Raw genomic sequence first — 57,671 nt, forward strand, 5'->3', positions numbered from 1 at the left:
GCGTCGACGACGACCGCGTCTGGCGCAAGCTCGCCCAGGGGCAGGGCAGCCTGAGCCGCGCGGCCGCCTCGATCCTCGCCGCCCGCAGCGGACTGACCCTCGAGCCGCGCGATCCCGACCTGTTGCGCAGCCAAATGCTCGCCCTGCAGGCCCTCGACGCGCCCGCCGACTGGGTCGAAGAGGCGCTCGCCGCCTTCGACCGCTTCAAGCGCGACGAAGACGCGCATCTGATTCAGGCAAAGTGTGCCGACCGCTCGGCCATCTGTCGCAACGAGCGCATCCAGGTGCACGCCCACGAGCTTGTGGCAGTCGATTGACCATGGTCGCCGGTCTTCGCGGAGCGGAGCCTTTGCCCCTGCGGATCACTCGCCCGGTTTTGCGGAGCGGGGCCTTGGCCCCTGCGGATCACTTGCCCGGTTTTGCGGAGCGGGGCCTTGGCCCCTGCGGAGCACTCGCCGGTGCAGCCCCAAGGCTTGCCTTGGGGGAGGGAGCCTCAACAACCACATGTGTCGGTTCACGAGATGTCACGTGTTGCCGACTCGCGGCACTCGCGATTGTAACGAGTTCAGGGAGCGCACGGTTTACCCCATGGCGAGCCATGGGGCTGCACTGGCGCTGGCTCCGCTCGGGGCAAGCCTCGGCTCCGCAGGGGGGCGCGTGCCGCTTGTATGCAAATGAACCATACGCCAGTTCCAATCGCCGTAGTACGTTGCCCTCCTCGTTCTTAGATACAATTTATCGCCTGTAAAAGAGGTGCGAGATGGACGCACGAGTGCTGGTACGTGGAATCGGTTGGAGTCTTCTGGTCCTCGGCATAGGAGCCTGCAGCGGGGTGCCGCTCGAAGGGGAGCCGCTTCGGCCGGGAGACATAGACGGGAGGCCGGACCAACAAGCCGTCTCGGCACAGCAAGCCGAGGGAGCCGAAGCCGCAGCGGAGCAGCCTGCGAAACCTGCCGTCGAGTGGTCTTATACCGAGGTGATCGAGGCCGTCGACACGCGACCGCTGCCGGAAGGGGCAGTCGGCGAGATCAACTGCAAGCCGTTCGAGAAGTTGCCCGATGCCATTGATGTCAGCGAGGTCCGCGAGAAAGCCTGCCAGCAATTGGTGGGAGCGCTCGATCAGCCTGGAAAGCTTGGGGCCGATGCCGTCAAAGGTGAGTTGTTCGAGGCGTCGAAATCGTGCGGCGTCGATGGGCCGATGGGCAGACGGATGACCTGCTGGAGCGCCGAAGGCAAGCGGCTCGCCTCCTTTACCTTCCCCAACGGCATCGCGCCGGAATATGAGATCTACGACTACGACAACACGCCCGACTGGGCCGATGAGAAGAATGTCGCGGTCTCGGAGCTTCGCACGAAACGGGTACGGCCCGGGTCGAACGAAGAGCCGCCCACTCCGTGTAGCCGCACTTTTTACGACGGCAACGTGCGCTACGAGGTGCGCGACACCGATGGCGACGGGCAGATCGATAAAGGGAGTCGACGGCTGCATGGGCCGCTCGGACAATTCGTTCGACGCGACGTACTCGACGCGAACGCCGGCGAGTACAAGCCCAGGTCCATCCGGGAATGGAACGGCACTTCCTTCAAAGAGTACGATATCCGATCGGGTGGGAACAAAGATCTGTATCGAATTGGGCAGTCAGACGGTCGCGGCAATATCACCCGACGGCAGCTCAAGGGGATGCGTAAGTCGGTCCAAGAGATGAAATATGACGACGAAGGCCGCCTCATCTACCAGGCCCAAAAGGACACTCCGGACGAGGAGGGGTGGGACCATGTCCAGACCTGGAAGTACGACGCTCGGGGCCGCCTGTTGAAAGAGACCGAAGAAGACCGCAATGGCCGAAGTGTCCGCACAATCGACTACGGCCCCCACGGACCGGTCTCGGGGGTCTACACCGCCGCAGGCAACCCCCCCGTCCAAGAAGTCTGGGAGTACGACGAGCAGGGCCGCATGCTCTTTAGCGCCGAGGCTGACGGGGCGAAGAAGTTGCGGGTTTTCAGCGTCGTCTGGAACGACGAGGAGAAGACGTATATCGCCCACAAAAAGGTCTTGAGAGGAGACGAGAGCGCCCCCTCCGTCGACACCGTGGACCGCAACCTGACCTCCAACTACGCCTTCGAGCTGTGGTACGGCTGCTTCATCGATTGAGGTGAGCCTGCTTTACTGCTAGATCGGGGGCGTCCCCAGAATTAACGCCCCCGTTTCTCGCGGTGATCTCATGCTGTTACGTCGCTTCTGCACGCTCTGCGCACTCCTGCTGTGCGTTTCCGTGGCCAGCTCGGCCTTCGCTCAACAAGCCGAGCCCGATTCCAACAAACCCGATTCCAACACAGATAAGGCGGTCATGGGCGACGTCGTCCAGGGCTGGGAAGCCACCTTTCTGCCCAGCCGGGTCAACTCGCACGTCGACGACGACGGGTTGAAGTACGTGGTCGTCGCCGCCGGCGAGGCCGACGAGTCGACCGAGGAGGCCGCTGCGGCGCTGGCCGTTGCGCTGCGCGACGGAGAGGCTGCGCTGGTGATGGACGACGCCGCGTTGGGCGAAGTCGCCGGGCTCGACGACGACAAGGTTGTGGCCAAGGCCCAGGGGCTTCCGGTCGACCAGGTCGTAATCGTGCGCGTCTTTCCGGGCGGCGAGGGTAACCCCGACACCGCCGTGGTGACTGTGCGCGACAAGGCCGGCGAGGCCGTGTGGGCCTTGAGCGGCACCTACGGCGAGCCGGTGGAGGCCAAAGAGGCCGAGGGCGGCGGGCTGGGCGTGTCGCGAAATGCCGCCGAGGCGGTCGGTGAGACGGTCGAGTCGGAGGCCGAGGCCGACGAAGAGGCGCGCGAGCAGTATGCCAAGCAGTTTATCTGGTTCCAGGACATGATCGGCGTCAACCAATACGGTGCGGTCGTGTCGAGCTGGTCGAACGCCTATCAGGGCAAGTACCGAAAGCTGCTCGGACCCGAGGAGTTCTACCGTGAAGTCGGCCGGCCGGACCTGGCCGCGGAGTATTCGTCCAATAGCAGCAAGATGGGCTGGGGCATCGCGATGACCACCGTGGGCATTGTCGGTGCTACCGTCGGCGGCTCGTGGTTGCTCGTGGAGGGGATCAGCAGCAACTACGACGCAGATGCCGACACGACCACGCCTCTGCTCGTCACCGTCGGCTCGACGCTCTTGGCGATCGGCGGCTATGTCGTCATGCCCGACAAACTCCACCCCATCGAGCCGAGCGAGGCGCGCGAGCTCGCTGACAAGCACAACCAGAAGCTCAAAGAGGAGCTCGGCCTGTCGAAGGACTACTCGCCGATGCCGCAGGCGTCGCGCAACTCGATCAAATACAATTTCGGTTTCGGGGCTGCCCCCGGAGGAGCTGCAGGTGTTCTGCGCGTTGAATTCTAAGTCGATTCGTCTGCTCACTGCCCTCGCGCTCACGCTCTGCGCCTCCACGGCCTACGCCCAGGACGGCGCCGCAGACGAGGACCCGCTCGCCGCGGTCGAGACCTACCAACAGAAGTTGTTCGAGAAGGTCGCCCCGTCGGTGATCTTCATCAGCCAAGGCAACTCCATCGGCTCGGGCTTCTTCGTCGACGCCCAGGGGCTGGCGCTGACCAACAAGCACGTGGTCGGCGAGGCCAAAGAGGTCAAGGTCGTCCTCCAAGACGGCCGCAAGCTGACCGCCAAGGTCGTCGAGCGCGCCAAAGGCGAGACCGACCTGGCGCTGGTCAAAGTGCCGGTGAAGTCGTCGAAGGCGTTGTCGCTCACCGGCTTCGACGACCTGCGCGTGGGGAGCTGGGTCGGCTCGGTGGGCCACGGCGTGGGCGGCGTGTGGACCTTCACCAAGGGGATGGTCTCCAATATCTACCCCTCCGACAAGTCGCGGCCGATCTTCCAGACCCAGATCCCGCTCAACCCCGGCGCCTCCGGCGGCCCGGTCTTCGACCGCAAGGGCCGCGTGGTCGGGGTGGTCACCGCCGGCATCACCGACTCGAATAGCGTCAACTTCGCCATCCGCAGCGACGTCGCCCTGGGTTCGCTCGACGGGCTCTCCGAGCAGTGTCGCTGCCTGGTGGTCACCGCCCCCGAGGGCGTGCCCGTGTTCGTCAACGGCAAGATGATGGGCAAGGGCCCCGAAGTGCGCGTGCAGTTGTCCGACGGCAAACACGAAGTGTTCGCGGTGATCAAGGGAAAGATGAAGAAGAAGAAGGTCGCCTTTCCGAAGACGAAGGCTGTGGAGTTGGAGTGACGCCGTTGCGGAGCGGGGCCTTGGCCCCTGCGGAGCTCGCCCCGCTGTTTGGGGCGCCCGTGCAGCCCCGCGGCTTGCCGCGGGGTTAACCGTGCGATTTCTGAACTTCTTACAATCGCGATTGTCACGAATCGGCAACACGTCACATTCTGAAAACCAACACATGTGGTCGTTGGGGATCAAACCCCCAAGGCAAGCCTTGGGGCTGCACCGGCGAGGGCTCCGCTCGGGGCAAGCCCCGGCTCCGCAAGAGGGGCTGCACCGGCGAGGGCTCCGCTCGGGGCAAGCCCCGGCTCCGCAAGAGGGGCTGCACCGGCGAGGGCTCCGCTCGGGGCAAGCCCCGGCTCCGCAAGAGGGGCTGCACCGGCGAGGGCTCCGCTCGGGGCGAGCCCCGGCTCCGCAAGAGCGGCCCGCTCAATCCTTCTTCGTCGGGTCAAAGCCCATCTGCTCGATGATGTCCGAGAGCATCTCCTGGGCGAAATCGCTGTACTCCCAATCGTCCGGGGCGAGCTCGAGCGCACGGTGCAGGTCGTGGGCGGCCTCGGCGTGCTGGTCGAGGATATTCCAGACGCCGGCGCGCTTGGCATACGGCATCGGGTTGTACGGGTCGATCTCGATGGCGCGGTTCCAGTCGTCGATGGCGCCGCGGAAGTCCTGGAGCTTCAGGCGCGCCAGGCCGCGGTTGAGGTGGGATTCGAGGTCCTCCTCGTCGAGCTCGATGGCCTTGGAGTAGTCGTCCTTGGCCTTCTCGTAGTTCTCGAGGCCGGCGTAGGCGTTGCCGCGGTTGTAGTAGTGCTCGCCGGCGTACGGCTGCAGCTCGATGGCGCGCGACAGGTGATTGATGGCCTCGTCGTAATACTCGGCGGACAGGAAGATAAAGCCGAGCGCCGACCACGCCTCGGCGTAGTTCTCGTCGATGTCGATCGCCTTTTCGTAGTCGAGGATAGCCTCGCGAACGTCGCCGCGGGCGCGGTGGACCATGGCGCGGTTCGAGTAGGCGATGACCGAGTCAGGGTCGAGCTGGATGGCGCGGTCGAAGTCTTCCTCGGCGCCTTCGAGGTCGTCGAGGGCCACGCGCACGATGCCGCGGTTGGCGAAGACCTCGGGGGCCTCGTCGTCGGCCTCGGCGGCGCGGTCGAAGTCTTCGAGCGCCTGCTCGAATTGCTCGGTGCCGTAGTAGGCCAGCCCGCGGTTGATGAGCGCGGCGACGTGGTCGGGCTCGCGCTGCAGGGCCTCGGTGAAGTCGACGATGGCATCCTGGATATCTTCGTGAGCCCCGCGCGCCACGCCGCGCTGCAGGTAGGCGTCGACCATGTCCGGGTCGAGCTCGAGCGCGGCGTTGCAGTCGGCCATCGCCCCGTGAAGGTCGCCCTCGGCGAAGCGTTTTTCAGCGCGCGCGACGTAGTCTTCGGGGCTGTCGAGCTCCTCGTATTCTTTGTCGTGGGCGTGGTCGTGGTCGTGGCCAGCGCTGTGCATCACCTCTTCGAAGGCCCCCGAGCGCGCGAGTTCGTCGAACTCCTCGACGAATTTGTCGGTGATCTCGGCGTACAGCTTTCGGAACTGCTCCTCGTTGGCGAGGATGGTGGCCACCGACTCCGACAGCGGCTTTTCGAGCTCGCGGCGACCCAACTCGTGGACGCGGTCGACGAGCTTGGCGTGCTTCTCGAAGGTGCTCAGGTGCTCGTCGAGGAAGTCGACGCTGATGTCGTGCGCGTTGTCCTCGCCGAGCTCGTTGTTCTGCTCGAGGCCGCGAATCTCCTCGACGAGCTCGTCGAGCGAGCGATCCTCGCCGACGACCAGGTCGAGGCTCATCGGGCCGATCAGAAAGTAGCGCACGTCGAGCGCCGGAGCGCGCACGAACAGCCACCAGGCCAGCCGGAACATCAGGTCTTCGTGCCCCGACAGCGGCGAGGTGACGTCCTGACGCCAGGCGGTGCTGCGAATCGCCTCGGCGATGGTCCGATCGGCCAGATCACTCTGCTCGCGTAGCTCGGCGAGTTGCGATTCGACGGCTTCCAGTGCTTTTTGCCAGCTCATAAATCGTCCTGAGATTGAGAAACGCGGTGCGCGACCCGCTGTAATAGGTGTGCGCACCGAAGGGCGTCAAGCAAAGTGTGACGTGGCCAGTATACTGTGCATCGTATTGTTGGCGGCATTGCCACGAATCGGCAATGCTTGCACCAACGCAACTCCGCTGCTAATTGCAATGGCACACAAACTTAACAACCCTCACAAACGGACGACGCCGATGGAAACCCCTGTCAGCAAGCCCGAAGCCCGTGCCCTCATCGACCACGAGCAGCTCCTCCCCATTGCGCCGATGGTCTACGTCGCCTGGGCCGACGGCGATTTGACCTCCGACGAGGTGCGACGCATTCGCCAACAGGCCGCCGAGCAAGATTGGCTCGACGAGTCGGCCAAGACGGTGCTGCGCGCGTGGCTCGACCCGGAGGACCCGCCCTCGGCGACCCAGCTCACGCGGCTGTGCAGGGCCATCAACGAGGCTGCCGACGAGCTTGCTGCCGAGCAGCGCCTGTCGCTGGCCGACCTCGGGGTGCGTATCGCCAAGCTCGATGGTCCCGGCGAAGAGCCCGAGTGGATGAACGAGCACGTCCACAAGGCCTTGCTCGACCTCGAAAAGGGGCTGGGCGTGGTCGGTGAGGACGCCACGCACGCGCTGCTGCACGGTCTCGACCGACGCGCGAAGGAGCGCTTTCACGAGGCGCCGGCGCGCTTCGACGTCGAGCAGATGACCCGGCTGCTCGACGGCAACTGGCGCGATACCTGGCAGAAGGTCCGCGAGGTGCTCACCTCCGGTGGGTTCGACTACGCCTACGAGCTTCCCAAAGACGAATACCGCCAGCAGGTCTTCGAGTGGCTCCAGGTGCTCGCCGAGCACGGCATGGGCGAGATGAAGCCGGGGGGCGAAGAGGGCGTGGGCCCGCAGATGGGCCGGTTCATGGCGACCTTCGAGGCGCTGGGGATGTTCGACCTGAGCCTCGTCGTCAAGTTCGGCGTGCAGTTTGGGCTATTCGGCGGGAGCATCTTGTTTTTGGGCACGGAGCGCCATCACGAGGCGTACCTCGAGAAGGTCGGCAGCTTGGAGCTTCCCGGCGGCTTTGCGATGACCGAGCTCGGCCACGGCTCGAACGTGCGCGACCTGCGCACCACGGCGACCTACGACGCCGACACAGGCGAGTTCGTCATTCACACACCCGACGAGTACGCTCGCAAGGAGTGGATCGGAAACGCGGCGGTGCACGCCAAGATGATGACCGTCTTCGCCCAGCTCGAAATCGGCGAGGATTCCTACGGGGTGCACGCCTTCTTGGTGCCCGTGCGCGACGACGACGGCAACACGCTCGAGGGCGTGCGCATCGAGGACTGCGGCCACAAGATGGGCCTCAACGGGGTCGACAACGGGCGTATCTGGTTCGATAAGGTGCGCGTGCCGCGTGAAAACCTGCTCGACCGCTACGCCAGCGTCTCGGCGGAGGGCGAGTACGACAGCCCGATTCCGAGCGCCACCAAGCGCTTCTTTACGATGCTCGGCACGCTCGTCGCCGGGCGCATCAGCGTGGGCGCCGCGGCGCTGACGGCGACGAAGTCCGCGCTCGCCATCGCCACGCGCTACGGCGCGAGGCGGCGACAATTCGGCCCGGCCGGCGAGCCCGAAAAGCCGATCCTCAACTACCGCACCCACAAGCGCCGGCTGATGCCGCGCATCGCCACCGCCTACGGGCTGCACTTTGCCATCGACGGACTGCGCGAGCTGTATATCGAGACGCGCGACCAGGAAGACACCCGTGAGGTCGAGGCGATGGCCGCCGCGCTCAAAGTCTTCAGCACGTGGAACGCCATCGAAGCGGTGCAAGAGGCGCGCGAGTGCTGCGGCGGCATGGGATACCTGAGCGAGAATCGCATCGCGCCCATCCGCAAGGACGTCGATATCTTCGCAACCTTCGAGGGCGACAACACCGTGCTGATGATGCTCGTCGCCCGCAATCACCTGAGTGAGTACAAGCAGCAATTCCAAGACGCCACGCCCTTTACGCTGGCGCGTTATCTGGCCAAGCAGGCGAGCTCGGTGGTCCAGAAGCGAAACCCGTTGGTCACCCGGGACACCGACAAGGCCCACCTTCGAAGCTCGAAGTTCCAGCGTCAGATCTTTCGGGTGCGCGAGAAGGACCTGCTCGGCTCGGTCGCGCGCCGACTCAAGGCGCGGCTCGACGCGGGCAAAGACGCGTTCACCGCGTTCAACGAAGTCCAAGACCACCTGTTGTCGCTGTCGAAAGCGACCGCCGAGCGCATGGTCATGGAGAGCTTCGCCGACCAGATCGACACCCTCGAAGACGGCCCGCTGCACGACGCCCTGTCGCTGCTTCGCGACCTCTACGCCCTCGAGTATATCTACCGCGACATCGGCTGGTTCCTCGAGAACGGCTACATCGAGCCGCCCAAGTCGCGCGCCATCCGCGACCTGCTGAACGAGCTGTGCGAGCAGGCCCGCGAGCAAGCCTTGCCGCTGGTCAACGCCTGGGGGATTCCCGACGAGGTGCTGGCCGCGCCTATAGCCTTTCCTTGACACCACCTGCCTCGCCCCAAGGTTCAACCCCGCAACGACAACAAGAAGAAGATGCGGGAGCGAACCTTATGCCGACGAACGACACTATGAAGGTGGCCGTGCTCGCCGAGCCCGGCCATTTTCGTCTCGAAGAGAAGCCAAAACCCGAGCCTGGTCCCAACCAAGTCCTGTTGGAGTTGGAGGGCTGCGGGGTTTGTGCGTCCAATATCCCGCCCTTCGAGGGCCGGGAGTGGTTCGACTACCCGTTCGAGCCCGGCCAGCCCGGCCACGAGGGCTGGGGTGTGGTCGAGGCCGTGGGCGAGTCGGTGACCGACTTCGAGCCCGGCGACCGCGTCGCCGCGCTCACCTACAACGCTTATGCAACCTATGATTTGGCCGACGCCTCGGCGTGCGTGAAGCTGCCCGAGGAGCTCGACGGGGTGCCGTTTCCCGGCGAGCCGCTCGGATGCGCGATGAATATCTTTCGGCGCTCCGACATCGAGGAGGGGCAGACCGTGGCCATCATCGGCGTCGGATTCTTGGGCTCGCTGATGTGTGCGCTCGCCTCCGACGCTGGAGCGCGGGTCATCGCAATCAGCCGGCGTGAGATCTCGCGGGACTTCGGCGAGCGCTTCGGCGCCTGGAAGACCATCCCGATGGAAGACCACCAGGGGATCATCGACGAGGTCGAGAAGCTGACCGAGGGCGACCTGTGCGACCGGGTCATCGAGTGTGTCGGCAAGCAGTGGCCGCTCGATTTGGCCGCCGAGCTCACCCGCGTGCGCGGCCGGCTCGTCATCGCCGGCTACCACCAGGACGGCGCCCGCCAGGTGGACATGCAGATGTGGAACTGGCGCGGCCTCGACGTGGTCAACGCCCACGAGCGTGACCAGAAGATGTACGTGCAGGGGATGCGCGACGCCGTCGACGCCGTCCAGAACGGCCGTCTCGACCCGACGCCGCTCTTTACCCACGAGTTCGCCCTCGACGAGATGAACGAGGCGCTGCAGGCCGCCAAGGAGCGCCCCGACGGGTTCATGAAAGCGCTCATCAACACCCGGGAGGTGCGCAATGCCTGACCAAAACTCCACGTCGAACGAGAAACCCCAGAATAAGAAACCAAGGATCGGATGCCTGGGCGTCGGCTGGATCGGGCGCCACCGCATGGAGCGGGTCATCGACAGCGGCGCGGCCGAGGTCGTTGCCGTGTGCGACCCGAACAAAGAGGCGATCGACGAGGCCCTGGAGGCCGCGCCGAACGCCGAGGTCGCCGGTTCGCTCGATTGGATGCTCGGCATGGACCTGGACGCGGTGATGATCGCCACGCCCAGTGCCATGCACGCCGAGCAGGCGATCCGGGCGCTCAACGCCGACAAAGCCGTCTTCTGCCAAAAGCCGCTCGCCCGCAATGCCGAGGAGACCCACCGGGTCGTCTCGGCCGCCAAGGAGGTCGACCGGCTGTTGGGCGTCGACTTTTCGTACCGCCACACCGAGGCGATGCAGCAGATCGCGCCGCTCATCGAAAGCGGCGAGCTGGGCGACATCTACGCCGTCGACCTCGTCTTTCACAACGCCTACGGGCCCGACAAGGACTGGTTCTACGACGTCGAGCGTGCCGGCGGAGGTTGCCTCATCGACCTGGGCATTCACCTGGTCGACCTGGCGATGTGGGCGCTCGACTGGCCGGAGGTCACCGGCGTGCAGGGCTGCTGCATGGCCGATGGGAAGCCCCTCGACCCGCAGAGCCCGCAGGTTGAGGACTACGCCACCGCCTGCGTCAACCTGGGCGACTCGGTCGTCGACTTGTCGTGCTCGTGGCGGCTCTCCGCCGGGCGCGACTGCGTCATCGAGGCGGCGTTCTACGGCACCGAAGGCGGCGCAAAGCTGCGAAATGTCGACGGGTCGTTCTACGACTTCGTCGCCGAGCGATACGATGGCACCTCCACCGAGGTGCTGTGTGAGCCACCCGACGCCTGGGGCGGCCGCGCCGCGAGCGCCTGGGCCGAGCAATTGGCCGAGGACGGCAGCTACGATCCGACCATCGAGAAGGCCGTCGAGGTCGCCAAGGTCGTCGACCGTATCTACGGGCGTTGAGTTTCGCTACGAACTGGGAATTGCCAAGCGAGGCGAAGAAGGGCGAATAGCCACCCAGTTGCTAGCCTGTAGCGCTTCCCTACCTTTCGCGTGGGAGTACGAACCGACGACCACGCCAAAGGAGGTCATCATGGCTAGCCATAAGACGAAGGCGACGACCGACCACGACGAGATTCGCCACTGGGCTGAAGAGCGAGACGGACGCCCCGCCACGGTCAAGCACACCTCGCGCGGCGAGTCCGCCGGGCTGCTTCGCTTCAAATTTCCGACCGCAGGGCGGGACGAAAACCTCGAAGAGGTCTCGTGGGACGAGTTCTTCAGCAAATTCGACAACGAAGACCTCGCCATGATTTACCAAGAGGAAACCCAAGGCGGTGACACGAGTCGCTTCTTCAAGTTCGTCTCCAAAGAGACCGCTCGGGAAGCAACGGAGGAGTGAGTTTGGAGGACATGTCCCACAGACGGGCGCTGGTGACGGGTGGCGCCTCCGGCATCGGCCTGGCCGTCGTCGAGCGGCTGCTCGACGCCGGCGCCCGGGTCGCCGCCGTCGACCTTCGCCCGGTGCCCGTCGAGCACCACAACCTGCTCTGCCTCGAAGCCGACATTACCGACGGCGACCAGGTCGATGCGTGCTTCAAGCGTGTCGTCGAGCACTTCGAAGGCCTCGACATTCTGGTGTCGAACGCCGGCATTGGCATCCACGAGCGTCTCGACGAGGGCGACCCGGACAAGTGGCAACGCGTGGTCGAGACGAACCTCGTCGGCGCGATGCGCTGCGTGCGCGCCTTCGTGCCGCTGCTCGATCGCGAAAAGGGGCCGGGCGGGCCGCGCGACGTGGTCATCGTGTCGTCGGTGGCCGACCAGAAGCCGTACAGCTACGGCGGCACCTACGCGGCCAGCAAGGCGGGCCTGAGCGCGATGGCCGAGACGCTTCGGCTCGAGTTGCTCCCCCAGGTGCGCGTGACCACGGTGCGCCCGGGGATGGTCGATACCTCCTTTTTCGAGCATTCCGTGCACGCTTCGTCGCCGACGCCGCAGGAGGTTGGCTTTACGGCGGTACCCGCAGGCGAAGTCGCCGAGGCTATCTTCTTTGCGCTCACCCGGCCGCAGAGCGTGGCCATCAACGAACTGGTGATTCGACCGGCTGACCAACCGTTTTAGCCCGTTGGACCCTCTTGGCCACACGCTGGCCGGGGGCGGTTGGGCTTCTTCTTTGACGGCTTGTCGTGCCGACCTAGGTTTCACCATTACATGGATGTAACAGCAGAAGCCCGAAGCTCCGTCGAGACGGAGCCGAGCCGGCTTCAAGTAGAGCCTCTCTAGGCAGTTGTTGGATGATGGTCCATCCCGTGGCCCGGCCGTCCGGCTGCAGTATGCCTGTGGTGGGGGACAAGCGGTACGCATACGCCGACTCGAGACGTATTCAACACTGACTTGGTTCGCAGGCGCAACGACATGTCCAAACAGATCTTGATCACAGGCGGAGCCGGGTTCATCGGCTCGCACCTCGCCGACGAATTGCTCGACCACGGCCACGCGGTGCGCGTGCTCGACAACTTCAGCGAACAGGTCCATGGGGGGAGACAGCCCGATTATATGGACGAGCGCGTCGAGATCCTCGAGGGCGATGTGCGCGACCGCGCTGCGGTCGAGCAGGCCCTCGAGGGGGTCGATGTGGTCTACCACTTCGCTGCCGCGGTGGGCGTGGGCCAGTCGATGTACGAAATCGAGCAGTACACCTCGGTCAACAACGTGGGCACGGGCGTGTTGCTCGAGGCTCTGATCGACCGGCCTGTAGAGCGGTTGGTGGTCGCCTCGAGCATGAGCCTTTACGGCGAAGGACTCTACAAGAGCCCGGGCGGCACGGTGCGCCAAGACGTGAGCCGAAGCGCCGACCAACTCGCCGAGGGGCAGTGGGAGTTGCACGATGAGGAGGGCCGCAAGCTCGAGCCCATTCCCACGCCCGAAGACAAGCAGCCGGCGCTGGCCTCCATCTACGCGCTGTCGAAGTACGACCAAGAGCAGATGTGCCTGATGATCGGCAAGGCCTACGACATCGAGGCGGTCGCGCTTCGCTTCTTCAACGTCTACGGACCTCGCCAGGCGCTGTCGAACCCCTACACCGGGGTGTTGGCCATTTTCGGGTCGCGCTATCTCAACGACAAGCCACCGCTGATCTTCGAAGACGGCCTCCAGCGCCGCGATTTCGTGCACGTCTCCGACGTCGTCCGCGGGTGTCGCCTGGCCATGGAGCGCGACGAGGCGGTCGGCGAGGTCTTCAACATCGGCAGCGGCGAGTCGTTCACCGTGCGCCAGGTCGCCGACGAGATGGGCCGGGCGATGGGCAAAGAGCATCTCGAGCCCAAGGTCACCGGGGAGTATCGCGTGGGCGACATCCGACACTGCTTTGCCGACATCTCCAAGGCGCGCGAGCAGTTGGGCTACGAGCCGCAAATGAGCTTCGAGCGCGGCCTCGACGAACTCGCCGAGTGGATGACCCGCCAGACCGCCGAGGACCACGTCGACCAGATGCACGAAGAGTTGTCGGCGCGCGGCCTGACGGTCGGACGCTAAGAAGCCGTACCGAATATGCGACGAGAATTGACCCGCGCGCGGCCAGCCAGGTGCACTGTGCACCGGACGTTCGTGGGTCTACTGAGGAGTCTTCATGAGTCAATCACCAGATGATGCACCAACACAGTCGAAGCAAGTCTTCGGCGTGCTGGAATGGTTTCATTTCGAGGATTATGACTTTGTCGAGCAGACCATCGCCGACCTGCGGCGGCTCGGAGTCGACCATCTGCGCACAGGCATCTCCTGGGCCGACTGGATGCGTGATGGGGGCGAAGAGTGGATCGACTGGTTATTCGAGCGGCTCACTCGAGAGGATTTCGACCTGCTGCCGTGTTTTCTGTACACCCCGCCCTCCGAAGGCGAGGTCGAGCGCACCTCCTCGCCGCCGCGCAACCTGAAGGCCTATGCCGACTTCCTCGACGAGATGCTCTCGCGCTACGGCGAGCATTTCGAGTACGTCGAGCTGTGGAACGAGCCCAATAACTTCGCCGAGTGGGACTTTCGCAGAGACCCGGAGTTCACCAAGTTCGCCGAGATGATCATCATGGCGGCGAACTGGGCCCAAAAGCAGGGTAAAAAGACGGTGCTCGGCGGCATGAGCCCCATCGACCCGGGGTGGCTCGAGCACATCATCGGCCTGGGCGTGCTCGATTATATCGACGTGCTCGGGGTGCACGGGTTTCCGGGCACGTGGGAGAAGAACTGGTCGAGCTGGCAAGAGCAGATCGGCGAGGTCCATAACGTCCTCGACCGCTACGATTACGACCTTCCCATCTGGATCACCGAGGCGGGTTACTCGACGCGAAACCACAGCGACTTCCAGCAGCTCGAGGTCTTCCTGGACGCCCTCGATGCGCCCGCCGAGCGCATGTACTGGTACGGGATGTACGACCTGCCGAACGAGCGCTCCTCGATTCTGGGCTTCCACCTCGACGAGCGCGAGTACCACTGCGGTCTCAAACGCGATGACGGGCGTGCGAAGCTGTTGTTTCGGCTGTTGTGCGATGGTGGAGAACAAACCGTGCGCGAGGTCTCGAGTTGGCCGACGGTCGACAAGCCCGCCCCCGACGACGCCGCGCTGATCACCGGCGGGGCGGGGTTCATCGGGTCGAACTTGGCTTACGAGCTTCTGTCTCAGGGCCGCGATGTCGTCATCTATGACAGCTTGAGCCGCCCCGGCGTCGAGTCCAACCTTGGCTGGCTCAAAGACAACTTCGAGGACAACCTGTGGGTCGTGCTCGCCGATTTGCGCGACCGCCACGCGTTGCATCTGGCCATGGAGGGCGTCAGTGAGGTGTTTCACTTCGCCGGCCAGACGGCGGTGACCACCAGCCTCGACGACCCCGTCGACGACTTCACCGCCAATGCGCGTGCCACGCTCAATTTGCTCGAGGAGATTCGCGCCAGCGATCACTCACCGAGCCTGGTGTTCACGTCGACCAACAAGGTCTACGGCAATCTGGCCGACGTCGAGTTGGTCGAAGAGCAGACGCGCTACGAGCCGGCGAACTCGGAGGTGCGCGAGCGAGGTATCGGCGAAGACCGCCGCCTGCAGCTGTGCAGCCCCTACGGATGCTCGAAGGGCGCCGCTGACCAGTACGTGCTCGACTACGCCAAGACCTTTGGCATCGACGCCTGCGTGTTTCGGATGAGCTGCATTTATGGGCCGCGGCAATTCGGCACTGAGGACCAGGGCTGGATCGCCCACTTCCTGATCCGCGCGCTCGAAGACGACCAGATCACCATCTACGGCGACGGCAAGCAGGTGCGCGACGTGCTCTTCGTCGAAGACCTCGTCGACGCGTTTTTGCGTACCCGCGACCACATGGACGAGCTGTCGGGCCGCGCGTTCAATATCGGCGGCGGACCCGACAACACGATGAGCCTGCTGGAGCTTCTGGACCTGATCGTCGACGTCGACGGGCGCTCCCCGAAGGTAGAGTTCGACGAATGGCGCCCGGGTGACCAGCGCTTCTACGTCTCGGATATCTCGGCCTTTCGCGAGGCGACCGGTTGGCAGCCGAAGGTCAGGCGGCGCCGCGGCGTCGAGCGCCTCTACGATTGGCTCGTGGAGTTTCGCGGCCGCCAGAGTCGCAGCCAACCTATCCCAGCGCTCGAATATGCGAGTGCGTCGCCCGAAGCACTGTCGGGCGTTCGCTCGGAGGGAACGCGATGACCGAATCGCCCGCTGTCGAACATATTATGATGACCACCGACACCATCGGCGGGGTCTGGACCTACGTGATGGAACTCTCCCGCGGACTTTGCGGGCGGGGGATGCACATCACGCTGGCGGCCATGGGCGACGAGCCCTCCGACGAGCAGCTCGCCGAGGCCGAGGCGATCGATGGCCTCGAGATGTTCGCTCGACCCTACGCGCTCGAGTGGATGCAGGACCCGTGGGAAGACCTGGCCGAGGCGGCCGGCTGGCTCTCTGAGTTGGCCCACCGCCATCGTCCCGAGCTGGTGCACCTGAACACGCTCGCCCACGGCGGGCTTGCCTGGGATGTGCCGGTGCTCACCGTCGGTCATTCCTGCGTGCTCTCCTGGTTCGAGGCGGTCAAGGGGCATCCCGCTCCGCCCGAGTGGGACCGCTACCGCGATCTGGTGCGAGACTCGTTTCGGGCCTCCGATATGGTCGCGGCGCCCAGCGCGTCGATGATGCAGACCTTCCAGCGCCACTACGGTCCGCTGGAGAATACCCGCGTCATCTACAACGGCCGCAACCCCGAGGAGTTTCCGCCCGGCGACAAGGAGCCGTGCGTGATGACGGCCGGGCGATTGTGGGACGAGGCCAAAAACGTGCAGGCGGTCGCCCAGGCCGCCAAGCAAATCGAGTGGCCGGTCTATGTGGCCGGCAGTCAGACCCACCCGGACGGGGGAACCGTCGAACTCGAGGGCGTCGAGCAGCTCGGTCGGCTCGACTCCGACGAGCTCGCCCGCTGGTACGGCCGCTCTATGATCTACGCCTTGCCGGCTCGCTACGAGCCCTTCGGATTGACCGCGCTGGAGGCGGCGTTGGCGGGCAACGCGCTGGTGCTGGGCGATATCGCCACCTTGCGCGAGATCTGGGGCGAGGCCGCGCTCTTTGTCGACCCGGAGCAGCCCGACCAGCTCGCCGAGACAATCAACACACTCATCGCCGACCCGGAGCGCCTCGAGTGGCTCGCCAACCGCGCTCGAAGCCGCGCCTTGCAGTTCTCGGTCGAGACCAAGGTCGACCACTACATGGAGCTGTATGGCGAGATGTGCCCCGACAGCCCCGCTCCCTATGACGAGTTTCCGCAGCCCGGAGGCCGAGCCTGATGCGCATCGTACTCTTCTACCATTCGCTGATTTCCGACTGGAATCACGGCAACGCACACTTTCTGCGCGGGGTGGTCACCGAGCTCTTGCAGGCCGGCCACGACGTGACCGTGTTCGAGCCGCTGGGCGGTTGGAGCCTGGATAACCTGCTCGAGGAGCACGGCGACCACGCTCGTCTGGCATTTCACGACGCCTATCCGAAGCTGCAAAGTGAGTTCTACGAGCCCGAACGCCTCGACCTCGACCGCGCGCTCGACGGGGCCGACCTGGTGATCGTCCACGAGTGGAACGATCACGATGTGGTCGCGCGCATCGGCCAGTACCGGCACAGCAGCGGCGACTTTCGCCTGCTCTTCCACGACACCCACCACCGCTCGGTCAGCCAACCCGAGGAGATGCAGGCCTATGACCTGCGCCATTACGACGGCGTGCTCGCCTTCGGTGAGGTGATCAGCGAGATCTACCGGGAGCGCGACTGGGCCGAGCGGGTCTGGACGTGGCACGAAGCGGCCGACGCGCGCAAATTTCGCCCACTGGAGGCCGACCGCACCGACGGCGAGTTGGTCTGGATTGGCAACTGGGGAGACGACGAGCGCACCGACGAGTTGCAGACGTTTGTGTTCGAGCCGGTCGACGAGCTCGGCCTCGACGCGACCGTCCACGGGGTGCGCTATCCCGACGAGGCGGTCGAAAGACTCGAGCGCGCCGGGCTCGACTACCGTGGGTGGCTGCCCAATTTCGAGGTGCCGCGTGCGTTTTCGCGCCACCGGCTCACAGTGCACGTGCCGCGCCAATTCTACGTCACCTCGCTGCCGGGCATCCCGACGATTCGCCCCTTCGAGGCGATGGCGTGCGGCATCCCGCTGGTCTGCTCGCCGTGGGAGGACGCCGAGGGGTTGTTCCGCCGCGGCCACGACCACCTGGTGGCCCACGACAAAGCAGAGATGAAAGAGACGATCCGCGCGCTTTGCCACGACGACGACATGGTCGCCGAGCTGGCGCGAAACGGACGCGAGACAATCCTGGAGCGACACACTTGCGCGCACCGCGTCGAGGAGCTGATGGAGGTCTGCCGGGAACTCGGCATGGACGCTCCCGAACGCGACGACGCGCGCCTGTCACCGCCCCGAGCGTAAGCCCAAATTCCTCATGATGAACGACGAGAGTTCAATGGAGATTGCGTTTTTCGGTTCGAGTCTGGTTTCGGCGTACTGGAACGGTGCGGCGACCTACTACCGCGGCATCATCCGCGCGCTCAGCGAGCATGGCCACAAGGTCACGTTCTATGAGCCCGACGCCTACGACCGCCAGAAGCACCGCGACATCCCCGATCCCGACTGGGCCGAGGTGGTCGTCTATGAGGTCGACGACGGCACCGGCGAACTCGAGCGGATGCTCGAGGAGGCCCGCAGCGCCGACCTGGTGGTCAAGGCCAGCGGCGTGGGCGCCTTCGACGAGTTTTTGGAGCGCGAGGTGCCCAACCTCAAAGACGGTCAGACGCGTGTGGTCTTCTGGGACGTCGACGCCCCGGCTACGCTCGACCGCATGGGCGAAGATCCGGACGACCCGTTTCGCGAGCAGGTGCCGCGCTACGACGCCGTGTTCACCTACGGGGGCGGCGAGCCGGTCATCGACGGCTACGAGACCTTCGGGGCCAAGCGCTGCGTGCCGATCTACAACGCGCTCGACCCGCAGACGCACCATCCCACCGAGCCGGTCGACAAGTTCACCTCGGACCTGTCGTTTCTGGGCAATCGCCTGCCCGACCGCGAGGAGCGCGTCGAGGAGTTCTTCCTCAAGCCGGCCGCCGAGTTGCCTCGACACAAGTTCTTGCTCGGGGGCAGCGGTTGGGACGACAAGGAGATGCCCTCCAACATCGACTATCTCGGCCACGTCTACACCCCCGATCACAACGCGTTCAACTGCAGCGCGCGCGCCGTGCTCAATATCAGCCGCGAGTCGATGGCGCGCTACGGCTTCTCGCCGGCCACGCGCGTCTTCGAGGCAGCCGGCGCTGGGGCGTGCCTGATCACCGACGCGTGGGAGGGCATCGACATGTTTTTGGAGCCGGGCAAAGAGGTGCTCGTCGCCGAGCGCGGCGCGGACGTCGCCCGCATGGTGCGCGGCCTCGACGATGATCGGGCCGCGCGTATCGGCCAGGCCGCCAAGCGGCGGGTGCTCTCCGAGCACACCTATCACCACCGGGCCAAGCAGATTGAAGAGATTCTGGAGAACTAGTCACACGAGTTGAATGGGAGAACCCATGAGCGAATCTTCGCTTCGCATTGTCATCCTGGGCCTGTCGATCACCTCGTCGTGGGGCAACGGCCACGCGGCGACGTACCGCGGGCTGGTGCGCGCGCTCGACGAGCGCGGCCACCGGGTGGTCTTCTTGGAGCGCGACGTGCCCTGGTACAGGGCCCACCGCGATCTGCCCGACCCACCGTATGCCGAGACATTCTTGTACGAGGACCTCGACGACCTTCGGCGCCGGTTTTTGGCCGAGATCCGCTCGGCGGACGTCGTCATCGTCGGGTCGTATGTGCCCGAAGGGGTCGACGTGGGCCAGTTCGTGCTCGAGCAGGCCCGCGGGGTGACCGGTTTTTACGACATCGACACGCCGGTGACCTTGGCGAAGCTTCGTCGCCAGGACTACGAGTACCTGACGCCGGAGCTCATCGGCGAGTACGACATGTACCTGTCGTTCAGCGGCGGGCCGATCCTCGACGAGATCGAGGACACCTACGGCTCGCCGATGGCCCGCCCGTTTCACTGCTCGGTCGACAAGTCCGAGTACTATCCCGACGAGGCCCCGAACAAGTGGACGATGGGGTATCTGGGGACCTACAGCGACGATCGCCAACCGCGCGTCGAGTCGCTACTCAACGCACCGGCGCGTCAGCTCGCCGACCAGGACTTCGTGGTCGCCGGGCCGAGCTATCCCGAAGAGATCGAGTGGCCGGCCAACGTCGAGCGCATCGATCACGTCGCGCCGCCCGACCACCGCCACTTCTACAATTCGCAGCGCTTTACGCTCAACGTGACCCGCGACGACATGATCGAGGCGGGCTTCTCACCGAGCGTGCGCCTGTTCGAGGCGGCGGCGTGCGCCACGCCGATCATCAGCGATGTCTGGGAGGGCATCGAGACGTTCTTCACGCCCGGCGAAGAGATTCTGTTGGCGGAGTCGACCGAGCAGGCTGTCGATTATATTCGAAGCATGAGCGACGAGGAGTGTAGCGCCATGGCGAAGAGAGCACGGGAGAGGGTGCTCTCGGAACATACGCCGGCGCATCGCGTCGATCAGCTCGAGCAGTACGTAGCCCAGGCGCACACGCAGTCGGCCGCCGCGCGGCCCGTCGGGGCGAAGAATTAAGGGACGGGGTCGCCCCGTGGCATGCCGCCAGGGGGGGACGCCATCCTATCAAGGGGAGGTAGACATGGGGACTTTGCAGTCACGGGGAAATAATAACGCAGGGGAGTTTTCCGAGGAGCTTTTGGAGCTCGGCCCCTGGTTTCATAACTTGCACCTGCCGGGAGGTGTGCAGACGGCGCCGAATCATCCGCTGGGAGACTTTCCGGCGTTCAAGTGGAGGGAGCTTCGACAGTCGCTGCCCGACGATTTGAGCGGATGGCGCGTGCTCGACATCGGCTGTAACGCCGGCTTCTATTCGTTCGAATTGGCCAAGATGGGGGCCGAGGTGTGCGGGATCGACATGGACCCGCATTATCTTCGCCAGGCGCACTGGGCGTGTGACGAGCTGGGTCTGGGCGATCAGGTCTCGTTTCGCCAGATGCAGGTCTACGAATTGGCGCGCTCGCCGGAGACCTACGACCTGGTGCTCTTTATGGGCGTCTTCTACCACCTGCGCTACCCGCTGTTGGCGCTCGACATCGTCTCGGAGCGCACCGAGCGCATGATGGTCTTCCAGTCGCTGTCGATGCTCGAGCAGAGCGTCGAGCCGCAGCCCGAGGACTTCGAGATGGAGGAGCGCGGGCTCATGGAGCGGCCGGGGTGGCCGAAGATGGCGTTTGTGCGCCGCAAGCTGCAGTCGGACCCGACCAACTGGTGGATTCCCAACCGAGCGTGCATCGAGGCGATGCTCACCGATGTGGGCTTCGACATCACCGACAACCCGGGCGAGTCGATATACGTCTGTGAACGAAACGCCGACTTGGCCGCAGCCTCGTTGCGAAATCCCGACGAGCTGAGCGAGGCGATTGGATACCACCATCGAGGAATTGACAATCCACCCACGTCACCTCGGGCGAGGTCCTGAGAGGCGAGGCGGCTCGAGCCGCCCGGGCGGATGATAGATGTCGTATTGGGGGAGTACCTTTTTTGAAGACGGAGGATGCCATGGCACGCCGATCACAAAACGAGCGCGTGCTCCTGACGGGGGTTGCTGGATTTGTTGGAAGTCATTTGGCCGACCGCCTCATCGAGGACGGTTGGGAGGTCATCGGGGTCGATAATTTCCTGACCGGGCGCGCCGAGAATATCGCGCACCTCGCACGCGAGCCGAACTTTCACTTTCTGGAGGCCTCGGTCGAGGAGTTGCCGGACATCGAGGCGGCGGTCGACTGGGTGATGCATTTTGCCAGCCCGGCCTCGCCGCCCAAATATCAGGCCTCGCCCATCGAATGTATGCGCTGCAACAGCGAAGGGACGCGAAGGCTGCTCGAGTTGGCCCACCAGAAGGGCGCGAAGTTCTTCTTGGCCAGCACGAGCGAGGTCTACGGCGACCCGGAGATCCATCCGCAGGTCGAGTCCTACGTGGGCAGCGTCAACCCGGTCGGGCCCCGCAGCATGTACGACGAGTCGAAGCGCTTTGCTGAAGCGATGACCGTGGCCTACCGCAACAAGTACGGCGTCGACTCGCGCATCATCCGTATCTTCAACACTTACGGGCCGCGCATGTCGCCCGACGACGGGCGGGTCATCTCGAACTTCGTGTGCCAGGCGCTGGCCGGAAAGCCGCTGACGGTCTACGGCGACGGCACCCAGACGCGAAGCTTCCAGTATATCGACGACCTGCTCGAGGGGGTCGTGCGTCTGATGCAGACCGACTACAACATGCCGGTCAACCTGGGGAACCCGCAGGAGTTCACTATCCTCGACCTGGCCGAGGTCGTGCGCGACTTGGTCCACGACGGCGTCACCGAGATCACGTTTTGCCCGCTGCCCAAGGACGACCCGACCCGGCGCCGGCCCGATATCAGCCGCGCCCAGGAGTTGCTGGGCTGGCAGCCCGAGATCTTGCTCCGCGACGGGCTCGAGCGCACCGTGCCCTATTTTCGCGACCAACTCGGCCAAGACGAGCGGATGCCCGCCGGTCTCGAGCAGATCTCGAGCATCGAGTCGACCTCCGAGGGGCCGCCACTCGAAGCGAGTTAGCGCTCCGCTTCCGTCGACGCACGATTGGCCGGACCACGACCCCCGAGGTTTGCGATGAAGATTCTACAGATCGGCGCACCGAAGAGCGGCAACTTCTGGACCTGGAATATCCTGCAGAACACGCTCGACAAGGCGGGGCTGCCCAACGAGAGCCTGGTGCGCAGCCACGCCATTCACGAGGTGGCCAAGAGCTGGGACTTGAGCCACGACGAGCAGGCCAATATCGACATGCTCGACATCGCCACGCTGGGGTGCTCTTGGCGCATCAGCTCGGTATTTCGCATGCCGGTCGAGGATGTCGGCGCCTACGTCGCCCAGAACAACCACGTGTGGACCCACTCGCGCTGGTGCGAGCGCACCGACGAGGTGCTCTCCCACTTCGACCGCGCCGTCTACGTGGTCCGAGACCCGCGCGACCGGCTCCTGTCGGCCGCGCGCTTCGCGTTCACGCCCTACATGCAAAAATACTGGCCCCACGACGAAGAGGACCCGCGCTCGTTCATTGAAAACCGCTTCGACGAGCACCTCGACGAGTGGCGCTGGCACGTCTACGACTACCTGCGCCACGCCGACGAGCACGATATCCACTTCGTCTTCTACGAGCGCCTGCTCCACGACTTCGACAACGAATTCGGCCGCCTCATCGACTACCTGGGCGTCGACCTGGGCGAGCGCGAGCGCAAAGACATCAAGCGAAGCGTCGCCTTCGAGTCGATGCGCGGCGAACACCCTGGCCACGTCAAAAAGGGCAAGGCCGGCAAGTGGCACGCCATGTTCGACTCGCGCCAAAAGGGCAGGGCGGTCGTCCTGTGCGGCGGGCTGCTCGACCTGCTCGACTACCCGCGCTACCGGCCGTTGACCGAAGACCGCCTGCCGTCGATGCCCGAGAACCTCTCCTCGACCACCGTCGAGCGCACAGCTCGCGCGGGTTGATCAGTCAGGGGCGGTTAGCCCCTCCAGCAACACGGTCAAATCTTCGTAAGGAGTCGAGCAGGGCGGGCCGTCGGCGTGGAGGAGGCGGTCGGTGTCGCCCAGGCGGACGATCGTCGACGAGCGGGTGCCGTAGTCGATCGACGGGATGCGCACGCACGTGGCGTCGATCGAGCCGTCGTTGCATTGGCTGAGCACGTCCTGCAAGGCCGACTCGTCGAGCTCGCCGGCGTCGAGCAACGCGCGGCATTCGGCGAGCACGCGCTCTTTGCGGGCGTTGGCCGCGGCGCCGAGGCTCCGCTCGGTCAGGACGAGCAGGCCCGAGGCGAGTTCCGAGCGGCTCAGGATCTCACCGTCGCTCCACACCAGATACGCCCCTTCTCGATCCACACACAGCAAGTGAAAACCGTTGTAGTCGTGCGCCGAGAGCTTGGCGATCGCGCCGGCGGCCTCATGGGCCGACGAGGCTTCGAGCGCCATCGAGACGAGCTCGCCGCGCGAGCGTCGAGACGGGTCGGCGGGCTTGCCGAACCGGTTGGTGATCGCCACGAGCACGCCGCGCTCGTTGAGGCCGAGCCAGGTGCCGCCGGCCTTCAAGTCTTTGGGCGCGACCGTCTGCAACGCTCCGTCGGCGCGCACGCGGGGTGGCTCGGAGGGGCGGGCGAGGTGCTCGTCACGGTTGGCGCCGAGCAGGATCGGCGCGTCGTCGAGGAGGCGATAGGCGAGAATGACTGTGCACATTTCTTGATGGTCCGTATGCGGTGTTTAACGTTGGGCTGCACTCAACACAACACAAACAAAGCCATGGAGGCAAACATGTCCGTAGCGAAAGTTACCGAAATTACCGCCCGCTCCAACAAGAGCTTCGACGACGCGATCCAGCAGGGCCTCAATCGTGCCAAGAAGACGCTCGACAACATTCAGGGCGCGTGGGTCAAGGAGCAGAAGGTGATCATGGATAACGGCAATATCAGCGGCTATCAGGTCGATCTGAAGCTCACCTTCGAGCTCAAGAACTGATTGCTCGCGTTGTCGCAGCAAGCAGCAAAAAAGGCCGCCCGGCGCTGATGCCGGGCGGCCTTTTTGTGTGGCTACGGTATCGCTACGCGGCGCGCGTTACTGGCAGATACCCAACGTGCTGCCCGACGAGACCGCATAGCAGCTCTGGCTGCTCGGGCAGGTGCCCGGGATGGTGGTGTCGCACGGGATTTCGCACGAGTAGCTGAACGAGCCGAACCAATCGAGGCACAGCGTGTCGTCGTCGCACCACTTGCCCTCGTCGCTCGACGAGCAGGTCGAGCCCTGCGGCAGGGTCGTCGAGGTGGTGTTGCTCGTGCAGAAGCCGAGCCCCAGGCTCAGGTAGCGCGACGCGCAGACCTCGCCGGTGCCGCAGCGCGAGCCGGTCGAGTTGTAGTCGAACGACAGGCAGTAGCGCGTGCAGTTGCCGCTGCCGGTGCTGCCGCCGCCGAACGGGTCGGTGGCGTCGTTGCCGACCACGCACAGCGAGTCGGGGCTGCAGGTAAGCGGCTCGTCGAGCTGGCAGCCGGCGCCGGTGGCCAGGTTGCCGGCCACCGAGCAGGTGCCGCCGGTGGTGGTGTTGTCGAGGGGCAGGCAGCGCGGCCGGCCCGTGCCGCAGGCGTTGGCCGAGGCTGTGAGCGAGGCGTCACAGGTCGTCTCGCACAGGCCGAAGGCCGGGTCGTCGCCCAACTGGAAGCAGTCCTGGCCGGTCGGGCAGGTCGTGGTGGTAGCCGTCGGATCGCAGTACGCGTTGCAGACACCCTGGGTCGGGTCGGTCGGCGCGTCGGGGCCGGTCGGCAGGCACGCGTTGCCCGCCTCGCAGTAGGCCGAGCCGTCGAAGGCGCATGCGCCGCCCTCCTGGACGGTGCCCTGCGGCACGCACAGCCCGTCGGTCGACGAGACCGGCTGGCAGCTCTCGCCTGTGGCGCACAGCGTGTCGTCGGTCGCGCCGAGCCCGCCGCAGTCGGTCTGGCACAGGCCGGCGTTGTTGGTCGCGTCGTCGCTGTCTTCGAAGATCTCGTAGCAGAACTCACCGCTGGCGCAGCCCGTCGAGCCGCTCGCCGTGCAGAAGCTCTGGCAGGTCTTGGTGCCGCGTCGCTCCGAGCAGAAGCTTCCGGCCTGGCAGCCGTTGGCCGAGAAGTCGGTCTCGCACGAGGCGCCCGGCGCGTTTTCACCCACGCCGCGGCAAAGCCCGCCGGTCGTCCCGAAATAGGGGACGCACTGGGTATCGGGAGCGCACAGGTTCGTGGGATCTTGCAGGCCGTCGCACAGCGCGACGCACGCGGTCGTCGACGAGTCGAATTGGACGCATGTCAAACCACTGCCGCAGCTTCCCTGCGTGCAGCCGGTCGTCGCGCATCGACCGTCGAAGCAGACTTCGCCGGTGGCGCACTGGCTGTCGTCATCGCAGGTCGTGCGCGCGTCCTCGCAGCGACCGATGGAGGTGTTGCAGGTCTGGTAGCCGGCGCAGTCGATGTTGGCCGTGCAGCCCGAGAAGGTGCTGGGCGTGCCGGTGTCGGTGCCGACGTCCGTCCCGACGTCGGTGCCGGTATCGGTGGTGCCGGTATCGGTACCGACGTCCGTACCCACGTCGGTGCCGGTGTCGGTGGTGCCAGTGTCGGTCGTGCCGGTGTCGGTGCCCACGTCCGTCCCAACGTCGGTGCCGACGTCAGTCCCGGTATCTTCGGGCGTGCCGGTGTCCTCGGGCGTGCCGGTATCTTCGGGCGTGCCGGTGTCCTCGGGCGTGCCGGTGTCCTCGGGCGTGCCGGTGTCCTCGGGCGTGCCGGTGTCCTCGGGCGTGCCGGTGTCCTCGGGCGTGCCGGTGTCTTCGGGCGTGCCAGTGTCTTCGGGCGTGCCAGTGTCTTCGGGCGTGCCAGTGTCCTCGGGCGTGCCCACGTCTTCGTTGCCGCCGATGTCGTACCGGTTGTCGTCCTGCGTCTCTTCGCGGCAGAAGCCATCTTCCCCGCACACGCGCCCGAAGCCGCACTCGTAGTTCGTCTCGCACGGGTCGCGGTTTTCGGTGTTGGCGTCGTCGCTTCCGCAGGCCGGCAACACAAAGCCGGCGCACACCACACAAAGAAGCATCAAAATTCGTCGTAATCGCATAGCAGCCCTCGACGGCAAACGTTCGTCTACATCGGTCAAATGATGAGGGCTAACTACCAAACAGGTTGGATGATGACAACGGATGACGCTGATGTGCGGATGGGGGGATGGAGCGGATGTGCTGATGACGCTAATCGCGGATGCGGTGATGATAGGCGAATCGCCGAGCGGATGGGGGTGATGATGGGCGGATGCCTCCATTGCCAGGACCACGGCATCCGCCCATCATCCCGCAAATTCGTGCCGAAATTCGCCTATCATCACCCTATCCGCGATCAGCTGAATCTGATTCATCCGATACATCTGATTCATCCGATGCATCGGCGTCATCCGAGGATCATGGCATTCATCAACGCGAGGTCGCATTTAACGGGCTCCATCGACCCCTTGCGCTCGCGCAAGCGTCGAATTCGACCTCGTTACCCCACCTTGCGCTAACGCAGACGCCATTTCGCCCCTCCGAACCCCACCTTGCGCCAACGCACACGCCACTTGAGGGGGCTCAACTCAGCCCTTACGCGGATGAAGACGCCACTCGAGAGGGTTCGATCGCGACCTCGCGCAGATGAACACGGCATTCGACAGGTCCGATCATAACCTTGCGCTGACGCAGACGGGGTCTCCAGACGCAAAAAACGCCCTTGCGCGAACGCGAGGGCGTCTTGGCGAGCCTCGAGGGCGGCGTTGCGTTTACGCGACCGGGGTGGGCTCGTCTTCAGGCTCCGGCTCGTTGGCCGGTTGGGGCGTGCCGCGAAGCACCCGCCAGATCGACGGCATCAACGTGTCGAGCCGGTCGATGCGTCCGCTCTGGCGCAGCGCGGCGCGCAGCAGGTCGCGCGCGGAGGTATAGCCCGCCTTGGCCTCCTCGCGGGCCGCCTCCAGCTCGGTGAACGCCGCGTTCGCCTCGCCTTCCTCGCGGCTGGCGGCCTCGCGCGCGGCCTTGACCTTCGCCAGGGCGTCGTCGACCCGCTGGTTGATCTGGTCGCGGTAGCCTTCCGGCAAGAATCGGTCGCCATAACGCCGGGCGCGCTCGACCGCCGACACCGCCATCTCGATGTCGACCCCGTTGAACTCAGACGGCGGCATATTGCTCAGGTACTCGCCCAACTCCATGGCCGTGTCGTCGAATTCACCAGTGAGGTTGAGCTCGGCCAAGCGCATCTGATAGCCATCGGCCATTTTGCGGAAGCTCGTGTTGAGTTCGACGCGCGCGCCGGCGACCTGCGCCTGCGTCTCGGTCGCCTCGACCTCCTGGGCGTCCTCATTCTGCACCGCCTGCGTAAACTTGACGTACACCCCATCGAGCACACTGACGGCCTCGTCGGCCCATACCTTCGGCCGTCCTTCGAAGCTGAATGCGGCGATGGCGTCGCGCCGCTCCTTGAGCGCCTTCTGCAGGCGCGTGTCCGTTTCGGCAATAGTCATCTCGTTCTCCAGACATACTTCGGGTGGAAGTGACTGGCGACCAGGGCTCGGTTCTGCCGAATCCGAGCGCATCGGCCCCCGGACGAATTGTAAATGGTGCTCGTCAACCCTAGCGCAGGCGTGGGTGGGGCTCAAGACTCGGATGCGTCGATGGAGCCGCGGGTAGCGGATACGTTTACGGTTCCGGTCGCGGTCGCGGATACGGTCACAGTCACGGGGTAAATCGACCGTGGTAGCTGTCCTGTGTGGGCCTCGATGTGAGAAACGCCTGCTACATAAGCAATTAAGGACATAGGGGCTGCGAGTCGCGAGGTGGTTCCAATTCGCAGGTCGGCAACTTGGAACCTCTCGCAGCACGCAGCCCCTATGTCCTTAACGCCCGCAGTTCAGGGCGCCCTATGTAGCAGGCGTCGCTCGCTTGCAAGGCCACCAAACTCGAATGTCCCCATGCCTCCTCGATGATTCGGATCGAGTGGGCATCGCCGCGAGTCGGCAATGCCTGGTGATCGCAACCTCCCTGTCATCGTCTACGTCCAAACGACCGACTAAAAAGGCCTCGCGTCGCGTGGTCGAAGAGTCCGCGAAAGTGAAGCAAGGTCACTGGTGTGACTCAAAAATCCATGCTCAACCCGGCGCCGATGGAGCCGCGGGTGGCGGGGACGGATACGCCGCCGAAGCCGCCGGTGAGGTCGACGCCCTCGGGGGCTTCGAATTGGCCGGTGGCTTGGCCGGCGGCGATGAGGTCTTCGGAGATGGCGGGGACGCGGAAGCCCTGGGTGAACTCGCCGTCGCCGCCGTAGGTGACCGAGCCGTAGGCGAACACGCGCATGTGGGTGAGCACGTTGATGCTGTAGTCGAGGCGGCTCAAGAACGACCGGTCGCTCAGGTTGCCCAGGGTGGACAGCGAGAAGGTGACGTCGTCCCAGTCGCCGGGGGCGGGCAAGAGCGTGTAGAGGGCGGCGTAGTGGCGTCCGGCGTATAGCGGGCGGTAGGCGCCGTTGAAGATGAGCCAGGGGTAGATGTCCGAGTCGGCGTAGCCGGCGTCGTTGTAGAAGTACTCGGCGCCCACGAAGATCGTGTCGTCGTCGCCGTAGGGGATGCTGACCTCGCCGCCGACGACCGCGCGCGGGATCCAGTCGTCCTCGCGCGAGAATTGCTCGGGGACCTGCAGCTCGGAGATATTCTGCAGGGTGAGCTCGTCGAAGTCCTGGAAGTTGGACTCGCCGCGGAAGAACGGGTCCTGGACGTTGTGCAGCAAGGCGACGGCGGCGCGCAGGTCGAACCAGCCGATGCCCGTGGAGATGTCGAAGCCGAGCTGCAGGGGGTCGTCTTTTTGGTAGGCCGCCGAGAAGGCGAATTCGGTCAGGCCGGCCAAAAACTCGGCGCGCGCCGCGCCGCCGACCTGCTCGGGGGAGTCGGCGCCCTCGAGGTTGCCCACCGCGTAGAAGTTCCAGCCGAGCGACTCGACCGGGTAGTGCAGTTTGACGATGTCGACGCCGGTGCGCACGTCGAAGAGCGCCAGCGGGTCGCGGCGCTGCTCGAACAGAAAGTCGTTGGGGAACCAGAACCGGCCCACGCCCCAGCGCAGGTGCTGGCGGCCGGCGGTGACGTAGACGGCGCGGTCGATGTCGAATTTGACCCACAACTCGTCGAGCAGGGCGTCGACCTGCTCGCGCTGGCCGGTCGTGGCGGCGGTGCCGGCCACGCCGGTGAGCGCGTCGCTGGTCGTGGGCGTGTAGGTGACCCGCCCGTCGGCATACACGCGCAGGCGCTTGTTGGGCCGCGCGTCGAGGTAGACGTCCAGGAAGTTGGGCTGGCTGAAGGGAAATTCCTCGGGGTTGCCCCGCTCGAGGATGGAGTATTGCAGCTGGCTGAAAATCCCGCCGCCGATGCTGAGCACGTTCTCGTCGCGCGCGGCGATGCGCGCTTCGAATTGCTCTTCGAGCAGGGTGGTCTGTGAGGGTTTGTCGGCTTCGGTCTCTTGCGGATCTAGATTTTGCGGCTCGCCGAACATTTCGGCTTCGCGGTCGGTTTGTTCGGCGGGTGCGTCTTGTTCGGCGGGTGCGTCCTCGTCGTCGGGTTCGTCTTCGGCGGGGGCGCCGAACATCTCCGACTCGCGCTCGTCGACGCTCTTCGTTTGTGCAGAGGCGGTCGAGGAGCTCAGTACAACCGCGACGATCACCAGCCAACGCATCAACATTTAATACCCAACATCCAAAGATTTACGAGGGCAAGATGCCCCCGCACCGAATGCGAGGGCAAGATGCCCGCGCACCGAGCGAATCACGAGGGCAAGATGCCCGCGCACCGAATGCGAGGGCAAGATGCCCGCGCACCGAATGCGAGGGCAAGATGCCCGCGCACCGAATGCGAGGGCAAGATGCCCGCGCACCGAATGCGAGGGCAAGATGCCCGCGCACCGAATGCGAGGGCAAGATGCCCGCGCACCGAATGCGAGGGCAAGATGCCCGCGCACCGAATGCGAGGGCAAGATGCCCGCGCACCGAATGCGAGGGCAAGATGCCCGCGCACCGAATGCGAGGGCAAGATGCCCGCGCACCGAAGAAACCCCGAAACCCCCGCCGCGCTAGCGGCTTTTCGACTCCAACCACGCCTTCGTAAAAATGTTGTCCGGCAGCGGCTTCAGGTCGACGTCGCGGAACAGCACGATGGTGCGGTTGCCCTTCTCGACCTCGTCGTAGATGCGGATCTCCTTGGGGAAGTAGACCCAGTCGCCCTTCTTCTTGCTCTTCACCTTGCGCCACTTCGGGTAGTAGGTCGTGCGCATCAGGCGGCCCGACAGGGCGAATTCTTGCAGCTTGAGCACGTTGTCCGACTTCGTGTCGATCCACATCTCCATGACCGGGTAGGCGACGTCGTTTTTGTCCTTGGCGGTCAGCTTGAGGTGGTGGACCTCGAACTTGCCGAGCTTCTCTTTGCCCTCGTACGACGGCACGAAGTCGTCGGCGAGGCGCCACTCGTCGAAGTCGCGCCGCTGGGAGCCGGTGCCGCCGATGCGCTCGCGCTCGGTGCGCCGCTCCCATTTGCCCACGTTCGGGTCGTACATGAACATGTTTTTGTCGATGCGCAGGTAGCCCTTGCCCGCCTCGGCGCGCGGCGCGGTGAACAAGATGACCATCTTGTCGGCCTCGTCGCGCCGATAGATCGTCGCCTGGTACAGCAGCTCGCTTTTGTCCTTCTCGCGCTGGTCGATGTAGACCTCGGCCTGATAGTCGCCGGTGCTGCGCTGGCGCTCGTCGATCTTTTCGAGCAGATCGACCATCTGGGCCTTCGACAACTTGTCGCCGCCTTCCTCTTCTTGGGCGAAGGCGGGCGTGGTCGTGAAAATTGCGAGTAAGGTTAGAAGAACGAGTTTCTTCATTATATATCTCCTTTTGTCATTCCTTGCTTTTTTGCAGAGGCCCCTCCGTCGCGCTCGAACGCGCGACACCTCCCCCCGGCTACACGCCGCGGGGAGGAGCCCCTCGCCAAGCTGCCACTCGACGATCTGCGAAGAGGCTCCTCCCCGGCGCGTTCAGCGCGGGGGAGGTGGCGGCGAAGCGAAGCCGAGCCGCCGGAGGGGCCCCACAACAAGCAAGGAATTCCATTCACTACTCCGCATGTCGAATCGCATCGACGGGCTGCATCTTGGCAGCCTTCAAAGAGGGCCACAGCGCGGCGAGCGCGGTGAAGACGGTGATCGCGGCAATCGCCACGGCGACCTGCATGGGCGCGACGGCCAAATTGAGCGTGTCGCTGAGCAAGATCGCCTGCACCGCCTCCACGGGAATGTGGATTTGGGCGGCGTCCAGGCTCAAGGCGACCCCGGCGCCCACAAGCGCGCCGAAGGTGGCTGCGCCCAGTCCGAGCATCATGGCTTCGAGCATAAATAGGAGCAAAATCTGGCGGCGCGACATTCCCATGGCGCGCATGGTGCCGATCTCGCTGGTGCGCTCGCGCACCGACATCAGCATCGTGTTGATCATGCCGACGCCGATGATGACGCCGAGCACCGACACGATGAAAAATGAGACGGTGTTGATGGCCGTTAAAATCAAATCGAGGAAAGAAATCTGGTCTTTCCAGGTCGTCAGGTCGAGCTTCTGGCCGGTCCAGTCCTCGCCGCGCACCTGCTCGAATTTGGCGAAGTAGGGCTGGGCCTGGTGGTCCATCAGGTCGTAGCCCTCGTCTTCGAGGGCCTTTCGGATGCGGGCCAGCGCCTGGCGAGCCTCCTCGGGCTCTTCGACGTAGGCCATGACCATGCCGGTGGTCGTCTCGTTGAGCCCGTACAATTCGCGCAGGGTCTCTTTGGGGACGAAGAGTGCGAACGTGCTCAATAGCCCGACGTCCTCGGCGATGGCGACCACGGTGACGTCGGCGGTGTTGGCCACTCCCGAGAACGTCTCGGCGCGGATGGTCAGCGGGTCGCCCACGTCGACGCCCAGGCGCTCGGCCTGGCTGGCGAAGATGAGCGCGGTGTTGGGCTCCTCGAGGCGACTCGGGTCGCCTTTGAGTTCGCTCGAGCCTCCTTCCTTGTAGGCCGACTCGGGGGCGAGGCGGACTACGTCGAGGAACTCGGTCTCGTCTTCGACGTCGATGCCCATGATCAGCGTCTGCAGGGTGTCGGTGGGGCTGATCACCCGCGCGAAGCCCTGGGTGCGGTCGACCACGCTGGTGACCCCGGGGGTATTCTCGGCGACGATCTCTTTGATGTCGGGGGCGTCGAGCACGATGGGCTCGATGTCCGACGGGGTCGCCTTGAAGAAGCCGGCCACGTTGACGTGGCCCGACAGGAGCACGGTCGCCGAGCGGACCACGCTGGTGCGGATGCCCTCGGTCAACGAGAGCATCATGACCACCAGCATCGTGACGCTGGCGATGGCCACGGAGAGCAAAATAGTGCGCCGGCCCGCCTTGATGAGGTTTCGCAGCGCGATGATGGAGAGCATTCGCATTGGCTTAGTTCCTCATGGCGACGATCGGTTGGATGCGCGTGGCCAATCGCGCCGGATACAGCGTCGAGATGGTGCTCACGGCGACGATGGCGGCGAAGGCCCACAACACGTTGTCGACGCTGAGCGTCGGGTAGAGGTGGTCGCCGGCGAAAAGGAATCGCAAGAAGTCGGTCGTTGCGGGGATGCCCGTGTGCCCGGCGATGGCCACGATGAGCGCGCCGAGCCCGCAGCCGGCGAGCCCGGCGGCGAGGCCCAAGATGAGCGTCTCGAGCAAGAAGAGCGCCATGACGTACCAGCGCTGGGCGCCGATGGCGCGCATGGTGCCGATCTCGCCGGTGCGCTCGACGGTGGCCATGACCATCGAGTTGTTGATGATGACCAGCGCCACCAAAAAGATGATGCCGATGGCCACGAAGAGCGCCAGGCGGATGACGATGACGAATTGGCCGACGATGCCGGCGGCCTTCTGCCAGTCGACCACGGTCAGCCCCAGGTCGTGCTCGTCGATGACGGCGCGGACGTCGGCCATCGTCTGCTGCAGCTTGGAGGAGTCCTCGAGCAGAATGGCCGCGTTGCGGGCCAGTCCGTTGTCGATCTGGGCGGGGTCGTAGGTGCTGTCGGTCTGGCGGTCGATCTCGATGGTGTCGTCGGGCTCACTCGGCTCACTTGGCTCGGTCGGCTCGGTTTGCCCGGCGATCCCGGCCTCGTCGGTGTTCTGGGTCTCGTCGGTATTCTGAATCTCGTCGGCGTTTTGGGCGACCTCCTCGTCATCCTCCTCGACGACGAGCGAATCGCCGCCGCCAAAGAGCGCGTCCTCGGCCTCGTCGCGGCGGATGTCCTCGACGCCGACCTCGTCGCGCATCTCGGCGATCTCTTGCTGCGCCTCCTCACTCATCGCCCCGTAGAGCGTGCGGAAGGTGGGCATGTCGATCAGGTTGACGCTGCCCGACAGGTCGGAGTCCTCCATGCCCTCGAACTGGAAGGTCCCGTAGAACTTGGTGTTGCGCGAGCGCGGAAAGCCCCGGTCGGTGAACGCCTGCAGGGTGATCGTCTCGCCGACTTCGAACTCGTGCATGCGCATCAGCGGGGCGAGTTCGTCGTAGAAGAAGGTGTAGCGCTCGTCGAAGTTGTCGTCGGTCAGGGCCAAAAACTCGGTCAACAGATCCTTGGCGTCGTCCGACTCCGAGCCCAGGTAGTCGGCCACCCGCTCTTTGATGGTGGCGACCTTGTCGGGCTGCAGCCCGAAGATGACCTGGCGGTACTGTTTTTGAAGGCGTTTGACGTCGTTTCGCAACAGCTCGTCGTCGGCCAGCACGCGCTCCTCTTCGTGAATCTCCTCGTGGAGCTTATCGAGCTCGCGGGCGACGTTGTTCTTGAGCCACTCCTCGTAGGCGCGGTTGCTCACCAAGAGCCCACGCTCGCCGGGCGGAATCATCTCGCCTTTGACGATCTCGAAGCGGTCGAAATACGTGGCGAAGCGCTGCGGGTCGGTGCCCAGCACGCGCATGAACACGAGGCGCCCGTCGGAGGAGAGCGGGGCGATCTTGGTGTCGAGGAAGAAGAGCGCCTCGCGCGGGTTCTCGCGCAGGTCCTCGTCCCAGAAGGTGTCGTCGAGCACGCGCGACAGCCGCTCGACGTTCTCGCGGTAGGTCTCGGCGTTGGAGGCGATCTGGGCGCGCGCCTCGTTCTCGGCCTTCAGGTCCTCGGCCATCGCCCGAAGCTGGTCGGCCAGCGGGTCGACCTCCTCCCAGTTTTGGTTGTCGACGGCGTCGCGCAGCCCGGCGATGACCTCGTCGATGCGGTTGCCCATCACAAACCGCGCCTGGGTCATGCCCATGGGCACGACCGCCTTGACGTTGTCGATCTTCTCGATGGGCTCGCGCACCTTCGAGAAGTCCTCGATCTCGCCGATATTATCGCCTCCGAGCATCACGTCGCCGAACAGGGCGAGCTCGTCCTCGGCGTCGGCCGAGTAGATCTGCAGGTGGCCCGCCAGGCTCTGGGTGACCGTCTTCTCCATGGAGCGCTCGACGCTGTCGAGCAGCGACGTCCCCAGCACCAGCAGGGCGGTGCCGAACATCAGGATAAAGCCCACGATCAGGCTCTTCATCCGATGGTTGACCACGCTGCGCGCGGCGGTGAGCACCAGGAGGCGAAATGTGGCTAGGAAATTACTCATTGCAGTTCTCGTACGGCGCGCATCGGTCCTTACATGAGATGCTACTTAAGTAACTACACGAAGATTCTGTCGGTCATCTCGGCGGTTCTGAGCGCCAATGACTGCGTTGCTCCTTCTCGACGATGCGTTGCATCGCCTCGGCGTCGCGCCTTGTCCTTGACACTCAGCCCTCGCCGAGCTTTTCCGCACAATCTCCGTGCAGTTACTTAACGAGCGTTCGGTGCGCCGCCGCAACAGTATGCGCCGAGCCCGCAAGGTTCAACTTCATTATGGGGAGCGATGTTCCAGGGCCACACCGGAGCGCGATGACCCGGGGTGAATATCTGCGGGTTTGCGCCCGTCGCACCTACGTACCAGATGACTCCTCACGTCGAGAAATGGGCCAAAAATGAACCTCCGTGTTCCGATTTCGATACTCGTTGCATCCCTGATTTGCACGGCCGCCGCCTCCGGCTGTGTGGTCCAACACCATCACCACTACAAGCAAGAGCCGTCGGGCCAACCCATCGCCGCACAGACGGCGGATGAAGCTCGCAGCGGCGGTGACGTCGGCCTCGACATCGCCTCGCCTCCCCAAGAGCCGGCGGCCGCACAATCTCCGAGAGTCGCCGAAGCGAGCTCGGCTGCACCAGGCGCGCAGGCTTCAGATGCAACGGCGCGCGCCGGCGCGCTCGGCGACTGCGCGCTGACTAACCACCCCACCGGCTGGGTCGACGCCGACTGCGGAGCGATGAAGCTCGTGTTGCAAACCGGTCCGGCCATGCGCGGCAAGATGCACCGGACGTTCTCCTACGCCGGGACGTATGCGAACAGCTTGGTCGACGGCAAAGTCTCCTACTGGGGGACTCGCAAGCAAGTCGAGGTCGGCAGCAAGACGCGAGAGTCGGTCGACTTCGTGCTTCGCAAAAACAAGATGATCGGCTTTGGCTCCTCCTCGCCCGATCGTGATGGCGAGGTTGTCGCCCATGGTCTGTACACCATTGCGCCCACCGCGCGCGGCAGAATGGGCATGCTGTGCATGCAGGAGGCCGAGTTCGACCGCGACCGATGCCTGGCGTACTTCGACCAGCTCATCGAAGCTCAAAGCCTGGAGGGCATTGGCCTCCAGCACGGGGCCAAGGTCGAGGTGGCCGGGGTCGAGCTCACCTCCAAGGGCGCCTGCTACTTTTCGAGACCTCATGCCCTTTCGTGCCCCAACGGCGGCATCAAGTTCGCGGCGGACTCGCCTGCGGGCGTGCGCACTGCGCTGAGAGAGAGAGTGGCCATGCTTCAAGACGGAGAGGGGATCGAAGGCTTCCACAACCCGCATCGTTCAGTCGACTGCCGAGTGGGCGACTACAGCACGACCTGCCATGAAATCTCCTACCAGGGCGTGCTCTCCAAGCCCATTTCCATGTACTACGATGCCGTGGTCGACGCGGCCGAGTCGTCCTATCACTGGACGTGCAGCTACTCGACCCGGGACGGGGCACCGGCACCATGCAAAGCAGTCTTCGGTAAGTTCGTCAGGCACTGAGTCGAGGCGGCCGACGTCCATCGTCCGCTCGGTCTGCTCAGACGAGATCAGGCGGTCGCCTCTTCGAGGACTTCGCGGTGCTCGTCGTGGCTGACCTGGCCGTCGACCAGCTCGATGACGCGCTCGGCGCGCTCGATGATCTTGGGGTCGTGGCTCGAGAAGATGAACGTGGTGTCCATCGTCTGGTTGATGTGGCGCATCAGGTCGATGATGTTGCGCCCAGTGGTCGAGTCGAGGTTGGCGGTGGGCTCGTCGGCCATGACGATCTGGGGCTGGGTGACGAGCGCGCGGGCGATGGCCACGCGCTGGCGTTGGCCGCCGCTGAGCTCGTTGGGCCGCTGGGTGAGTTGCGGGGTCAGGTCGACCTTCTCGACCATTTCCTCGACGCGCTTTTTGCGCTCGGCCTTGCTCAGCTCGCCCTGGAGCAGCAGGGGGAACTCGACGTTGTGGAAGACGTCGAGCACGTCGATGAGGTTGAAGCTCTGGAAGATGAACCCGAGCTTGTGCAGCCGCAGGTCGGTCAGCTCGCTGTCGGACAACTCCGAGGTCGACTGCCCGTCGATGAGCACCTGGCCCCGGGTGGGGATATCGATGCAGCCGATGAGGTTGAGCACGGTGGTCTTACCGCTGCCCGACGGGCCGGCGATGGTGGTGAACTCACCGCGACGAATGGTCAAATCGATGCCCTTGAGGGCTTTGACGACCGTATTACCCAGTGGGTAATCCTTGTCGACACTTCGAAGCTCGACGATCGCTGACATGGGTGGACTTCTCCAAAAAAGTACGACAGCACTGCGCGCCCGACAGTGGGCCGCGCTGTAGAGTAGGCGCGAGGGGAGCGACCTTCAACCAACTTTCGTGTTACAGGGCGCGGCGCATATTGCCCAGTCGTGCTTTGCGCCGCGGTCGCCCTCCATGTAAGCTGGCGCGGCCACGATTTTATTCAGATTTTGCCCTGACGGAGGGGGAATGAAGTACTGCATCTCGATTTTTGTCGCCCTAGCGAGCGTCGCGTTGTCCGGTTGTGCCCAAGAGAAGCTCGAGATCAAGAACCCGTTTCCTACGCGTCAGGAGCTCGTTCAAATCTCGGCGAAGAGCGTCGAGCTCGACGCCGTCGAGCAGCCCGAGGTCGCCCAGGTCGAGACCTGGGAGCTGACCGGGCCGCTGCCCGACCAGATCGGCTACCGGGCGCACACTCCGGCCGACGCGGTCGAAGAGGCGTTCTACAACGCCATCGGCTCCGATACTAAGACGCTCCAAGGCTCCGAATCGATGCATTGCGCCGCGCGCGAGGTCGGCCATTTCGTGCTCGAGCACGACAAGCTTCCCTACGAGAGCCTCCAACAATTCATCTTCGCGCGCTGCGGGGTGATGACCACGGCCCACGGGGTCCAGTACCGCACGCGACCGGGGGCCACGCAGGCCGATGGGATCGCGCAGGCCGAAGGGGCGGTCGAGTCGGTGCGCAAGCACGCCGACCAGGTGCAGCACACCGTCGACGCCGGCTTCTGGCGAGGACAGAAGGGCGATCAGGTGATCTTCGTGACCACGACCGGTCGGAAGATCGTCGAGCTGCAGCCTACGCCGATGGAGGCCGCGCCGGGCGGCAAGGTCGTGCTGCAGGGGCGCGTGCTGCTGCCGAAGATGAGCTACGCCTACGGGCTGATCAACCAGGGTGATTTCGGCTACGAGCGCTGCAAGACCGACCCGAGCGTGCCCATGCCGGCGTTTCGCATCGAATGCGCCGCGAACACGGCCGACGAGCTCGCCTACTTCCAGCTGGCCGCGAAGGCCAAGTCGTCGGTGATGGCGCGCTCGTTGCTCGTCCAGCTCGTCTGGCCCGGCGGTGAGCTCTCGAAGGTGTATCGCTCTCCGGCCACGCGCCGTGCGCTCGTCAAGGCGCAGCGCGAGCAGCGAGCTGCTGCGTCTCGGGCCGAGGCCCAGCAGGAAGGCGGTAAGCCGGCTGCGGGCAGTGAGTTGGAGGGCGGTGAGCAAGATGGCAGTGAGCAAGATGGCAGTGAGCAAGAAGGCGGCGAGCAGGCCGAACAGGCGCAAGCCGTCGAGCCCGTGCCGCTGGTCGCTTCGTCGGGCGGCGCCTCGGGTGATTTCCCCGACTACTTCGTCACCCTGCTCAACAAGGTTCGCGAAGAGGCCAACATGAATCCGGTCGACCACGCAGCCAAGCAGTCGGCGTCGATCCAGTCGGTCACCAAGCAATACATCGCGGCCAACCGCGAAGACGACGAGGCGACCGCCAACAAGCTCATCATGGGCGTGATGGCCGGCTGGGACGTCGACGGTCCCGTGGTCGACGCGGGGATTTCGAGCAGCTGGATCATGAGTCGTGACCCGGTGCAGCTTCTGGAGTCGATGCTCGAGACGCCGGGCGGCCGCCAGACGCTCATGGACCCGATGGCCTCGCAGGTGGCGCTGGGCATCCACGACCACGAAACCTCGATGAGCAGCATCGTCGCCTCGTACGCGTTCGTGCCCGACGAGCACCCCAACCGACGCACCAAGCGGGTGCTCGACGCGCTCGAAGAGCAGCGCGAGGCCTTCGGGTCGCGTGCGCCCAAGGAAGACTCGCGACTGCGCTCGGTGAGCCGCAAGCTGGCCGAGAAGATCGAGAAGGGCGACGTCGGCGTCGTCGAAGCGCGCGACTTGCTCATGGACCGCGTCTCCCAACGCTACCGCAAGCCGGTCTACGGGTCTGCGTTCGTGACCCATTCGCTCGACGAGATCGATTTTCCCAAGCAGCTTTTGACGCCCAAAAACCTGCCCGTGTCGATCATTGTCGCCCCGTTCACCAAAAAGGGGTTTCCGTGGACGATGTACGCGGTCGTGATCGTCTTCCCGCAGCAGCCCAAGGCGAATATTGCCGGGCTGTGAGGTGAGCTGTGAGCAAAGTGCGCTCGAAAGCGCTCTTTTCGCAGTGAGTTGACTCGTGGTAGCCAATAGGCGTTTGCGCCGGGGGGGACACCCCCGGCGACCAGACCTGGAAGGTCTGCCTCCGATTGGTTGGTTCCGACACGCGAGCTTTATGACGACTGCAGTACTGGTGGTGCTGGGGATTCTGCTGTTGGCCGTGGTGCTCTTCATCACCGAAGTCATCCCCGTCGACCAGACCGCGCTCGGCATCATGGTGCTCCTGGCGCTGTTGGGCCCGTGGACCGGCATCAGCCCCCAGGAGGCCATCTCCGGGTTCTCCAATCCGGCGACGATCACCGTCTTGGCGATGCTCATCTTGAGCGAAGGCGTGCGGCGCACAGGCGCGGTGCAGCTCTTGGGGCAGTGGTTGTCGGGCTTCGCCAAAGACAGCGAGATGCGCCAACTCGGCGTGACCATCGCCTTGCCGGGGCTCTCCTCGGGCTTTCTGAACAACACACCCATCGTCGCCCTGATGGTGCCGGTCGTCTCCGACATGGCCCACCGGGGGCGCGTGTCGCCCTCGAAGCTTCTCATTCCGCTCTCGTACGCCTCGATGCTCGGCGGCATGCTCACCGTGGTGGGCACGTCGACGAACCTGCTGGCGAGTAACGTCAGCGAGCGGCTGCTGGGGCATCCCTTCTCGATGTTCGAGTTCTTCGAGCTCGGCTTGTTGGTGCTCGTCAGCGGCGCCATCTTCATGATGACGCTCGGCCCCAGGCTGTTGCCCGAGCGCATCAAGCCCGACGAATCCTTCCTCGATGAGTACGGCATGATGCCGTACCTGGCCAAGCTGCAGGTGGCCGAAGGGGCGGCGGTGCTGGGTCGTACGATTCGCGTGGTGCTCGACGAGAGCGAACTCGACGTCGATATCCTGCAGTTGATTCGCGACGACAAGGTCTTTCGCCAGCCGTTGGGCGCCAAGCAGTTCGCCGCGGGCGATATCCTGGTGGTGCGAGCGCGTCGACAAACCCTCGATCGTCTGTCGGCGATGTACGGCCTCGAGATGATGCCGGCGGTGCTCTCCGAGGAGGATATCGAGATCAGCGACGAGCCACACGAGCTCGCCGAGATCGTCATCCCCTCCGGGTCGACGATGGTGGGCAAGCCGCTGAGCGAGTTGGCGGTGCTCGAGCAGCTCAACGCACGCCTGTTGGCCATTCGCCGGCGCGCCGAGGTGTTGCACGACCGCATCGAGAACGTGCCCTTGGCCAGCGGCGATACGCTCCTGGTCCAGGTGCCTAGCGGCGCGTGGAAGGATAGCGAGAGCACCCACGACTTTCTGCTCCTCAAGAGCGACCAGCCCAAGCAGTACCGCTACGACAAGATCCCGGTCGCCGTCGCCATTCTCGTCGGCGTGGTGATCGCCGCCTCGATTGGCCTGGCGCCGATCGTCATCAGCGCGCTCGCCGGAGTGGTGCTCATGGGGCTCTTCGGCGTACTTCGCCCCCAGGAACTGTACGAATCGGTGCGCTGGGACATCATCTTTCTTCTGGCGGGGGTCATCCCGCTGGGCATGGCGCTCGAGGAGAGCGGCGCGGCGAGCCTGCTGGGCCACGCCGTCGCCGAGGTGGCCACGGTGCTGCCCGCGTTGGGCGTGTTGTGGGTGCTCTACATGATCACGAGCCTGGTGACCGCGTTTATCAGCAACAACGCCAGCGTGTTGTTGCTGCTGCCGGTGGCCTTCGAGACGGCCGTCGAGATCGGTGCCGAGCCCTTTAGCTTCATTCTGGCGGTTACCTTCGCCGCCAGTGCCGCGTTCATCAGTCCGCTGGGATACCAAACCAACCTGTTCGTGTACGGGCCGGGCGGCTACAAGGTCACCGATTACGTGCGCCTGGGCTTGCCCCTGCAGCTTGTGTGCAGCGTGGTGACGGTCTTGGGAATCTGGATGATCTGGGGCGTGTGATTTTCGGCAGGGTGTCGGCCTTGCAGGAAAGATGGCGTTTCTGGCTCTGCAGGGCTTGCACCTCATAGCACGCCAGGACCTCACATCGGCCAGAACACCGGCAAGAGCCATACCGCGATCGCCGCGAAGATGAAGGTCAGCGGTGAGCCGACCTTGATGAAGTCGGCGAATTTGTATTGGCCGGCGCCGTAGACCAGCGTGTTCGTCTGATAGCCGATGGGGGTGATGAAGCTCGCCGAGGCCGCAAACGTGATCGCCAGGGCGAACGGGCGCGGGTCGAGGCCTAAGGCGTTGGCCGCGTCGATGGCCACGGGTGCCAGCAAGATGGCCGTAGCCTGATTCGACATGATGCTGGTGAGCAGCGTGGTGGCCACGTAGAACCCCGCCAGAATCGCGGTGGGTCCCCAGTTGCCTAAGGTGCCGGTGATGAACTCGGCGATGAGGTCGACCCCGCCGGTCTTCTCGAGGGCGACGCCCAGCGACAAGATGCCCGCCAGCAAGAAGATGACCTGCCAGTTGATCGCCTCGTACGCATCTTTGACTGACACAATCCGGGCGACGACCAGCAAAACCGCGCCGCACACGGCGCTGACCACGATCGGAAGCAGCTCGAAGGCGGCCGTGAGTACCACCGCCGCGACGATGATGAGCGCCGGGATGAGCATCTCGCGGTGGTACTCGGGCAGGCCGAGCTCGGAGACAACCAGAAAGGCGGAGTGGCGTTGGAGCTGGGCGATCTTGTCGGTCGGCGTCTGCAGCAGGAGCACGTCGCCCGCCTCGAGCTTCTCGTCGAGCAGGTTGTCGTGCAGCAGCTCGCCCTCGCGGCGGATGGCGAGCACGTACGCAGTGAACTGCTCGGCGAAGTCGATCTCGTTGAGCGACTTGCCGTCGATGACCGAGTCGGGGGCGACGACCGCCTCGATGAGCGAGCTCTCCTCGGCCTCGAGCTCGGTGTCCGACAGCTCCAGCTCGGGGCGAATCTTGAGGTTGACGTTGCGCTCGATGTCCCGGATGGCCTCTGCCGAGCCACGGATACGCAAGATATCGCCCGGCTCGAAGACCAGGTCCGGATCGGGGCTGCCCAGCGAGGTGCCGTCACGAAAGACCTCGAGGATGTCGATGTCCTGGGACTCGCACAGTTTGGCCTTTCCGCACGCCACATACGCGCTCTGGGCGGTGGGCATGATCTCGATTTCGGTCAAAAAGGGCGCCACCTCGAACGATTCGGTCAGCGACTCGTCGCTCTCGCGCTCGGGCATAAGCCGGTCGCCCACCGTGAGCATGTAGACGACGCCGACGCCAAAGAAGACCAGCCCCAGCGGGGCCATCTCGAACATGCCGATGGGGGCCATGCCGTGGTCGTCCATGATCGAGCTGACCAAGATATTGGTCGAGGTGCCGATCAACGTGCAGACCCCGGCGAACATGGCGGCGAACGACAGGGGCATCAACACCTTGGTGGCGCTGATGCGTGCGTCGCGCGAGGCGCCGGTCATGATGGGCAGGAAAATGGCGACCACGCCGGTGTTGTTGATAAACGCCGACAGCACGCCCACCCCGCCCATCATGGCGGACATCGCTTTTTTGTAGCTCTGTTTGAAGAGTTGGGAGAGTTTGTCGCCCAGCAGGCGCACCAGGCCGGTCTGGCGCAGCGCTTCGCTCAACACGAACATCGCCGCGATGGTGATCGTCGCCGAGTTGCTAAAGCCGCGCAGGCCCTCTTCGGGGGTGAGGATGCCGGTGACCATGAGCAGGGCCATGACCAGAAGCGCGACCAGGTCGATGCGCAACGCCTCGGAGACGAAGAGCACGACGGCTAAGACCGTCAGGGCCAAGACGACGATGAGTTCCCAGGACATCGTTGGTGCTCGCGTGCTCTATCCACACTTAAACAAAAAATACCTGCATTCGCATAAAAGGCGGCGATGCCGGAGCTATTACTGCTCCGGCATCGCCGCCTTCAAGATGTTTAAGCACACGACTGAGTCAGTCCAGCTCGAGCTTGTTGTGGTGGCGGATATCCTTGCCGCGCACCATGAAGATGACCTGCTCGGCCAGGTTGGTGGTGTGGTCGGCCATGCGCTCAAGATGCTTGGCGATCGACTGCACGTGGGCAGCCGCTTGGACGATGTCGTCCTCTTCGCGCATCATGACGATGAGCTCGCGGTTGACCTTGTGGTAGATCTCGTCGACGCGATCGTCGCGCTCGATGACTTCCTGGGCTTTGACCACGTCCCGATCGACGAACGCGTCGATGGCGTCTTTGACCATCTCTTTGACGTGGTCGGCCATCTCCGGGATATCCTGGTAGGGACCCAGCTCGGGCAGACTGCTCAAATCGATGGTGCGCTGGCAGATGTTGACCGCCAGGTCGCCAATGCGCTCCAGGTCGGTGACCATTTTGAGCGCGATGGTGATAAAGCGCAGATCACCGGCCATGGGCTGGCGCTTGGCCAAGATCACCAGGCAGAGCTCGTCGATCTCCATCTCGTCGCGGTTGACGCGGTGGTCCGAGGCGATGGTCTTCTCGGCCAAATCGACGTTGCGCCCAATGAGCGCCTTCATCGAATTGGCGATCATCTCCTCGACCCGGCCGGCCATCTTCAGCAGCCGCTGGCGGAGATCATCGAGCTCCTCTTCGTAATCTTTGTGAATATGCGTGTGCGATTTTGCCTGACTGCTCATTCTTTGAATCCGACCTTGCATGTTGTTCCTCGCAGTGGCTCTCTTCCTTGTTGCCGTTATGCGCCGCCAAAACTGCGTAAACGCGTTTTGCGACGTGCGAGGCAGTGCCACTGGCGTGGGAACTCTGGTGTTGCAACCGAATTGCGGGCACGCCCTATCCGTGGGCGAGCTTCTTGCGCACCCCTTACAACATTGGCGAGGACTCGAAAAGTCCCCGAGCGCCACACACTGCCTTCTGGTGAACCCTCAGTGTGACGTAAATCTACTCAGGTTTCAACCAGTTTCCAGCGAAGGCGCCAAATTGTCTTCGGTGCCGAGCGCTCTCGGCACGGGGCGCGTCCCCCCGCCGCGGGGCAAGAGGGCGGGATGGCGCGCCATCACAGGGCCAAACGGCCCATGCGTTCACCCGAACTTACCGGTGATATAATCTTCGGTGCGCTGATCGTCGGGTTGGGTGAAGATCTTGTCGGTGTTGTCGAACTCGATGACCTCTCCCATCAGGAAAAACGCGGTCTGCTGGGACACGCGCGCCGCCTGCTGCATGCTGTGGGTGACGATGACGATCGTGTAGTCGCGGCGCAACTCGGCGATCAAATCCTCGACGCGGGCGGTGGCCACCGGGTCGAGCGCCGAGCACGGCTCGTCCATCAAGAGCACTTCAGGCTCGACGGCGAGCGCGCGGGCGATGCACAGGCGCTGCTGCTGGCCGCCCGACAATCCGGCGCCGGGGGCGTCGAGTCGATCGTTGACCTCGTCCCACAGGGCGGCGCCCTTGAGGGCGCGCTCGACGATGGCGTCGGCCTGGCTCTTTTCGAGCTGACCGGTCAGCTTCAGTCCGGCGAGCACATTGTCGCGGATCGACATGGTCGGAAACGGGTTGGGCTTCTGGAAGACCATTCCGACTTTGCGACGCAGCAACACCGGGTCGATATTGGGGCCGTAGACGTCCTTGCCGTCGAGCTGGATGCGCCCGCTCATCCGAGCGATCGGCACCAACTCGTGCATCCGGTTCAGGGTGCGAATAAAGGTCGACTTGCCACAGCCCGACGGGCCGATGATCGCAGTGACACTGCGCTCGGGGATGCCCATGTTGATGTCGAACAGGACTTGCTTGTCGCCGAACCAGGCGCAAAGGTCGTTGGCCGAAATTTTGGGGTTGGCTACTTGCATGGATCTCTTGGTTGGCTCTGATGGAGGCGCTTGGCGCCGATTAGCCGTTTCGCTTCTGCAACTTGTTACGCAGCACGATGGCCACGGCGTTGAGCAACATCATCACGGCGAGCAGCACCACGATGCCGGCTGCCGCGTTGATAACAAACTCTTCCTGAGGGCGGGACACCCAGTTGAAGATCTGGATGGGCAGCACCGTAAACGGGTCAGTAAGCCCTTCGGGAAGAAAGGTCATGTAGGTCAGCGCGCCGACGACCAAAAGCGGGGCGGTCTCACCGATGGCGCGAGAGATCGACAGGATCGTGCCGGTCAAAATGCCGGGCATCGCCATGGGCAGGACCACCTGGCGGATCGCCTGCCAGCGCGTCGAGCCCAGGCCGTAACACGCCTCGCGGAGGTCGTAGGGCACTGTGCGGAGCGCCTCGCGCGAAGCCATGATGACGATCGGTAGCACCAAAAGCGCCATCGTCGCCGAGCCGGCCAACAGGCTGCGGCCCATACCGACCACGCGCACGAAGACTTCGAGGCCCAGCAATCCGTAGATAACCGACGGCACGCCGGCCAAGTTGGCGATATTGACCTCGATGAGGTTCGACAGCCAACCGGAGTCGGCGTACTCCTCGAGGTAGATGGCCGCACCGACGCCGATGGGCACGGCGAGCACGGCGGTCAGACCAACCAGCAAGATGCTGCCGACGACCGCCGGGTAGATGCCGGCCTCGCCCGGGTTGCGCGACGGGAAGCTGGTGATGAACTCCCAGTCGAGGCGTTGGACTCCGTCGATGGCGGTGTCGATGACCAACACCGCCAGCAGGGCCAGCGGAATGATCACGGCTGCCAAGCAGACGTATTCAAAGAGCTTTTCGGCGAGCGCGCCGCCTTTTCGTTCGTCTTTCTTCATCATTACATCCGGGAGCGTCGCGCCATAAGTTGACTGATCATGTTCATGACAAACGTCATGGCGAACAGGGTCGCTCCGACGACGAAAATGGTCTTGTATTCCAAGCTGCCGGTGGGAACGTCACCCATGCTGACCTGCACAATGTAGGCGGTCATCGTCTCGATGGGCACGCGCGGATCGAAGGTCAACTGCGGCTGCATACCGGCAGCCACCGTCACGATCATCGTCTCACCGATCGCCCGGGAAATGGCCAGGGTGGTCGCCGCGAGGATGCCCGAGCGCGCCGAGGGGAGCACGACGCGAAAGATCGTCTGCAGCTTGCCGGCGCCCAGCCCGTAAGCGGCTTCGCGCAGGCTGTTGGGCACTGCGTAGATGGCGTCTTCGCTGAGCGAGGAGATCATCGGGATGATCATGATCCCCATGATGATGCCCGGGCTCAGTGCGTTGAATCCGGCCAGCCCCGGGATGAACGTCTGCAAAAACGGGGTCAGCACGATGAGGGCGAAGAAGCCGTACACGATCGTGGGGACACCCGCCAAGATCTCGAGCGCCGGTTTCAGAATCTGGCGCGCACGCGGTGAGGCAAACTCGCTCAGGTAGATGGCGGCGAGCAGCCCGAAGGGCAGGGCGACCGAAATGGCGATCGCCGAGGTCAACAGCGTGCCGGTGATCAGCGGCCAGACCCCGAAGTGCTTGTCCAAGAACAGGGGCGTCCACTGGGTGTCGCCGAAATACTCCAGCGGCGACACTTCCTGAAAGAACTCCCAGGTCTCGACGGCCAGAACCGACAAGATGCCCAGAGTCGTCAGGATCGAGAGAGCACCGCAGGCGAGGAGCGCCATTTCGACGGCGCGCTCCTTGCCCCCGCGGATTTTGGACCTGCCGAGCTCGTTGGAGCTCGGCCCGTCCGGACCGCCCGGAGTGGCCCCGTTTACTGCTGAGGGCTCGTTACTCATTCAGCTGCTTCCTCGGCTTTGGCAGCCTTTTCGGCTTTGTCGCCAGCTTCGGCGTTCTCTTCAGCGGCTGCTTTGGTGCCCTCGGCGGCATTCTTGCCGTCGGCTTCGGCCTTGGCCTCACCGTCTTCGGCCGGGGCTGCTTCAGCAGCCTCGTCGCCACCTTCGGCTTTCAGAAGCTCTTCGACGGTCACGCCCACTTTGGAACCGCCGGTGAAGACGGTGCCCGTGGTCAGGCTGTCGGCGCGCTCCTTGGCCAGCGTGTAGGCCTTCTCGGGCAGCGGGATGAATCCGACCTCTTTGACCAGCTTGGAGCCTTTGGTCATGTAGAAGTCGATGAAGTCTTTGAGGTGCTTGTTGTTCTCGAGCGCGTCTTTGCGCACGTAGATGAACAGCGGGCGCGACAGGGGGGTGTAGGTGCCGTTGGCGATCGTCTCCATGCTCGGAGCGACGGCCTTGGCGTCATCGGAGGCCTTGATTTCGACCGCCTTGAGCTTGTCGCGGTTCTCGTCGTAGTAGGCGTAGCCCAAAAAGCCGAGCGCGTTCTTGCTGCGCGAGACGCCCGTGACGATGACGTGGTCGTCTTCGGAGGGGCTGAAGTCGCCGCGGCTAGCCTGCTCCTCACCGTTGATCGCTTGGGTGAAGTAGTCGAAGGTGCCCGAGGCGGTGCCGGGGGCGAAGAGTTGGATGTCCTGGTCGGGCCAGCCGTCGCGGACTTGGCTCCACTTGGTGATCTTGCCCTGCGCCTCCGGGCCCCAGATGGTGTTGAGCTCGTCGACGGTCATCGTGTCGGCCCAGTCGTTATCCGGGTGGATGATGACGGTGATGCCGTCGTAGGCGACCGGAAGCTCGACGAACTCGACGCCGGCTTTCTTGCACTTCTCGATTTCGCTCTGCTTGACCGGGCGCGAGGCGCCGGTGAGCACCGTTTCTTTGTTGCAGAACTTCTGGAATCCGCCGCCGGTGCCCGAGACACCGATGGTCACTCGTGCATCGCTGTTCTTCTGGAACTCCTCGGCCATCGCTTCTTGGATCGGGTAGACCGTGCTCGAGCCGTCGACCTTGATGATGGAACCATCGTCGGAAGCGGCCTCGCCGCCTTCGCCATTGTCGTTCTTGCAACCAGCCGCGGTGATCAAACCGGCAGCTAGGAGGAGTGTCAGCAGAGTTTTAAGCTTCATGGAATGCTCCGTGTTGGCTACTTCGAGACAGCTTGCAGGGTAAGCGCGGCGTGCGACAGTCAGGTGACAAAGGGGTTACGTTTCCACCGCGACTCGCAAACGGTCAAATACCCTTGGTTTTGCACACCGCTTTCTTCGATCAGATGCCCCGATTTGTAAAGGGTGCGAGCTGTTTCGGGGCACCCGGATGTCTTGTACTCAGAATGAAAGTGTCAGCTGCGTGCGCAGGCGATAAGCCGTGTCCGTGTCGTTGGGCGTCTCGACGATGATTGCGCCTGCGTCGGTCTGCCATTTGAGACTGTGTCCCCAGAAATAGACATTGAGGCCACCGAGGGCTTCGTGGACGAGCTCGTCGTCTCCCTCGTAGTCGACGCGACTGTAACGTGCAGCGGGCTGAATCATTTCACTGAGGAAATAGCCTGCCTGCACGAAGAGGCCGGTCACGAACAGGTTCTGGTCGGTCAGCGCTTCGCCATCTTGGTTGGTGGCGAGCATGAAGGCTCCGCTGGTCGAGAAACCGTGTGCCTTCAGGATATAGTCCACCGTGGCCTTCGTGGCGGACTCGTTGTCACGCTGCAGTCCGAACTGGGTCATGCCGCTGGCCCCCAGCGAAAAGCGTAGCGGTCCTCCTTTCAAATCGCCGGTGCTATAGCCTTTGATATCTCCGTAGTTGTAGGCCACGCGGCCGACGACCGACGGGTAGAAGAAGGTGGGCGTGTTCGCATCGTCGAACGAGACCACTTCGAGGTCGGTCTGTGTGCCGTTGAACACGCCGAAGAACCACTCGAAGGGGGGCGACTTCTTGTAGTTGTTGTGAATGCCCATGCCTGCGTCGAACCCTTCGCCGAACACGCTCGTCGTCAACGATCGGTCGACCAGAAGAAGCGAGCCGCTGGAGTTGATCTCGGTGCGAAGAAACGGCACGCGCCATTGACCCAGGCGCCCTTCAAAGGTGCCCGGCTCGAAGGCGTAGTTCACAAAGTAGTCGAGCAATTCGGGGTTGCCACGGTCGAAAGCGGCCTGCATGGCGTAGGTGAAATCCGGGCTTACGAAGTGGCCCGTGACATTGAGGCGTGCGCGGCGAATAAGAAAGCGCGACCGGGCCAGGTCGAGATCTTCGCCCTCCTCGGCAATCAGAAGGTCGTATTGCGTCTGCAGTCGACCGCCGATCTCGAGGCGGAAATGGCGGGTCTTTTCGTTGCCGTCATCGTCGGTTTCGTCGAGTTGACCGGCGATGAAGAAACCGTCGTCGTAACCAGCAACGCCGGTGGATTGAGCGTCGTTCGACTCGACGGTCTCTTTGGGATCATTTCCCTGAGCCGAGGCGGACGAACTGACGAAGAGAAGGGCGAGCAGCACCACCAGAGATCGGGTGAGGCGCTTGGGGCACACAAGGCATACATCCGGATACATCGACAGCCTCGACAGTTCATAAAAACGTAACGGCCACGTGACGATAAGACGCGCGATCGTTACCGCAATGTCACCTCTTTCGCCCAGCAGAACCGTGTGACAATTTTGTAACAATGCGTCACACAGCCCATTTTCTAATCAAATGGGTCAGCAGGCGGGGAGGGTGAACCAGAAGATCGAGCCGCGGGGAGTGGCCGCTTTGTAGCCGATCTGTCCGTTCATGCTGGTCACCAGGTGTTTGACGATCGAAAGTCCCAGCCCGGTGCCGCCGACTTCGCGGGAGCGACCGGAATCGACCCGGTAGAACCGTTCGAAGATGCGGTCGCGGTGGGCGGCAGGAATGCCGGGGCCGTCGTCGACCACTTCGAGCACGACGTGCTCGTCGAGGCTTCGGCCGCGGATGCTCACCTGGCCGCCCTCGTGGCTGTACTTGACGGCGTTGCCGACGAGGTTGAGCAAGACTTGGTCGAGGGCGTTGGCGTCGGCGACGGCGCACAAGTCGTCGGTGATGTCGATACTGATGTCGATGCTTCGCGATGCGGCGTGAGCGGCCACCGCATCAACCGCGCGCTCGGCGGCGCGTTGCAACGGCAGCTCGCCGGCCTCGAGGGCGTACTCGCCGGCTTCGATACGCGAGATATCGAGTAGATCGGAGATGAGTCGGCCGAGGCGCTCGGAGTTACGGATCAACGCATCCAGAAAACGCTTGGCGTGCTTGGGGTCGTCGAGCGCCCCCTCTTGAAGGGTCTCGGCGGTGGCCCGAATGATGCTCACCGGGGTGCGCAGCTCGTGTGAGACATTGGCCACAAAGTCGCGGCGCATCGTCTCGAGGCGGCGAAGCTCGGTCACGTCGTGCATGACGACGACGGTGCCGACGGTCTCTTGGCGAGGGGATGCTTGCGCGAGCACAAGCTTGGTCGACGACACGGCGACCTCGAACTCCTCACCGCCCGGACGGCCCTTTTCGGAGGCATCGAGCAACTTCTGGAGTCCGGGGGCGCGTACCACTTCGACGAGAGGACGTCCGACCGGGTTGCTCTGGAGCTCGAGAAGTTCGACCGCCGCGCGGTTGACCAGGGTGACTCGCCGTTCGTCATCGACGGCCACGACCGCCTCACTCATATTTTCCAAGACGGCTTCGAAGCGGTCCCGCTCCCGTGCGAGTTCGTCGACCGTCCGGCTCAGCTCGTCGGAGAGCCGGGTCATCGAGCCGGTCAGCCCGCTGACGATCTCGTCGCTCTCGTCCAACGGCGGACGGCCGCTCGATTCTCCGCGCGAAATGCTGCGCGCGTAGTTGACCAGCTTGCGCAGGGTGCGCGCCAGAAGGTGGGAGGCGAGTCCGCTCATGAAGATCGCCACGCCCAGGCCGAGCAGTGAGGCGACGAAGATCATCCAGCGCAGCGTCTCGACGCTGTCGTCGACCTCTCGAAGTGGCACCGATGCACGGACCACCCCGCGCACCTTCTCGGTGCGGAAGGGCAGGGCGACGTACATCATCTTTTTGTCGACGGTGGTGCTGTAGCGCTGAGAGACGCCGATCCCGGAGGTGAGGGCCTCTTGGATTTCGGGGCGATTGGCGTGGTTTTCGACCGCATTGACCTCGTCGACCGACAACTCGGAGTCGCCAAGGACAACGCCGTCGGTGCGAATCACGGTCACCCGCGAATCGGTCGCCTCGCCCATACGGTCGGCGAGAGGATCGATGGCGGCGATGTTGGAGGGGTCGTCGGCGTCAATCGCCGAGACGAGCAGAGCATCGGCAGCGCGTGCGCTGTGCTTGAGCTCGCTCTCAATACGCGAGACGAGCCAGCCACGAAGGGCATTCTCCAGATAGGCCGCGCTCGACAGACCGACGACGGCCATCAGCACAAGCGAGACCAAGAAGAGTTTTGCCCGCACGCCCAGTTTCAAGCACGCTCCCTTACCAAGTAACCCTAAGTAACCCTAAGTAACCCTAAGTAACCCACTTATCCGGCCGCGCCTTGAACCGATACCCGACCCCGCGGATCGTCTCGATATAGTCGCCGGCCGAGCCGAGCTTCTCGCGAAGACGTTTGACGTGGGTGTCGACCGTACGGGTCATCACGTCGGCGTTGATGTCCCAGACGTCCGAGAGGAGCACCTCACGAGTCTGCACGCGCCCCTTGCGACGCATGAAAGTGGTGAGCAGCTTGAACTCCAGGGCGGTCAGGCGGATTTCCTCGTCGTCGACCCACACCCGATGGCCGGGCACGTCGACGCTAACGTTGCCGAATTCGAGCTCGTCCCCGACTTCTTCGGGTTCCTCGGCGTGGTTGGAACGACGCAGGATTGCGCGAATGCGCAGCGTCAGCTCACGCACGCTGAACGGCTTGACCACATAGTCGTCGGCGCCGACCTCGAAGCCGACCACCCGGTCGATCTCTTCGCCCTTGGCGGTCAGCATGAGCACAGGCGTCTCGGCGGTCTCCGCGGTCTGGCGAATCTTGCGGCACACCTCGGTGCCCGACATATCGGGCAGCATCAGGTCGAGGATGACGAGGTCGAAGTCCGGCTCGCGATCGAGCAACTCGAGAGCGTCGGCGGCGTTGAGCGCGCTGCGCGTCTCGTAGCCCTCTCGCTCCAAGTTGTACTCGAGCGTATTTACGAGGTCTTGTTCGTCGTCGACAATCAGGATGGTCTCGGCCATGATGGCACCTTTCATTCAGCAAGCACGCGATAACTCAGCAAGCACGTGCGTTTACAGCATTTCGGCTCGATTGCGCCGAGTTTTGGTGTGTGTAACACGCGCCGGGAACTGTGCACATCCCGAACGTGTGACATTTTGGTGAATGTGGACACCGGATGCTTGCCTGACACGCTCTCGGGTATCGGAAGGGTCTCAATTCCTCGCGCGGCCTCCCAGCAACGCCAAGCACCCATCGAAGAGCGGCGGCACCCGGTCGAGCATATCGATCATCGTGCCGTGGAGCCAACGTCGGCGCGAGATTTCGAGCAGAAGCCCTGTCATCCAGTAATACTCGCGGGTCAATGAGCGGTAGCGGCGTTCGTAGGCATGGGGAGCGTCGGCTGCGATTGCTTCGACCGCCGCGCAGGCCGTGGCGACGCCCAGCGCGACGCCCTCGCCGGTGAGCGGGTCGAGATAGCCGGCGGCGTCGCCCACAAGAAGCACACGCCCGACCACCCGGCGCTCGACGCGTTGCTCGAAGGGGCCGCCTCCACGCGCTTTGGAGACACTCTCGGCGCCGTGAATGCGTGCGGCGAGCACCGGGAAGTGGTCGAGGAGCTCGTCGAAGCGGCCACCGTCGGGCACTAAGAAGGCGACCCCGACTGTTTCGGGGCCCACAGGGGTCACATACGCTTCGCCGCGGCTGCCCCAGTGGACCTCGACGCGGTCACACCAAGGAGGGCGCCGGAAGTGGCGGCGCACGCCGAAGCGCGAGGGGCGGCGCGGCTCGAGCGCGACGTCGAGTTGTCGGCGTATTTGGGAGTGGAGCCCGTCGGCGGCGATGAGGTAGCGAGCGAGGTGGCCGGCGGCCGACACGTGGCTGGCGCGTTGGTCGACCTGGTCGACGTGGCCCTGGATGCGCTCGACGCCGGCGCGGTCGGCGGCTTGGGACAGACGCCGATGCAGTTCGGTGCGCCGCACGCCGAGGCCAGGGCGTGCGAAATCTCCGGTGGCGGTGCGGGCGGGATCATAGGCGTCGACGTAGCGAATGCCCGCGAACGGATGGCCGTCGATGTCTCGGACGCCCAGCGCCTCGAGCCGCTCGAGCGCGGCGGGCATCAGGCCCTCGCCGCACGCCTTGTCGATAGGCGCAGGCTTGGGCTCGATGATCGCGCAGTCCAGGCCGAGTTGGGCGGCGCGAATCCCTGCCGCAAGTCCCGCGGGGCCCCCTCCGGCTATCAAGATGTCGCGCATAACGGCTCCCCGCGTGGGGGAGGTGCCGAGCGGAGTCCGCGAGGCGTAGGGGTGTTCGCCGCTCGACAACCTCCAAGACACAAACTAACCCAACAACACAAACTCCGCCGAAAACCCGGGGCCCATCGCCATGAGCACCGCCGGCAACTCCATGTCGCGATCAATCTCCTGTTGGAGCACATGCAGCACCGAGGCGCTCGACATGTTGCCGACCTGGGAGAGCGAGCGCCATGCGCTCTCGAGTTCATCGTCTTCGAGGGATAGCGCCGACTCGATTGCCTGGAGCACCTTCGGACCTCCCGGGTGTGAGATCCAAGTCCGGATGTCGGCACGGCCGAGGTTGTGGCCGTCCAAAAAAGCGTCGACCTCGGCGGCGAGTTCGGTCTCGATGACCTCGGGCAGATCGCCCGAGAGCACCAGCCCGAAGCCGTGCTCGTCGATCTCCCAGCCCATCACCCACTCGGTGTCGTGATAGAAGGCGCTGTGGTTGGCGACCAGGCGTGCCCCGTCGTGACCGTTGGCGTTGGCTTTGTCGGCGCCCACCCCCACCACGGCGGCGGCTCCGTCGGCGAAGAGCGCCGCGGCGATATAGTCGGCGATGGAGGTTTCGTGGCGCTCGACCGTAAGCGAGCACAGCTCGACCGACAGGAGCACCGCAGTGTGGTCCGGGTGCGCGCGAAGATACTCGGACATGCGCGCCACGCCCGCAGCGCCGCCCACGCAACCCAACCCGAACATCGGGGTGCGCTGGATGGTGCGCGGAAGCTTCATCTTGTTGATGATCTTGGCGTCGATGCTCGGGCTGGCGACCCCGGTCACGGTGGTAAAGAAGATCGCGTCGAGATCGTCGCTGGACACACCGGCCGCCTCGAGTGCGTCTGCGATCGCGCGCTCACCCAGCTCGCTCGCCACCTCGATGAAGTGGTTGTTGGCCGTGCCGAAGTCGCGAAACTCGGCATAGCGATGCGGAGCGAGCGCCAAGTGGCGGGTCTCGACGCCGACGGCGTCGAAGAAGTAGTCGACCCACTCACCGTCGTAGTCGACACCGTGCGCATCCCACAGCGCGCAAAGCGCCTGTCGGGCCTCGGCTTGGTCGACCCGGTGGGGCGGAAAGGCGACGCCCACGCCTGCGACGGCTGGAGCATCTGTATGCTTGGATGGGCTTGTCATGTCGGTCGTCCTCAAAAAGGCCTGTTAGTAAGCATCGGCAAGCTAGCGGTCTTCGTTAAGATGGGTTTTGCGGGCCGTTTGGAGCGTGCGATCGCGAAGATCGCGCATCTGTTCGCTCAAGCCGACCTTATAGACATGCGGGTTCTGAAAGCGCTTGTGCTCGCCGGGCAATCGGTCGAGGCGCTCTTGGGCGTACGCGGCCGCATCGTGTGCGCTCGGTCGATCGACGAGCACCTCGCCGTCGTTCATCACCGGCCGCAGCAGCGTCTCATTGTCGAACCCCTCGATGGCCACGTGCTTGTCGTCGTCGAACGGGTGGTGCATGTGGTCGGGCTCGGTTTGCCCATCGACCACGACACAATCACCATAGAACATCCCCTGCTCGTCGATGAGCCGGAGCACTTGTTTGTGCCCCGGGAAGTTCACTTTGACTCGGCTCTCCGAGAGCTTGAGGCGTGGCTTGTCGTCGACCTGACTCAACTTGTAGACGCCGTCGAGGGCCGGACAATCGTAAGAGGTGACCAGCCGGGTCCCCACGCCGAAAGCGTCGATGGGGGCGTCTTGGTCGAGCAGCGACTTGATCACGTGCTCGTCGAGCTGGTTGGACGCCGCGATCTTGACGTAGTCGAGGCCGGCGTCGTCGAGCATCTTGCGGGCGCGCTTGGCCAGCCACGCCAGGTCCCCACTGTCGAGTCGGATGCCGTCGAGGCGCTCGCCGCGCTCCTCCATCTCTTTGCCCACCGTGATCGCGTTGGGCACGCCACTTTCGAGGGTGTCGTAGGTGTCGACGAGAAGGATGCACTTTTCGGGGAACGCGTCGGCGTAGGTTCGAAACGCCTCCAACTCGGTGTCGAAGCTCTGAATCCAAGAGTGCGCCTGGGTGCCCGTGATCGGGATCCCGTCGCGATAGCCTGCGAAGACGTTGGAGGTCGAGTCGCATCCGCCGACGACCGCCGCACGGCTCAATTGCATGCCTGCAAATCCCTGGGCGCGGCGAAGCCCGAAGTCGATCACCTTCTTGTCGGGGCCGGCCGCTTCGCGAAGCCGCGACGCTTTGGTGGCGATCAACGACTCGAAGTTGAGCACGTTGAGCAGGGCCGATTCGACAATCTGTGCCTCGAGCAAACCTCCGCGTACTCGCACGACTGGCTCGAAGGGAAAGACCAATTCGCCCTCGCGAGGGGCGAGCACCTCGGCCTCGAAGCGAAACGCACGCAGATGTTCGAGGAAGTCGTTCGCGAATCCCTGTTCGGCGAGGTAGGCGATCGCCTCGTCGTCGAAGCAAAGATCGCTCAGAACCTCGAGGAGCGTGTCGAGCCCCGAGAAGACGACATAGCCTCCGTCACATGGCACCTTGCGAAAGAAGTAGTCGAAGCAAGCTTGTTGCTCGTACTTGCCCGACTTGAAGTAGCCCTGCGCCATCGTCAGTTCGTATTGGTCCGTGTAGATGGAGCCGAGGGCGCCGAGCGGGTTTTTGACAGTTTGAATGAGATCGGTCATTTGAGTTCGCAGCGTCGGGTGTACATTGTCGACGTCGGTCGATTAGTGTCGCTCCACAAGCTAGAGCCAAAGCGGGGCCGATCAACTCGGCGGCGCCGTTCACCGTGCCCTTCGAGGCACTCCTTTTGCCATTAGAGATAAGATGCTCGAACTAATCTGGCGGTTACGCTTGCCCACGCTGGACGATGAATCCGTGGTGCTTCCATTGATCTCGGCGATCGCCCAGACGCCGGGTTTCTCCGCCGGAAGTTATGACCTGAATCAAAAGGAGCAGTGGCGCAGCTTCGAACTCGAGCGCGCCGTGGTCGACGCGCTCACCCAGCGCACTCAACTGATGCGCATTCGCGGCGACGAGTCCGGGGCGATGGCGATGATCGCCTTCGGGAAGCGCGAAGAGCAGCCGACGGCGATCATTCGGCTGCCCGACCCACCAGAACTGACGGAGCTCGTGTCGGGATGGCCCGAGCTGTACGAGGACTTGCCTGTCGAATCGACGGTGATCTCCGACGCGACCTGGCGCCACGCCCTGCAGAGCGCGGGACTCGCCACCGAGATCACGGGCGGACTCTTGGGAATGGTCTTTGGGTGGCGGCGTGGCACGGAGCCTCGCGAGTTGGCAGAAATCGTGAGCCACGACTCGGTCGTGGACACCCCAATCCGCCTCGACCGGGAATCAAACCATCTGGTGCTGTGGCTCTCGGAGACGCCCGAGATCAGCTCCGATGCCCACCAAAAGGGCCTCGAGCACGTCGCACGCCGGCTCATTCGCTCCTCCTGAATTGGTACGAATGAGGAGCGAAAACGGGGGCGCGAAAAAGATTCCCAAAAAACTTATGAAAGGCGCTTGACAACCCGGTGGGCCAGGCATATAAACCCTCTCCCGCGACGGAGACCAAACGCTCCGAAGCGAAGAGCAGAACGGCACATGCGTAGGTAGCTCAGTCGGTAGAGCACGGCCCTGAAAAGGCCGGTGTCGGCGGTTCGATTCCGTCCCTACGCACTACAGCAAAAGCGCGATCGGAGCTCATCCGATCGCGCTTTTCTCGTTCTTGCCCCCTCCGCCTTCCAAACCCTCATCCACAACCCCTCCCAACACGTCACACTGACGTCATACTTGCATCGACTGATAATTACGGGTACAACGTCGTGCCTGATTGGGATGAATAGGGCAACGCGGCGATTCATCGCCATATTTCAACGCCTTGCGGCGTCCAAAGCGTTGTCGTTGCACGTCTCTTTGGTTCTCTAGTAACCTGTTGGGCGGGCAGAATAAATCACGAATTCTGCCGCGGTCTGGGAAGGCTCGGCGGCTTGTGTTGAATTCGGACAGTCTCGAGGAAAGCGCAAAATGACGAAACGGCAGGACGTAGGGTCGAGTTGGATCAGCAAGATCCGTCGTGGCGGCACCGCCTTGGCGGCCATCGGTCTTTTGGGATCGCTGGGAGTTGCAGCATCCGGCTGTGACACCGTGGCCCTGATCAGCTTCTCGGAGCGCAGCTTCACCAATATTCACTCGTCGGGCTTCACCGCCCCTCCGGGCTCCTGCGGGGGCGTGCAGAGCGGTGACGGCGAGATGCGGCTGCGCTTTGTGGTCACCGACGACGAGAACCGACCGATTCGCCTGGGCGAGGCGGTCGACAACCAGTCGGTCGAGCTGGACAGC

45 protein-coding genes and 1 tRNA gene (2 of these 46 only partly in view) are annotated in these 57,671 nt (G+C 64.1%); 25 read left to right on the forward strand and 21 right to left on the reverse strand.

What is annotated here, in order from left to right; translation table 11 throughout:
• From FIV42_RS19485 to FIV42_RS19500, 4 genes are all read left to right on the forward strand, one after another.
• A protein-coding gene (locus FIV42_RS19485; protein WP_141199310.1) for a multiheme c-type cytochrome crosses the window boundary here: on the forward strand, nucleotides 1-317 show its final stretch. 1,900 nt of this gene lie to the left of the window's left edge; only the last 317 of its 2,217 coding nucleotides appear in the window; the start codon falls outside the window, past its left edge; it ends in the stop codon at nucleotides 315-317.
• Nucleotides 318-760: 443 nt separating this feature from the next.
• A complete protein-coding gene (locus FIV42_RS19490) occupies nucleotides 761-2,152 on the forward strand; it encodes an RHS repeat domain-containing protein (protein ID WP_141199311.1) in 1,392 nt (463 codons plus the stop codon).
• 70 nt (nucleotides 2,153-2,222) lie between these two features.
• Entirely contained in the window at nucleotides 2,223-3,392 is a 1,170-nt protein-coding gene (locus tag FIV42_RS30255) for a hypothetical protein (RefSeq protein WP_168210780.1), read from the forward strand.
• The gene (locus tag FIV42_RS19500) at nucleotides 3,382-4,236 is read left to right on the forward strand and encodes a S1C family serine protease (RefSeq protein WP_168210781.1); all 855 of its coding nucleotides are present in this window, start codon (nucleotides 3,382-3,384) and stop codon (nucleotides 4,234-4,236) included. The genes FIV42_RS30255 and FIV42_RS19500 overlap by 11 nt, the downstream gene beginning before the upstream one ends.
• 414 nt (nucleotides 4,237-4,650) lie before the next feature.
• Here the strand turns inward: FIV42_RS19500 and FIV42_RS19505 are convergent, their stop codons facing one another.
• On the reverse strand, nucleotides 4,651-6,273 hold the full coding sequence (locus FIV42_RS19505; protein WP_141199313.1) for a tetratricopeptide repeat protein: 1,623 nt from the start codon (nucleotides 6,271-6,273) through the stop codon (nucleotides 4,651-4,653).
• Between the two features lie 211 nt (nucleotides 6,274-6,484).
• Between FIV42_RS19505 and FIV42_RS19510 the strand changes: the two genes are divergently transcribed.
• The 14 genes from FIV42_RS19510 (at nucleotide 6,485) to FIV42_RS19575 (ending at nucleotide 23,105) form a co-directional block, all read left to right on the forward strand.
• On the forward strand, nucleotides 6,485-8,821 hold the full coding sequence (locus FIV42_RS19510; RefSeq protein ID WP_141199314.1) for an acyl-CoA dehydrogenase family protein: 2,337 nt from the start codon (nucleotides 6,485-6,487) through the stop codon (nucleotides 8,819-8,821).
• 68 nt (nucleotides 8,822-8,889) lie between these two features.
• Nucleotides 8,890-9,879: an MDR/zinc-dependent alcohol dehydrogenase-like family protein gene (locus FIV42_RS19515; RefSeq protein WP_222615269.1), complete on the forward strand. Its 990-nt coding sequence runs from the start codon at nucleotides 8,890-8,892 to the stop codon at nucleotides 9,877-9,879.
• A complete protein-coding gene (locus tag FIV42_RS19520; protein WP_141199315.1) occupies nucleotides 9,872-10,894 on the forward strand; it encodes a Gfo/Idh/MocA family protein in 1,023 nt (340 codons plus the stop codon). The genes FIV42_RS19515 and FIV42_RS19520 overlap by 8 nt, the downstream gene beginning before the upstream one ends.
• Before the next feature lie 130 nt (nucleotides 10,895-11,024).
• Nucleotides 11,025-11,333 carry a hypothetical protein gene (locus FIV42_RS19525; RefSeq protein WP_141199316.1) on the forward strand — a complete coding sequence of 103 codons (309 nt, stop codon included), beginning with the start codon at nucleotides 11,025-11,027 and terminating at the stop codon, nucleotides 11,331-11,333.
• Between the two features lie 11 nt (nucleotides 11,334-11,344).
• Entirely contained in the window at nucleotides 11,345-12,055 is a 711-nt protein-coding gene (locus FIV42_RS19530; protein ID WP_141199317.1) for an SDR family oxidoreductase, read from the forward strand.
• A 294-nt stretch (nucleotides 12,056-12,349) separates the two neighbouring features.
• Complete coding sequence (locus FIV42_RS19535) at nucleotides 12,350-13,468, forward strand: NAD-dependent epimerase/dehydratase family protein (protein ID WP_141199318.1); 1,119 nt, start codon at nucleotides 12,350-12,352, stop codon at nucleotides 13,466-13,468.
• Nucleotides 13,469-13,562: 94 nt separating this feature from the next.
• Nucleotides 13,563-15,644, forward strand: a complete 2,082-nt coding sequence (locus tag FIV42_RS19540; RefSeq protein ID WP_141199319.1) for an NAD-dependent epimerase/dehydratase family protein — start codon at nucleotides 13,563-13,565, stop codon at nucleotides 15,642-15,644.
• Nucleotides 15,641-16,774, forward strand: a complete 1,134-nt coding sequence (locus FIV42_RS19545) for a glycosyltransferase family 4 protein (protein ID WP_222615270.1) — start codon at nucleotides 15,641-15,643, stop codon at nucleotides 16,772-16,774. The genes FIV42_RS19540 and FIV42_RS19545 overlap by 4 nt, the downstream gene beginning before the upstream one ends.
• Entirely contained in the window at nucleotides 16,774-17,910 is a 1,137-nt protein-coding gene (locus tag FIV42_RS19550) for a CgeB family protein (RefSeq protein ID WP_141199320.1), read from the forward strand. Before FIV42_RS19545 ends, FIV42_RS19550 begins: the two co-directional genes overlap by 1 nt.
• Before the next feature lie 34 nt (nucleotides 17,911-17,944).
• A complete protein-coding gene (locus FIV42_RS19555; protein WP_222615271.1) occupies nucleotides 17,945-19,012 on the forward strand; it encodes a CgeB family protein in 1,068 nt (355 codons plus the stop codon).
• Nucleotides 19,013-19,037: 25 nt separating this feature from the next.
• Nucleotides 19,038-20,150 carry a CgeB family protein gene (locus FIV42_RS19560; RefSeq protein ID WP_141199321.1) on the forward strand — a complete coding sequence of 371 codons (1,113 nt, stop codon included), beginning with the start codon at nucleotides 19,038-19,040 and terminating at the stop codon, nucleotides 20,148-20,150.
• Between the two features lie 64 nt (nucleotides 20,151-20,214).
• Nucleotides 20,215-21,054, forward strand: coding sequence for a TIGR04290 family methyltransferase (locus FIV42_RS19565; protein ID WP_141199322.1), 840 nt, complete (start codon nucleotides 20,215-20,217; stop codon nucleotides 21,052-21,054).
• Between the two features lie 80 nt (nucleotides 21,055-21,134).
• Entirely contained in the window at nucleotides 21,135-22,172 is a 1,038-nt protein-coding gene (locus FIV42_RS19570) for a UDP-glucuronic acid decarboxylase family protein (protein WP_141199323.1), read from the forward strand.
• A 54-nt stretch (nucleotides 22,173-22,226) separates the two neighbouring features.
• Entirely contained in the window at nucleotides 22,227-23,105 is an 879-nt protein-coding gene (locus FIV42_RS19575) for a sulfotransferase domain-containing protein (RefSeq protein WP_141199324.1), read from the forward strand.
• On the opposite strand, the gene FIV42_RS19580 is transcribed toward FIV42_RS19575, so the two are convergent.
• Nucleotides 23,106-23,843: an NRDE family protein gene (locus FIV42_RS19580; protein WP_141199325.1), complete on the reverse strand. Its 738-nt coding sequence runs from the start codon at nucleotides 23,841-23,843 to the stop codon at nucleotides 23,106-23,108.
• A 75-nt stretch (nucleotides 23,844-23,918) separates the two neighbouring features.
• Here FIV42_RS19580 and FIV42_RS19585 point away from each other — a divergent pair, with 75 nt between their 5' ends.
• Complete coding sequence (locus FIV42_RS19585) at nucleotides 23,919-24,122, forward strand: dodecin family protein (protein WP_141199326.1); 204 nt, start codon at nucleotides 23,919-23,921, stop codon at nucleotides 24,120-24,122.
• Nucleotides 24,123-24,218: 96 nt separating this feature from the next.
• On the opposite strand, the gene FIV42_RS30545 is transcribed toward FIV42_RS19585, so the two are convergent.
• From FIV42_RS30545 to FIV42_RS19620, 6 genes are all read right to left on the reverse strand, one after another.
• A complete protein-coding gene (locus FIV42_RS30545) occupies nucleotides 24,219-26,225 on the reverse strand; it encodes an ICP22 family protein (protein ID WP_174769515.1) in 2,007 nt (668 codons plus the stop codon).
• Between the two features lie 690 nt (nucleotides 26,226-26,915).
• Nucleotides 26,916-27,650 (reverse strand): hypothetical protein, encoded by a 735-nt coding sequence (locus tag FIV42_RS19595; protein ID WP_141199327.1) that lies wholly within the window; start codon nucleotides 27,648-27,650, stop codon nucleotides 26,916-26,918.
• 610 nt (nucleotides 27,651-28,260) lie between these two features.
• Entirely contained in the window at nucleotides 28,261-29,850 is a 1,590-nt protein-coding gene (locus tag FIV42_RS19600; protein WP_141199328.1) for a hypothetical protein, read from the reverse strand.
• A 387-nt stretch (nucleotides 29,851-30,237) separates the two neighbouring features.
• Complete coding sequence (locus tag FIV42_RS19610; protein WP_141199329.1) at nucleotides 30,238-31,032, reverse strand: outer membrane lipoprotein-sorting protein; 795 nt, start codon at nucleotides 31,030-31,032, stop codon at nucleotides 30,238-30,240.
• Nucleotides 31,033-31,261: 229 nt separating this feature from the next.
• Nucleotides 31,262-32,605: an ABC transporter permease gene (locus FIV42_RS19615; RefSeq protein ID WP_141199330.1), complete on the reverse strand. Its 1,344-nt coding sequence runs from the start codon at nucleotides 32,603-32,605 to the stop codon at nucleotides 31,262-31,264.
• Between the two features lie 4 nt (nucleotides 32,606-32,609).
• A complete protein-coding gene (locus FIV42_RS19620; protein WP_141199331.1) occupies nucleotides 32,610-34,784 on the reverse strand; it encodes an ABC transporter permease in 2,175 nt (724 codons plus the stop codon).
• A gap of 388 nt (nucleotides 34,785-35,172) precedes the next feature.
• Here FIV42_RS19620 and FIV42_RS19625 point away from each other — a divergent pair, with 388 nt between their 5' ends.
• On the forward strand, nucleotides 35,173-36,300 hold the full coding sequence (locus FIV42_RS19625) for a hypothetical protein (protein WP_141199332.1): 1,128 nt from the start codon (nucleotides 35,173-35,175) through the stop codon (nucleotides 36,298-36,300).
• Nucleotides 36,301-36,347: 47 nt separating this feature from the next.
• On the opposite strand, the gene FIV42_RS19630 is transcribed toward FIV42_RS19625, so the two are convergent.
• Nucleotides 36,348-37,061 carry an ABC transporter ATP-binding protein gene (locus tag FIV42_RS19630; protein WP_141199333.1) on the reverse strand — a complete coding sequence of 238 codons (714 nt, stop codon included), beginning with the start codon at nucleotides 37,059-37,061 and terminating at the stop codon, nucleotides 36,348-36,350.
• A 208-nt stretch (nucleotides 37,062-37,269) separates the two neighbouring features.
• Here FIV42_RS19630 and FIV42_RS19635 point away from each other — a divergent pair, with 208 nt between their 5' ends.
• Both FIV42_RS19635 and FIV42_RS19640 read left to right on the forward strand, forming a co-directional pair.
• On the forward strand, nucleotides 37,270-39,189 hold the full coding sequence (locus FIV42_RS19635) for a hypothetical protein (protein WP_141199334.1): 1,920 nt from the start codon (nucleotides 37,270-37,272) through the stop codon (nucleotides 39,187-39,189).
• 151 nt (nucleotides 39,190-39,340) lie between these two features.
• On the forward strand, nucleotides 39,341-41,134 hold the full coding sequence (locus tag FIV42_RS19640; protein ID WP_141199335.1) for an SLC13 family permease: 1,794 nt from the start codon (nucleotides 39,341-39,343) through the stop codon (nucleotides 41,132-41,134).
• Between the two features lie 80 nt (nucleotides 41,135-41,214).
• Here FIV42_RS19640 and FIV42_RS19645 read toward each other — a convergent pair whose 3' ends face one another.
• The 12 genes from FIV42_RS19645 to FIV42_RS19700 all read right to left on the reverse strand — a co-directional run bounded on the left by FIV42_RS19645 (nucleotide 41,215) and on the right by FIV42_RS19700 (nucleotide 56,008).
• Nucleotides 41,215-42,993 carry an SLC13 family permease gene (locus FIV42_RS19645; protein WP_141199336.1) on the reverse strand — a complete coding sequence of 593 codons (1,779 nt, stop codon included), beginning with the start codon at nucleotides 42,991-42,993 and terminating at the stop codon, nucleotides 41,215-41,217.
• Between the two features lie 127 nt (nucleotides 42,994-43,120).
• On the reverse strand, nucleotides 43,121-43,819 hold the full coding sequence (gene phoU / locus FIV42_RS19650; protein WP_141199337.1) for a phosphate signaling complex protein PhoU: 699 nt from the start codon (nucleotides 43,817-43,819) through the stop codon (nucleotides 43,121-43,123).
• A gap of 402 nt (nucleotides 43,820-44,221) precedes the next feature.
• Nucleotides 44,222-44,989: a phosphate ABC transporter ATP-binding protein PstB gene (pstB, locus tag FIV42_RS19655; RefSeq protein WP_141199338.1), complete on the reverse strand. Its 768-nt coding sequence runs from the start codon at nucleotides 44,987-44,989 to the stop codon at nucleotides 44,222-44,224.
• 40 nt (nucleotides 44,990-45,029) lie between these two features.
• Nucleotides 45,030-45,890 carry a phosphate ABC transporter permease PstA gene (pstA, locus tag FIV42_RS19660; protein WP_222615272.1) on the reverse strand — a complete coding sequence of 287 codons (861 nt, stop codon included), beginning with the start codon at nucleotides 45,888-45,890 and terminating at the stop codon, nucleotides 45,030-45,032.
• A 2-nt stretch (nucleotides 45,891-45,892) separates the two neighbouring features.
• Entirely contained in the window at nucleotides 45,893-46,732 is an 840-nt protein-coding gene (gene pstC / locus FIV42_RS19665; RefSeq protein WP_390619669.1) for a phosphate ABC transporter permease subunit PstC, read from the reverse strand.
• Between the two features lie 110 nt (nucleotides 46,733-46,842).
• Entirely contained in the window at nucleotides 46,843-48,024 is a 1,182-nt protein-coding gene (locus FIV42_RS19670; RefSeq protein ID WP_141199340.1) for a PstS family phosphate ABC transporter substrate-binding protein, read from the reverse strand.
• 198 nt (nucleotides 48,025-48,222) lie between these two features.
• Nucleotides 48,223-49,437, reverse strand: a complete 1,215-nt coding sequence (locus FIV42_RS19675) for a porin (protein WP_141199341.1) — start codon at nucleotides 49,435-49,437, stop codon at nucleotides 48,223-48,225.
• Nucleotides 49,438-49,584: 147 nt separating this feature from the next.
• A complete protein-coding gene (locus FIV42_RS19680) occupies nucleotides 49,585-51,336 on the reverse strand; it encodes a sensor histidine kinase (protein ID WP_141199342.1) in 1,752 nt (583 codons plus the stop codon).
• Nucleotides 51,337-51,391: 55 nt separating this feature from the next.
• Complete coding sequence (locus tag FIV42_RS19685) at nucleotides 51,392-52,105, reverse strand: response regulator (RefSeq protein WP_141199343.1); 714 nt, start codon at nucleotides 52,103-52,105, stop codon at nucleotides 51,392-51,394.
• A gap of 192 nt (nucleotides 52,106-52,297) precedes the next feature.
• Nucleotides 52,298-53,338, reverse strand: a complete 1,041-nt coding sequence (locus tag FIV42_RS19690; RefSeq protein ID WP_141199344.1) for an NAD(P)/FAD-dependent oxidoreductase — start codon at nucleotides 53,336-53,338, stop codon at nucleotides 52,298-52,300.
• An 84-nt stretch (nucleotides 53,339-53,422) separates the two neighbouring features.
• Nucleotides 53,423-54,508 (reverse strand): type III polyketide synthase, encoded by a 1,086-nt coding sequence (locus FIV42_RS19695; protein WP_141199345.1) that lies wholly within the window; start codon nucleotides 54,506-54,508, stop codon nucleotides 53,423-53,425.
• 42 nt (nucleotides 54,509-54,550) lie between these two features.
• Nucleotides 54,551-56,008, reverse strand: coding sequence for a nicotinate phosphoribosyltransferase (locus FIV42_RS19700; protein WP_141199346.1), 1,458 nt, complete (start codon nucleotides 56,006-56,008; stop codon nucleotides 54,551-54,553).
• Between the two features lie 142 nt (nucleotides 56,009-56,150).
• On the opposite strand from FIV42_RS19700, the gene FIV42_RS19705 reads away from it, so the two are divergent.
• The 3 genes from FIV42_RS19705 to FIV42_RS19715 form a co-directional block, all read left to right on the forward strand.
• Nucleotides 56,151-56,786 carry a hypothetical protein gene (locus FIV42_RS19705; RefSeq protein WP_141199347.1) on the forward strand — a complete coding sequence of 212 codons (636 nt, stop codon included), beginning with the start codon at nucleotides 56,151-56,153 and terminating at the stop codon, nucleotides 56,784-56,786.
• Nucleotides 56,787-56,935: 149 nt separating this feature from the next.
• A tRNA-Phe gene (locus FIV42_RS19710) sits at nucleotides 56,936-57,008 on the forward strand.
• Nucleotides 57,009-57,356: 348 nt separating this feature from the next.
• A protein-coding gene (locus FIV42_RS19715) for a vWA domain-containing protein (protein WP_141199348.1) crosses the window boundary here: on the forward strand, nucleotides 57,357-57,671 show its 5' portion. It continues 1,389 nt past the right edge of the window; the window shows 315 of its 1,704 coding nt (coding positions 1-315); it begins with the start codon at nucleotides 57,357-57,359; its stop codon lies beyond the right edge, outside the window.

Source organism: Persicimonas caeni, assembly GCF_006517175.1.
Classification (GTDB): Bacteria; Myxococcota_A; Bradymonadia; order Bradymonadales; family Bradymonadaceae; genus Persicimonas; species Persicimonas caeni.

Coding starts and splice junctions, on each gene's coding strand:
- FIV42_RS19615 (WP_141199330.1), bottom strand. CDS start 32,605: ATGCGAATGCTCTCCATCATCGCGCTGCGAAACCTCATCAAGGCGGGC.
- FIV42_RS30255 (WP_168210780.1), top strand. CDS start 2,223: ATGCTGTTACGTCGCTTCTGCACGCTCTGCGCACTCCTGCTGTGCGTT.
- FIV42_RS19505 (WP_141199313.1), bottom strand. CDS start 6,273: ATGAGCTGGCAAAAAGCACTGGAAGCCGTCGAATCGCAACTCGCCGAG.
- FIV42_RS19630 (WP_141199333.1), bottom strand. CDS start 37,061: ATGTCAGCGATCGTCGAGCTTCGAAGTGTCGACAAGGATTACCCACTG.
- FIV42_RS30545 (WP_174769515.1), bottom strand. CDS start 26,225: ATGCGATTACGACGAATTTTGATGCTTCTTTGTGTGGTGTGCGCCGGC.
- FIV42_RS19515 (WP_222615269.1), top strand. CDS start 8,890: ATGCCGACGAACGACACTATGAAGGTGGCCGTGCTCGCCGAGCCCGGC.
- FIV42_RS19510 (WP_141199314.1), top strand. CDS start 6,485: ATGGAAACCCCTGTCAGCAAGCCCGAAGCCCGTGCCCTCATCGACCAC.
- FIV42_RS19545 (WP_222615270.1), top strand. CDS start 15,641: ATGACCGAATCGCCCGCTGTCGAACATATTATGATGACCACCGACACC.
- FIV42_RS19620 (WP_141199331.1), bottom strand. CDS start 34,784: ATGAGTAATTTCCTAGCCACATTTCGCCTCCTGGTGCTCACCGCCGCG.
- FIV42_RS19600 (WP_141199328.1), bottom strand. CDS start 29,850: ATGTTGATGCGTTGGCTGGTGATCGTCGCGGTTGTACTGAGCTCCTCG.
- FIV42_RS19565 (WP_141199322.1), top strand. CDS start 20,215: ATGGGGACTTTGCAGTCACGGGGAAATAATAACGCAGGGGAGTTTTCC.
- FIV42_RS19560 (WP_141199321.1), top strand. CDS start 19,038: ATGAGCGAATCTTCGCTTCGCATTGTCATCCTGGGCCTGTCGATCACC.
- FIV42_RS19580 (WP_141199325.1), bottom strand. CDS start 23,843: ATGTGCACAGTCATTCTCGCCTATCGCCTCCTCGACGACGCGCCGATC.
- pstA (WP_222615272.1), bottom strand. CDS start 45,890: ATGAAGAAAGACGAACGAAAAGGCGGCGCGCTCGCCGAAAAGCTCTTT.
- FIV42_RS19520 (WP_141199315.1), top strand. CDS start 9,872: ATGCCTGACCAAAACTCCACGTCGAACGAGAAACCCCAGAATAAGAAA.
- FIV42_RS19575 (WP_141199324.1), top strand. CDS start 22,227: ATGAAGATTCTACAGATCGGCGCACCGAAGAGCGGCAACTTCTGGACC.
- FIV42_RS19525 (WP_141199316.1), top strand. CDS start 11,025: ATGGCTAGCCATAAGACGAAGGCGACGACCGACCACGACGAGATTCGC.
- FIV42_RS19555 (WP_222615271.1), top strand. CDS start 17,945: ATGGAGATTGCGTTTTTCGGTTCGAGTCTGGTTTCGGCGTACTGGAAC.
- FIV42_RS19490 (WP_141199311.1), top strand. CDS start 761: ATGGACGCACGAGTGCTGGTACGTGGAATCGGTTGGAGTCTTCTGGTC.
- FIV42_RS19585 (WP_141199326.1), top strand. CDS start 23,919: ATGTCCGTAGCGAAAGTTACCGAAATTACCGCCCGCTCCAACAAGAGC.
- pstB (WP_141199338.1), bottom strand. CDS start 44,989: ATGCAAGTAGCCAACCCCAAAATTTCGGCCAACGACCTTTGCGCCTGG.
- FIV42_RS19625 (WP_141199332.1), top strand. CDS start 35,173: ATGAACCTCCGTGTTCCGATTTCGATACTCGTTGCATCCCTGATTTGC.
- FIV42_RS19670 (WP_141199340.1), bottom strand. CDS start 48,024: ATGAAGCTTAAAACTCTGCTGACACTCCTCCTAGCTGCCGGTTTGATC.
- FIV42_RS19705 (WP_141199347.1), top strand. CDS start 56,151: ATGCTCGAACTAATCTGGCGGTTACGCTTGCCCACGCTGGACGATGAA.
- pstC (WP_390619669.1), bottom strand. CDS start 46,732: ATGGCGCTCCTCGCCTGCGGTGCTCTCTCGATCCTGACGACTCTGGGC.
- FIV42_RS19635 (WP_141199334.1), top strand. CDS start 37,270: ATGAAGTACTGCATCTCGATTTTTGTCGCCCTAGCGAGCGTCGCGTTG.
- FIV42_RS19640 (WP_141199335.1), top strand. CDS start 39,341: ATGACGACTGCAGTACTGGTGGTGCTGGGGATTCTGCTGTTGGCCGTG.
- FIV42_RS19530 (WP_141199317.1), top strand. CDS start 11,345: ATGTCCCACAGACGGGCGCTGGTGACGGGTGGCGCCTCCGGCATCGGC.
- FIV42_RS19700 (WP_141199346.1), bottom strand. CDS start 56,008: ATGACCGATCTCATTCAAACTGTCAAAAACCCGCTCGGCGCCCTCGGC.
- FIV42_RS19535 (WP_141199318.1), top strand. CDS start 12,350: ATGTCCAAACAGATCTTGATCACAGGCGGAGCCGGGTTCATCGGCTCG.
- FIV42_RS19610 (WP_141199329.1), bottom strand. CDS start 31,032: ATGAAGAAACTCGTTCTTCTAACCTTACTCGCAATTTTCACGACCACG.
- FIV42_RS19695 (WP_141199345.1), bottom strand. CDS start 54,508: ATGACAAGCCCATCCAAGCATACAGATGCTCCAGCCGTCGCAGGCGTG.
- FIV42_RS19550 (WP_141199320.1), top strand. CDS start 16,774: ATGCGCATCGTACTCTTCTACCATTCGCTGATTTCCGACTGGAATCAC.
- FIV42_RS19595 (WP_141199327.1), bottom strand. CDS start 27,650: ATGACTATTGCCGAAACGGACACGCGCCTGCAGAAGGCGCTCAAGGAG.
- FIV42_RS19570 (WP_141199323.1), top strand. CDS start 21,135: ATGGCACGCCGATCACAAAACGAGCGCGTGCTCCTGACGGGGGTTGCT.
- FIV42_RS19645 (WP_141199336.1), bottom strand. CDS start 42,993: ATGTCCTGGGAACTCATCGTCGTCTTGGCCCTGACGGTCTTAGCCGTC.
- FIV42_RS19540 (WP_141199319.1), top strand. CDS start 13,563: ATGAGTCAATCACCAGATGATGCACCAACACAGTCGAAGCAAGTCTTC.
- FIV42_RS19685 (WP_141199343.1), bottom strand. CDS start 52,105: ATGGCCGAGACCATCCTGATTGTCGACGACGAACAAGACCTCGTAAAT.
- phoU (WP_141199337.1), bottom strand. CDS start 43,819: ATGAGCAGTCAGGCAAAATCGCACACGCATATTCACAAAGATTACGAA.
- FIV42_RS19675 (WP_141199341.1), bottom strand. CDS start 49,437: ATGTATCCGGATGTATGCCTTGTGTGCCCCAAGCGCCTCACCCGATCT.
- FIV42_RS19690 (WP_141199344.1), bottom strand. CDS start 53,338: ATGCGCGACATCTTGATAGCCGGAGGGGGCCCCGCGGGACTTGCGGCA.